This window comes from Streptomyces sp. NPDC045967 (assembly GCF_056430495.1).
The window spans coordinates 283,911-341,581 of sequence record NZ_JBWKLE010000002.1 but is presented as its reverse complement, the minus strand read 5'-3'; the positions used below and the strand labels follow the sequence as shown (position 1 = coordinate 341,581).

43 protein-coding genes (1 of these 43 only partly in view) are annotated in these 57,671 nt (G+C 73.2%); 18 read left to right on the top strand and 25 right to left on the bottom strand.

Annotation, left to right across the window (positions count from 1 at the left end; translation table 11 throughout):
- Positions 1-341: 341 nt before the first annotated feature.
- Both AC07FY_RS05255 and AC07FY_RS05250 read left to right on the top strand, forming a co-directional pair.
- The gene (locus AC07FY_RS05255) at positions 342-3,008 is read left to right on the top strand and encodes a SpoIIE family protein phosphatase (RefSeq protein ID WP_479000641.1); all 2,667 of its coding nucleotides are present in this window, start codon (positions 342-344) and stop codon (positions 3,006-3,008) included.
- A 122-nt stretch (positions 3,009-3,130) separates the two neighbouring features.
- Positions 3,131-4,282 carry an ABC transporter substrate-binding protein gene (locus tag AC07FY_RS05250; RefSeq protein WP_479000638.1) on the top strand — a complete coding sequence of 384 codons (1,152 nt, stop codon included), beginning with the start codon at positions 3,131-3,133 and terminating at the stop codon, positions 4,280-4,282.
- A gap of 175 nt (positions 4,283-4,457) precedes the next feature.
- Here the strand turns inward: AC07FY_RS05250 and AC07FY_RS05245 are convergent, their stop codons facing one another.
- The 12 genes from AC07FY_RS05245 to polX all read right to left on the bottom strand — a co-directional run bounded on the left by AC07FY_RS05245 (position 4,458) and on the right by polX (position 18,842).
- Positions 4,458-5,294, bottom strand: a complete 837-nt coding sequence (locus AC07FY_RS05245) for an ABC transporter ATP-binding protein (protein WP_479000635.1) — start codon at positions 5,292-5,294, stop codon at positions 4,458-4,460.
- On the bottom strand, positions 5,294-6,322 hold the full coding sequence (locus AC07FY_RS05240) for a FecCD family ABC transporter permease (protein ID WP_479001576.1): 1,029 nt from the start codon (positions 6,320-6,322) through the stop codon (positions 5,294-5,296). Before AC07FY_RS05240 ends, AC07FY_RS05245 begins: the two co-directional genes overlap by 1 nt.
- 81 nt (positions 6,323-6,403) lie before the next feature.
- On the bottom strand, positions 6,404-7,405 hold the full coding sequence (locus AC07FY_RS05235) for an ABC transporter substrate-binding protein (RefSeq protein WP_479000632.1): 1,002 nt from the start codon (positions 7,403-7,405) through the stop codon (positions 6,404-6,406).
- Between the two features lie 164 nt (positions 7,406-7,569).
- Entirely contained in the window at positions 7,570-8,538 is a 969-nt protein-coding gene (locus AC07FY_RS05230; protein ID WP_479001573.1) for a PLP-dependent cysteine synthase family protein, read from the bottom strand.
- 11 nt (positions 8,539-8,549) lie between these two features.
- A complete protein-coding gene (gene hisC, locus AC07FY_RS05225) occupies positions 8,550-9,692 on the bottom strand; it encodes a histidinol-phosphate transaminase (RefSeq protein ID WP_479000629.1) in 1,143 nt (380 codons plus the stop codon).
- Positions 9,689-11,158, bottom strand: coding sequence for an MATE family efflux transporter (locus tag AC07FY_RS05220; RefSeq protein WP_479000626.1), 1,470 nt, complete (start codon positions 11,156-11,158; stop codon positions 9,689-9,691). The genes hisC and AC07FY_RS05220 overlap by 4 nt, the downstream gene beginning before the upstream one ends.
- A complete protein-coding gene (locus AC07FY_RS05215) occupies positions 11,155-12,135 on the bottom strand; it encodes an ornithine cyclodeaminase (RefSeq protein WP_479000623.1) in 981 nt (326 codons plus the stop codon). The genes AC07FY_RS05220 and AC07FY_RS05215 overlap by 4 nt, the downstream gene beginning before the upstream one ends.
- Positions 12,136-12,185: 50 nt before the next feature.
- Positions 12,186-13,580 carry an alanine racemase gene (locus AC07FY_RS05210; RefSeq protein WP_479000620.1) on the bottom strand — a complete coding sequence of 465 codons (1,395 nt, stop codon included), beginning with the start codon at positions 13,578-13,580 and terminating at the stop codon, positions 12,186-12,188.
- 268 nt (positions 13,581-13,848) lie between these two features.
- The gene (locus tag AC07FY_RS05205) at positions 13,849-14,874 is read right to left on the bottom strand and encodes an ABC transporter substrate-binding protein (protein WP_479001571.1); all 1,026 of its coding nucleotides are present in this window, start codon (positions 14,872-14,874) and stop codon (positions 13,849-13,851) included.
- Positions 14,875-14,889: 15 nt separating this feature from the next.
- The gene (locus AC07FY_RS05200) at positions 14,890-15,675 is read right to left on the bottom strand and encodes an ABC transporter ATP-binding protein (protein ID WP_479000617.1); all 786 of its coding nucleotides are present in this window, start codon (positions 15,673-15,675) and stop codon (positions 14,890-14,892) included.
- Positions 15,675-16,772, bottom strand: a complete 1,098-nt coding sequence (locus AC07FY_RS05195) for a FecCD family ABC transporter permease (RefSeq protein WP_479001568.1) — start codon at positions 16,770-16,772, stop codon at positions 15,675-15,677. The genes AC07FY_RS05200 and AC07FY_RS05195 overlap by 1 nt, the downstream gene beginning before the upstream one ends.
- Before the next feature lie 309 nt (positions 16,773-17,081).
- On the bottom strand, positions 17,082-18,842 hold the full coding sequence (gene polX / locus AC07FY_RS05190; RefSeq protein ID WP_479000615.1) for a DNA polymerase/3'-5' exonuclease PolX: 1,761 nt from the start codon (positions 18,840-18,842) through the stop codon (positions 17,082-17,084).
- A gap of 186 nt (positions 18,843-19,028) precedes the next feature.
- On the opposite strand from polX, the gene AC07FY_RS05185 reads away from it, so the two are divergent.
- Positions 19,029-20,951: a CASTOR/POLLUX-related putative ion channel gene (locus AC07FY_RS05185; RefSeq protein ID WP_479000612.1), complete on the top strand. Its 1,923-nt coding sequence runs from the start codon at positions 19,029-19,031 to the stop codon at positions 20,949-20,951.
- A 13-nt stretch (positions 20,952-20,964) separates the two neighbouring features.
- Here the strand turns inward: AC07FY_RS05185 and AC07FY_RS05180 are convergent, their stop codons facing one another.
- A complete protein-coding gene (locus tag AC07FY_RS05180) occupies positions 20,965-22,917 on the bottom strand; it encodes a flavin monoamine oxidase family protein (RefSeq protein WP_479000609.1) in 1,953 nt (650 codons plus the stop codon).
- Positions 22,918-23,302: 385 nt separating this feature from the next.
- On the opposite strand from AC07FY_RS05180, the gene AC07FY_RS05175 reads away from it, so the two are divergent.
- The 3 genes from AC07FY_RS05175 (at position 23,303) to AC07FY_RS05165 (ending at position 26,381) form a co-directional block, all read left to right on the top strand.
- Complete coding sequence (locus tag AC07FY_RS05175; RefSeq protein ID WP_479000606.1) at positions 23,303-24,004, top strand: DUF4142 domain-containing protein; 702 nt, start codon at positions 23,303-23,305, stop codon at positions 24,002-24,004.
- A gap of 9 nt (positions 24,005-24,013) precedes the next feature.
- Positions 24,014-25,417 carry a DUF1996 domain-containing protein gene (locus AC07FY_RS05170; RefSeq protein WP_479000603.1) on the top strand — a complete coding sequence of 468 codons (1,404 nt, stop codon included), beginning with the start codon at positions 24,014-24,016 and terminating at the stop codon, positions 25,415-25,417.
- A 157-nt stretch (positions 25,418-25,574) separates the two neighbouring features.
- Positions 25,575-26,381, top strand: a complete 807-nt coding sequence (locus AC07FY_RS05165) for an RNA polymerase sigma factor (RefSeq protein WP_479000600.1) — start codon at positions 25,575-25,577, stop codon at positions 26,379-26,381.
- Positions 26,382-26,440: 59 nt separating this feature from the next.
- On the opposite strand, the gene AC07FY_RS05160 is transcribed toward AC07FY_RS05165, so the two are convergent.
- Entirely contained in the window at positions 26,441-27,817 is a 1,377-nt protein-coding gene (locus AC07FY_RS05160) for a PucR family transcriptional regulator (RefSeq protein WP_479000597.1), read from the bottom strand.
- 454 nt (positions 27,818-28,271) lie between these two features.
- On the opposite strand from AC07FY_RS05160, the gene AC07FY_RS05155 reads away from it, so the two are divergent.
- From AC07FY_RS05155 to AC07FY_RS05140, 4 genes are all read left to right on the top strand, one after another.
- The gene (locus AC07FY_RS05155; protein ID WP_479000594.1) at positions 28,272-29,171 is read left to right on the top strand and encodes a hypothetical protein; all 900 of its coding nucleotides are present in this window, start codon (positions 28,272-28,274) and stop codon (positions 29,169-29,171) included.
- Positions 29,168-30,616 (top strand): NADH-ubiquinone oxidoreductase-F iron-sulfur binding region domain-containing protein, encoded by a 1,449-nt coding sequence (locus AC07FY_RS05150; RefSeq protein ID WP_479000591.1) that lies wholly within the window; start codon positions 29,168-29,170, stop codon positions 30,614-30,616. Before AC07FY_RS05155 ends, AC07FY_RS05150 begins: the two co-directional genes overlap by 4 nt.
- Positions 30,617-30,860: 244 nt before the next feature.
- Entirely contained in the window at positions 30,861-31,886 is a 1,026-nt protein-coding gene (locus tag AC07FY_RS05145; protein WP_479001566.1) for an SCO0930 family lipoprotein, read from the top strand.
- Positions 31,887-32,035: 149 nt separating this feature from the next.
- Positions 32,036-32,488: a hypothetical protein gene (locus AC07FY_RS05140; protein WP_479000589.1), complete on the top strand. Its 453-nt coding sequence runs from the start codon at positions 32,036-32,038 to the stop codon at positions 32,486-32,488.
- A gap of 165 nt (positions 32,489-32,653) precedes the next feature.
- Here the strand turns inward: AC07FY_RS05140 and AC07FY_RS05135 are convergent, their stop codons facing one another.
- From AC07FY_RS05135 to AC07FY_RS05125, 3 genes are all read right to left on the bottom strand, one after another.
- Positions 32,654-33,919, bottom strand: a complete 1,266-nt coding sequence (locus tag AC07FY_RS05135; RefSeq protein WP_479000586.1) for an MFS transporter — start codon at positions 33,917-33,919, stop codon at positions 32,654-32,656.
- Between the two features lie 80 nt (positions 33,920-33,999).
- Entirely contained in the window at positions 34,000-34,947 is a 948-nt protein-coding gene (locus AC07FY_RS05130; RefSeq protein WP_479000583.1) for an NAD-dependent epimerase/dehydratase family protein, read from the bottom strand.
- 79 nt (positions 34,948-35,026) lie between these two features.
- Positions 35,027-35,656, bottom strand: a complete 630-nt coding sequence (locus tag AC07FY_RS05125) for a hypothetical protein (protein ID WP_479000581.1) — start codon at positions 35,654-35,656, stop codon at positions 35,027-35,029.
- A gap of 136 nt (positions 35,657-35,792) precedes the next feature.
- Here AC07FY_RS05125 and AC07FY_RS05120 point away from each other — a divergent pair, with 136 nt between their 5' ends.
- Positions 35,793-36,470, top strand: a complete 678-nt coding sequence (locus tag AC07FY_RS05120; protein ID WP_479000578.1) for a response regulator transcription factor — start codon at positions 35,793-35,795, stop codon at positions 36,468-36,470.
- Positions 36,463-37,944: a sensor histidine kinase gene (locus AC07FY_RS05115; protein ID WP_479000575.1), complete on the top strand. Its 1,482-nt coding sequence runs from the start codon at positions 36,463-36,465 to the stop codon at positions 37,942-37,944. Before AC07FY_RS05120 ends, AC07FY_RS05115 begins: the two co-directional genes overlap by 8 nt.
- 40 nt (positions 37,945-37,984) lie before the next feature.
- Here AC07FY_RS05115 and AC07FY_RS05110 read toward each other — a convergent pair whose 3' ends face one another.
- The 5 genes from AC07FY_RS05110 to AC07FY_RS05090 all read right to left on the bottom strand — a co-directional run bounded on the left by AC07FY_RS05110 (position 37,985) and on the right by AC07FY_RS05090 (position 42,864).
- Positions 37,985-38,398, bottom strand: a complete 414-nt coding sequence (locus AC07FY_RS05110) for a PaaI family thioesterase (RefSeq protein WP_479000572.1) — start codon at positions 38,396-38,398, stop codon at positions 37,985-37,987.
- A 53-nt stretch (positions 38,399-38,451) separates the two neighbouring features.
- Positions 38,452-40,473, bottom strand: coding sequence for an oxidoreductase (locus AC07FY_RS05105; protein ID WP_479000569.1), 2,022 nt, complete (start codon positions 40,471-40,473; stop codon positions 38,452-38,454).
- A 199-nt stretch (positions 40,474-40,672) separates the two neighbouring features.
- The gene (locus tag AC07FY_RS05100; protein WP_479000566.1) at positions 40,673-41,023 is read right to left on the bottom strand and encodes a hypothetical protein; all 351 of its coding nucleotides are present in this window, start codon (positions 41,021-41,023) and stop codon (positions 40,673-40,675) included.
- A 249-nt stretch (positions 41,024-41,272) separates the two neighbouring features.
- Positions 41,273-42,199 carry a serine/threonine dehydratase gene (locus tag AC07FY_RS05095; protein ID WP_479000563.1) on the bottom strand — a complete coding sequence of 309 codons (927 nt, stop codon included), beginning with the start codon at positions 42,197-42,199 and terminating at the stop codon, positions 41,273-41,275.
- A 14-nt stretch (positions 42,200-42,213) separates the two neighbouring features.
- Positions 42,214-42,864 carry a TetR/AcrR family transcriptional regulator gene (locus tag AC07FY_RS05090; RefSeq protein ID WP_479000560.1) on the bottom strand — a complete coding sequence of 217 codons (651 nt, stop codon included), beginning with the start codon at positions 42,862-42,864 and terminating at the stop codon, positions 42,214-42,216.
- A 178-nt stretch (positions 42,865-43,042) separates the two neighbouring features.
- On the opposite strand from AC07FY_RS05090, the gene AC07FY_RS05085 reads away from it, so the two are divergent.
- The 5 genes from AC07FY_RS05085 to AC07FY_RS05065 all read left to right on the top strand — a co-directional run bounded on the left by AC07FY_RS05085 (position 43,043) and on the right by AC07FY_RS05065 (position 50,076).
- A complete protein-coding gene (locus tag AC07FY_RS05085; RefSeq protein ID WP_479000557.1) occupies positions 43,043-44,731 on the top strand; it encodes a ricin-type beta-trefoil lectin domain protein in 1,689 nt (562 codons plus the stop codon).
- Positions 44,732-44,742: 11 nt separating this feature from the next.
- Positions 44,743-47,163 (top strand): alpha-N-acetylglucosaminidase, encoded by a 2,421-nt coding sequence (locus AC07FY_RS05080; protein WP_479000554.1) that lies wholly within the window; start codon positions 44,743-44,745, stop codon positions 47,161-47,163.
- A gap of 220 nt (positions 47,164-47,383) precedes the next feature.
- Entirely contained in the window at positions 47,384-47,806 is a 423-nt protein-coding gene (locus tag AC07FY_RS05075) for a hypothetical protein (RefSeq protein ID WP_479000551.1), read from the top strand.
- Positions 47,799-48,833, top strand: coding sequence for a polyprenyl synthetase family protein (locus AC07FY_RS05070; RefSeq protein ID WP_479000548.1), 1,035 nt, complete (start codon positions 47,799-47,801; stop codon positions 48,831-48,833). The genes AC07FY_RS05075 and AC07FY_RS05070 overlap by 8 nt, the downstream gene beginning before the upstream one ends.
- 61 nt (positions 48,834-48,894) lie before the next feature.
- A complete protein-coding gene (locus AC07FY_RS05065) occupies positions 48,895-50,076 on the top strand; it encodes an oxygenase MpaB family protein (RefSeq protein ID WP_479000545.1) in 1,182 nt (393 codons plus the stop codon).
- Positions 50,077-50,188: 112 nt separating this feature from the next.
- On the opposite strand, the gene AC07FY_RS05060 is transcribed toward AC07FY_RS05065, so the two are convergent.
- The 3 genes from AC07FY_RS05060 to AC07FY_RS05050 form a co-directional block, all read right to left on the bottom strand.
- Positions 50,189-51,433 (bottom strand): cytochrome P450 family protein, encoded by a 1,245-nt coding sequence (locus AC07FY_RS05060; RefSeq protein ID WP_479000542.1) that lies wholly within the window; start codon positions 51,431-51,433, stop codon positions 50,189-50,191.
- A gap of 123 nt (positions 51,434-51,556) precedes the next feature.
- Positions 51,557-51,886 carry a hypothetical protein gene (locus tag AC07FY_RS05055; RefSeq protein ID WP_479000539.1) on the bottom strand — a complete coding sequence of 110 codons (330 nt, stop codon included), beginning with the start codon at positions 51,884-51,886 and terminating at the stop codon, positions 51,557-51,559.
- 250 nt (positions 51,887-52,136) lie between these two features.
- The gene (locus AC07FY_RS05050; protein ID WP_479000536.1) at positions 52,137-53,030 is read right to left on the bottom strand and encodes a LysR family transcriptional regulator; all 894 of its coding nucleotides are present in this window, start codon (positions 53,028-53,030) and stop codon (positions 52,137-52,139) included.
- A 476-nt stretch (positions 53,031-53,506) separates the two neighbouring features.
- Here AC07FY_RS05050 and AC07FY_RS05045 point away from each other — a divergent pair, with 476 nt between their 5' ends.
- Positions 53,507-57,671, top strand: partial view of an SDR family NAD(P)-dependent oxidoreductase gene (locus AC07FY_RS05045; protein ID WP_479000533.1) — the 5' portion only. The gene runs 2,954 nt beyond the window's last position; only the first 4,165 of its 7,119 coding nucleotides appear in the window; it begins with the start codon at positions 53,507-53,509; the stop codon falls past the right edge of the window.

Genomic DNA, 57,671 nt, shown 5'->3' with positions numbered 1-57,671 from the left:
GGCCGGCACGTCGTTGAACTCGTCCCGTCCACCCTTCCATTTCCTGCACCGGCATGACTTCTTGCACGGCGTGTGGGCGTGGGATCCCCATCGGCGCGGCGGCGGCCCGGATCACCGCCTCGGCGACCGTCGCTCCCCGCTGCCGACGGCCCATAGAGGTTAGAAGATGGAGTATGAGCCACCTACTTGGACGCGTCCGACGTCGGCTGCTCGGCTCAACCACGGGCTCTTCCTCTCCCTCTCGGCGTCCCCGCTCAGGAAGCCCCCCGGAGCGTCAGGAGCCCGCCCAGCCCCCCAAGGGAGAGGCGCGGCGGCCGCAGCGTCTGTCCTCCCTTCTGAGCGTGCGCAGCGTGGCCGGCGAGGTGTTCCTCCTGCAGTTGGCCGTCGTGGTGCTGCTCGTCGCCGCCGCGGTGGTGGCGCTCGTGGTGCAAGCCCGGAGCGCCGGCATGGTGGACGCCCGGCACCGTACGCTCGCCGCCGCCGGAACGTTCGCGGAATCTCCGGGAATCGTCGCGGCCCTGCGCAGCCCCCATCCGAGCGCAGTGCTACAGCCGAGCGCCGAGGCGGCCCGGAAGATCGCCGGGGTCGACGGCATCAACGTGTACACACTTTCCGGGGCCACCCTCGCCCACAGCGACCCACGGCAGATCGGGAAGCACGTCGTCGGCCCCTTCTCCAAGGCGGTGGCCGGCCAATCCTTCACCGAGACCTTCGAAGGGTCCTTGGGGCAGTCCGTGGTCTCGGTGGTCCCCGTCAAGGACTCCGACGGCCGCGTCATCGCCATCGTCTCCTCCCCGGTCACGGTGCAGAACGTGCAGAGCATGGTGAACCGGCAGCTGCCGGTCGTCCTCGGCAGTGCAGCCGCGGTGCTCGCCCTGTCCGCGGGCGGAACCGCTCTGGTGAGCCGTCGGCTGCTGCGCCGTACCCATGGCCTGGGACCGGCCGAGATGACGAGGATGTACGAGCACCACGACGCGGTGCTGCACGCGGTGCGAGAGGGCGTACTGATCGTCGGCGGCGGCGGACGGCTGCTGCTGGCCAATGACGAGGCGCGGCGGCTGCTGGACCTGCCGGTGGACGCGGAAGGGCGCCCCGTCACGGACCTTGGTCTGGAAGAGGGGATCGCCGATCCGATCGCATCGGGCCGTTCCGCGACCGACGAGCTGCACATGGCAGCCGATCGGCTGCTGGCGGTGAACATCCGGCCCACCGCGCCCTACGGGCAGGCCGGGACCGTCGTCACGCTGCGGGACACCACCGAGCTGCGGGCACTCTCCGGCAGGGCCGAGGTGGCCCGCGAGCGGCTGAAGCTGCTCTACGACGCGGGGATGCAGGTCGGAACGACGCTGAACGTGGAGCGCACCGCGGAGGAGCTGGCGGAGGTGGCCGTCCCACGGTTCGCCGACGTCGTCACTGTCGACCTGCTGGACCCGGTGCTGCGCGGCGAGGAGCCGCCCGAAGCAACCACCGAGATGCGCCGCACCGCCCGCGTCGGCCTTCAGGGCGACCACCCCCTCTACCCCGTCGGCCGGCTGATCCGGTTCGTTCCCAGCAGCCCCATGGCCGCCGGGCTGGCCGGCAGCCGCGCGGTCCTGGAGGCGGACCTGCGCGCCTCCCACGGCTGGCAGACCCAGGACCCGGCCAACGCCCTGCAGATCCTGGACCGCGGCATCCACTCCCTGATCGCCGTGCCCCTGCGGGCCCGGGGCGTGGTGCTGGGGATGGCCGGCTACTGGCGGACCCAGGACTCCCCGCCTTTCGACGAGGAGGACGTGTCCTTCGCCGAGGAGCTGACCGCCCGGGCGGCGTTGTCCGTCGACAATGCCCGCCGCTACACCCGCGAGCACACCATGGCCGTCACCCTGCAGCGCAGCCTGTTGCCCCGGGGCGTACCGGAGCAGTCCGCCGTTGAGGTCGCGCACCGCTATCTGGCCGCCCAGGCCGGTGTGGGCGGTGACTGGTTCGATGTCATCCCGCTGCCCGGCGCCCGAGTGGTCCTGGTGGTCGGCGACGTCGTCGGCCACGGTCTCCACGCCGCCGCCACCATGGGCCGCCTGCGCACCGCCGTGTACAACTTCTCCACCCTCGACCTGCCCCCGGACGAACTCCTGAGCCACCTGGACGAGCTCGTCGCCCACATTGACACCGACGAGCAGGAGTGGCAGGGGATCACCGGAGCCACCTGCCTGTGCGCCCTCTACGATCCCGTCTCGGGGCAGGTGACGGCCGCCACCGCCGGGCATCCGGGCCCCGCTCTGATCCTTCCCGACGGAACCGTGTCCTTCCCCGAGGTGCCAATCTCCCCGCCGCTGGGCCTCGGCGAGGGCCTGCCCATGGAGACCATGACGGTCACCCTGCCCGAAGGCTCCCGGCTGGCACTCTTCACCGACGGGCTGATCGAGAGCCGCGACCGCGATCCGGACGCGGGCCTGGCAGCGCTAGGCGCCGCTCTGGCCGGGCCCGCCCGCACCCCGGAGGACACCTGCACCGTGGTGATCGACGCGATGCTGCCCACCAGGCCCAGCGACGACGTCGCGCTGCTGGTGGCGCGCACCCGCCGACTGGACCCCGCGCGAATCGCCGAGTGGGACGTACCCCCCGACCCCGCGGCGGTGTCCCCGGTGCGCAACGCCTGCGCCCGCCGACTGGCGGACTGGGGCCTGGAGGACATCGCCTTCACCACGGAACTCATCCTCAGCGAGCTGATAACCAACGCCATCCGCTACGGCACCGAACCCATCCGGGTGAGGCTGCTGTACGACCGCAGCCTGATCTGCGAGGTCTTCGACGGGTCGAGCACCTCCCCGCACCTGCGCCGGGCCGAGGCCACCGACGAGGGCGGTCGCGGCCTGTTCCTCGTCGCGCAGTTCGCCGAGCGCTGGGGCACTCGCTACACCGCCCGCGGCAAGATCATCTGGAGCGAGCAGGCCCTCCACGACGGGGCCGCACCGCCCGCGATGGATCTCGGGGAGGCGCTCCTGGCCGGGGGGGACGGCGAGGGTTTCTGAGAACGCGCCGGTACGGCAGCCGCAGGGAAGACAGCGGACACCGCCGTCTGGGACTGCGCTGCCGAGGCCACCGAACGTACGCTGGCCTCGATCAGTACGCGACCGCCCGTTATGGAGCCTTTGTGCCCGCACCTCGTCTCCGGACAGCCTTCGTCGCCGCCTGCCTGGTCCTCGCAGCGCCCCTCGGCGCCTGCGGAGAGAAGCCCACCACCGCGCCCAGTGCACCCGCGGTGGCCACCTCCGTCGCGGATGCCGGCGGCATGGCAGCACTGACCACAGCGGCGAAGAAAGAGGGCTCGCTCAACACGATCGCGCTCCCGAGCGACTGGGCCAACTACGGCGCACTGATCGACGGCTTCGAGAAGAAGTACGGGATCAAGGTCATCGTGGAGAACCCGGAAGGCACCAGCCAGGACGAGATCAACGCCCTGAAGGAGCACAGGGGCGAAGGCCGCGCCCCCGATGTGATCGACGTGGGGGGCTCGTTCGCGCAGTCCGCGGCACGGCAGGGCCTGCTCGCTCCGTACAAGGTCGCCGCGTACGACGAGATCCCCAAGGAACAGAAGGACGACCGGGCCCGCTGGTACAACAACTACGGCGGTTACATCTCGATCGGCTGTGACGCCAAACGCGTCAAGACCTGCCCCGCGACCTTCGCCGACCTCCGCAAGCCCGAGTACAAAGGCAAGGTCGCGCTCAACGGCAACCCCACCAAGTCCGGCTCGGCCTTCGCCGGGGTCTACGCGGCGGCCCTGGCGAACGGGGGTTCCTTTGACGACGTCCAGCCCGGCATCGACTTCTTCGCCGAGCTCAGCGAGAACGGCAACTTCATCCCGGTCGAATCCACCCCGGCCACGATCGCCAAGGGTCAGACCCCGATCAGCATCGACTGGGACTTCCTCAACCTCGGATACGCCGACGAATTCCGCGAGAAGGGCACGGACGTCGACTGGCGGACCGCCATCCCCTTCGACGGCAGCTTCGCTCAGTACTACGCGAACGGGGTGAACAAAGACGCTCCGCACCCCGCGGCGGCACGTCTGTGGCAGGAGTACGTCTTCAGCCCGGAGGGCCAGAACCTCCGGCTCGGCGCCTATGCACGCCCCGTCCTCATGGACGCCATGGAGAAGGACGGCACCCTCGACAAGCCCGCCGCAGAGAAACTGCCGACGGTCGAGGGCACGCCGACGTTTCCGACGGAGGCGCAGACGGAGAAGGCAAGGGAGACCGTCAACCGCGACTGGGCCGAGGCCGTCTCGAGGCCAGGCGGATGAGCAAGCGGGGCACCAGCATTGAAAACGATTCCCATGACTGATTGAGTGGCCGCGGTCGCACGCGACGCCCCTGCGGTGCCAAGGGGGGCTCCAAGGGGCGTCGCGTGCGGCTGCTTTGACCCGGTGGCTCGGCTTGCTCGTGGCGCACGACGCGACGACACCAGCGGGGTGGTGGTCACCGGACCGGTCGGGCGTTTTCCGGGGCACAGGGTCGTACCGCTTCTGCGGCAGTCGTCCGCGCGGCTGTGGCGGCCAGGTAGGTGATGCGGAGGGCGCCGGTGGCGGGTTCGCGGTCGACCAGCACGTCGACGCCGTAGACCGACCGGATCAGGTCCGTGGTCAGCACGGCCTCCGGAGCGCCCGCCGCGGCGACCTGGCCGTGGTCGAGGACGACGATGTGGTCGCAGTACCGGGCGGCGAGGTTGAGGTCGTGCAGGGCGACGACGCAGGTGACGTCCAGTGACGTCAGCAGGTCGAGGAGTTCCAGCTGGTGGCGGATGTCGAGGTGGTTGGTGGGTTCGTCGAGCAGAATCTCCCGGGGTTCCTGGGCGAGGGCGCGGGCGAGCTGGGCGCGCTGTCTCTCCCCTCCGGAGAGGGTGTGCCAGCTCTGGTGTTGCCGGTCGGTGATGTCGGTGCGTTCCAGCGCCGCGTCGACGATCCGCCGATCCTGCCCGGTCAGCGCGTCGAAGCGGCCGCGGAAGGGGGTGCGGCCGAGTTCCACGACCTGGCGGACGGTGACCTGGTGGTGGGCGGACACGTCCTGTTCGACGACGGCGAGCCGTCGGGCCAGCACCCTGCGGCCGAGGTCGTGCAGGCTCGTGTCGTCGTAGCGGATGGTTCCGGTGTCGGGGCGCCGCAGTCCGGCGAGCAGGCGCAGCAGTGTCGACTTGCCCGAGCCGTTGGGGCCGAGGAGGCCGACGGTCTTCCCGTTGCCGGCCGCCATCTCGATGCCGTCCAGCAGGCGGTGGCCCTTGACCGACCAGGAGAGCCGGGAGGTGGTGATGCGGCCCATCAGGACTCCAGACGCTTCAGGACCAGCGCGAAGGCGGGCGCGCCGAGCAGTGCGGTGATGACGCCGGCGGGCAGCTCGTGGGGCGAGAACGCCGTACGCGCGAACGCGTCCACCCAGATGAGGAAGATGGCGCCGGTGATCGCGGACAGGGGAAGCAACGTGCGGTGCGTCGGGGTCGTCAGGATGCGGACGGCGTGCGGGACGAGCAGCCCGATGAAACCGATCGCGCCGGAGGCGGCCACGGCGGCCGCCGTGATGACCGAAGTCAGCACCATCAGCCAGATGCGTGCCGCGGTGACGTTGATCCCCAGGGCGGCGGCGGAGTCCCAGCCGAAGGTGAAGGCGTCGAGGGCGGGCGCGAAGAACTGGACGGCGACCACCCCGATCAGGATGATCACGACGGTGACGGTCACCCCTTCCCACCGGGCGCCGCCGAGGGTGCCGAGCAGCCAGTAGGTGAAGCCCCGGGTGGAGTTCGCGTCCCCGCTGACCATGAGGATGACCGAGGTGACCGCGGCGAAGAACTGGGACACGAGTACGCCGGTGAGCACCACGCGGGAAGGGCTGGCGACGCGCCCTCCGCCGAGCAGGAGCAGCAGCAGGCCGCAGGAGACCAGGCCGCCGGCGAAGGCTCCGGTCGACAGCGAGATGCTTCCGCCGATGCCCAGCAGGAGCACGGCGACCGCGCCGGTGGAGGCGCCGGAGGAGACTCCCAGCAGGTAGGGGTCGGCCAGGGGATTCCTGGTGACAGCTTGCAGGACCGTGCCCGAGACCGCGAGGGCCATGCCGACGGCGGCGGCCAGCAGCACCCGCGGGAAGCGCGATTCCCAGATCAGGGCGTCGAGCAGGCCCGGCAGGGGCGGGGTGGGGGCGATGCTCCCCAGACCGGCATGCCGCAGGATCGTGGAGACGACGTCCAGGGGCCGGATGTTCGCGCTTCCGAACAGCGACGCGGCCACGACCGACACCAGCAGTCCGGCCACGGCCAGGAAGAGGAGCGCCGCCGTCGGGGCGCGCCGCCGGCGCACCGGAGCGGTTTCAGGGCTGGTGCTCGTGTTTCCGGTGGGCGCGGCGGTCTTGTGCGAAGTAGTCGTCATGATGGTCGCGGGTCAGCCGAGCCTGTTCAGGCCGTCGACCAGCGCGGGCACCACGGACGCGCTGCCGTAGCCGGGATCCATGTGGGAGCCGGGTATGGCGATGAACCGCTCGCCCTTCACCGCGCCGAGCTTGCTGGTGAGGGGGTCCTTCCTGAGCAGGTCGATCTTCTCCTCGGCGGTGTCGTTGGGTTCGCCCCGGGTCAGGTCGGCCAGGATGATGACGTCGGGGTTCCGGGCGGCGACCTCGTCCCAACTCACCTCGGCCCATTTGGTCTTGGCGTCGGCGAAGACGTTCTGAACACCGACGAGATCCGAGATGTGCTGCGGAAGGCCACCGGGGCCCGCCGCCCAGGGAGTTCCGTCGTAGGTGGAGTAGAACCACATCACCTTCAGCGGTGTGTCCCGCTTCTTGACGGAGCCCAGCGCCTTGTCCACCACGGCCTGCTGCTCGGTCGCCAGCTTCTCCCCGGCGGCGGGCACGCCCATGATCCTGCCCAGCCGGCGGTACTCCTCGCGCATCATCTCGAAGTTCGCGCCCGCCACGCTCTCGTGGGACGAGCAGTCGAACTCGGTCAGGTACGTCGGCACGCCCAGGTCGTGCAGCTGCTTCCGGTCGCCGGACTGCTCGGCGGTGAACATGCTCGCGAAGGAGCCGTAGACGAAGTCCGGCTGCGCTTCCAGCAGCTTCTCGTGTTTGATCTCCTGCCCGTGCGCGGACAGGAGCGGAATCTTCTCGTACTGCTCGGCGATCGCGTCCGGCGTCTTCTCGATCTCGTAGCCCGACCCGACGATCCGGTCCCCCACACCGAGGTGGATGAGGATCTCGGCGGCGGCCTGGTTCAGCGTGACGACCTTCTGCGGGGCGGCCTTGTAGGTCACGTCGGTGCCGCAGTTCCGGAGGGTGAACGGGTAGCTCGTCGTCGCACCCGCCCCCGTCGTCGTCGCCCGCCCGCCGGCATCGGCAGCGGGGTCGGCCGTGCACCCCGCAACCGCGAGCACCGCCAGGGCCGTCACAAGTATGGTTATCGTTTTCGTTTTCATCAGAAGGAGGTACCAGTTCGTAGGTGGGGCAGAAGGGTCCCGGCAGCCCAGGCGGACCGCCTGGCGGTGCCCGTCGAAGGGCCGGAAGCGACAGGCGTCCTGGCCGTTCGGTCGGTCGGGGTGGGTGGGATCGGGTGTCAGCGCAGCATCGCGGCGAGCCGGTGGACGACATGGGCGTCGAACAGGTCGTTGGCCGCCATCCAGTCGTCGTTGAACACGGTGTCCAGGTACTTGTCGCCGCCGTCGCAGACCAGCACGACGATGGTGGCCCCGGGCCCCGCGCTCTGAGCCCGCTCCAGGGCCTTGTAGACCACGCCGCCCGCCGAACCGCCGATCAGGATGCCGAAGTTCCTGGCCAGGTAGCGGCAGGTCTCGAAGGCTTCGGAGTCACTGGCCTTGACACCCTCGTCGATCAGTTCGTAGTCGACGACACCGCCGATCTCCGAGCCTTCGGGCGTACCGGTGCCGGACTGGTGGTAGGGCGCGCCCTTGCCGCCGAAGACGACGGAACCCACCGGCTCGACACCGACGATCTTCAGGTCCGGGATGCGTTCGCGCAGGACGCGGCCGGTCCCGCACAGCGAACCCCCGGTGCCGACGGCCCCGTACAGGTAGTGGATGTCGTCGCCCAGGTCGTCGTGCAGTTCGCGGGCGAGCGGCCGATAGCCGTTGGGGTTCCCCTGGTTGCGGTGTTGCGCGGTCCAGTACGCGCCGTGATCGGCCGCGAGGCGCTCGGCCACGGTGTCGCGTTCGGCGGTGGCGAGGCCCTCCTCGTCTCCGGCGACGTTGAGTATGTCGGCACCGTAGGCGAGCATGCCGCGCAACTTGTCCGTACTGGAGTGGTTGTCCACCACGGCGGTGAACTTGTATCCGCGTTCGGCGGCGATGAGGGCCAGACCGAGTCCGGTGTTGCCGGAGGTGGACTCGACCAGCCACCCGCCGGAGGTGAGCAGCCCGGCCGCCTCCGCCTCGTCCACCATGTTCCTGGCCATCCGGATCTTTGCGGTGCCGGTGGGGTTGTACTGCTCCATCTTGAGCAGGACGGTCGCCGCGCCTTCCACACCTCGCAGTCGCAGCAGGGGCGTTCGCCCTATCAGGTCGGACATCTTGCTTCTGATCACGGCTTGTCCTTCGCGCAGATCTCCGTCAGACACCGCACGAAGACGTCGTTGTCCGCGGGGGTCGACAGTGAGGCTCGGATGTAGTTCTCGTATCCCGGCTCGCGCCACGCCTTGACGATGATTCCGGCGCGGTGCAGTTCCCGGGCGACCCGGTCGGAGCGGCGGCCGGTGTCGATGAACAGGAAGTTGGTCGAGGACGGGACCACGCCCAGTCCCGCGCCGCGCAGCCGGTCGGTGACCCTGGCGATCTCCACAGCGGTCCGGCGGACCGTGTTCGCCAGGTGCGCGTGGTCGCCCAGCGCGGCGACGGCGGCTTCCTGGGCCGGCCGGTTGACGTTGTACGGAGTACGAACCCGGTCCAGTGCCTGGATCAGGGCGGAGTCGGAGGCGATGCCGTACCCCACCCGGACCCCCGCCAGGCCGTAGGCCTTGGAGAAGGTGCGCAGCACGATCCACGGCCTGTCGCGTCCACGCAGGGCTTCCAGGGCGTCGGGGTACTCGGGGTCGGACCGGGCGAACTCGCCGTACGCCTCGTCGAGCACCAGCAGGGCCGATTCCGGGGTGGCGGCCAGGACGTGCTCCAGTTGGCCGGCACTGAGCATCGCGCCGGTGGGGTTGCACGGGTTGGCGAGGAAGACGAGTTTCGGGCCTGCGGCCAGCGCTGCACGCCAGGCGTCCGCGTCGAACCCGAACCCGGCGGTGACCGGCACCTTTTCGACCCGCGCGCCCATGACGCGCGGGAAGGTCTCGTGCAGGCTGAACCCCGGCGCCTGGGTGACCACCAGGTCACCGGGATCGAGTACGGCCTGGCACAGCAACTCCAGGATGTTCTCCGAGCCGTTGCCGAGTACGACACGCTCGGCAGGCACGTCCAGGCTCTTCCCGATGGCCTCGGCCAGACGTTTCCCGGTGGGGTCGGGGTAGCGGGAGACCCCGTCGGAGAGGCCGAGACGAACGGCTTCGGCGACCGCCGGGGAGACGCCGAACGGGCTCTCGTTGTTGGAGAGTTTGATCACGCGTCGGGAGCCGCTGAGGGCGGCCACCTCATCCGGGTCGGCACCGGGATCGTAGCGGGGCAGGCCCGCCACTTCCCTGCGGATCAAGGAGGCCGAAGCGGCCGGTGCGAGGGCACGGTTCATGACGACTCCGGTTCCGGGGCGGGTGCGTCGGCGGCGGCGCGGTGGAGACGGCCGACGCGGCGCAGGAAGAGGGCCAGCAGGATGGCGGCGGTGGCCGCGAGGCCGACGGTCTGGCCGATCCAGACGCCCTCGACGCCCCAGTCGGCGCTCACCCCGAGCAGGTAGCCCGCGGGCAGCCCGATCAGCCAGTAGCCGACCAGGGAGATCCGGAACGGCCCGGCGGTGTCGCCGATGCCCCGCAGGATGCCGTTGCCGATGTTCTGCAGGGCGTCGAAGACCTGCATGAGGGCGGCGATCAGCAGTCCGGTCACGGCCAGGGCGGCGATCTCGGCGTTGCCGGCGTGCTCGGCCGGGATGAACAGGGACACGATCGCGTGCGGGACGGCCAGGTACACGACGGCGACCGCCAGCGTCGCGATCACGCCCCAGGCCGAGCCGAGGAGCCCCGTTCTGCGTGCTGCCACGTAGTCGTTGCGGCCGTCGGCCTCGCTGATGTGGATGGACGCCGCATGCGACAGACCGGCGGAGACCATGAAGACGATGTAGACGATCTGGTTCAGCACGGTCTGGGCGGCCAGGGCGTCGACACCGAGGGAGCCGATGACCAGCGTGAGGACACTGAAGAACCCGGCCTCCGAGGCGTAGGTACCCGAGATCGGCAGGCCGAGGCGCCAGACGGACCGGACCGCGTCCCCGTTCCACCGCCGCGCGTCGGGCGAGGTGAGGTACGGGCGCAGGAGGCTGTCGCGCAGGATCACCGCGACGAACGCCAGGAAGGACAGCAGGAACACGGTGACGGTGGCGATGGCGACACCGACGAATCCGAAGGCGGGCAGGCCGAACGCGCCGTGGATCAGGGCGTGGTTCAGGCCGATGGTCGCCCCGATCGAGGCCAGCGTGATGGCCAGGAGCGGGCCGGGCCGCTTGAGCCCGGTGGTGAAGTGCCGCAGGTTCTGGAACCACAGGCAGGGCAGCATGCCCGGTGCCAGGACCGTCAGGAACTCGCCTGCCTTGTCGACCACCGCAGGGTCCTGCCCCAGCAGGACGAGCACCGGGCCGATCAGCAGGAGTACCGCGCAGAACACGGCACCGCACACGGTCGCCCAGAAGAAGCCCGCGAACAGCAGCGCGCCGACACGTTCCCGGTCGCCGCGTACCCGTGCCTCGGCCACCAGGTTGCTGACTCCGGTGACCAGTCCCGTTCCAGTGGTGCGCAGCTGGTTGAACAACGCCAGGGCCAGACCGGCCGCGGCGATCTCGACCGCGCCGAGCCTGCCCAGCATGACGATGTCCACCGTGGTCAGAGCGACGTAGGCGAAGTTCGTCAGGATCAACGGGAACGCGAGCCGGAGCAGTGTCCGCGAGTTCTTGACCCACCAGCCGGCGCCGGTCACCGTCGTGCCGGTCGTGTCGGCCTTCTCGGTCGTGCCGGTCGTACCGGTCGTGCCGGTCGTGTCCGTACTCACCAGAACCTGACCTTCTCCCCGCGCCCGCCCGCCAGCGCGAGATCGGCCGTGTACCGGCCCAGCGCGGCGTCGGTGACCGCCATACCGCTGTTGTAGGCGAAGACCACGTCGTCCGGATGGCGGCGGGCGGGCGCCCGGCCGAGGAGGATGTCCGGCAGCTGGGCGTCCACCGGCGGCGGGCTGCCGTCCGCGCTCCGCAGGTCGTCGCAAGTGGCGTGCATCTGGGCGGTATCGGTGGCGATCCGGTAGTCCGCGCCGTGGCATACGTCGGCGTGCACGCCGTACCCGAGGAGTACCGCGACCGAGCCCGGCTTCATCCAGTCACGCCGGACCTCCTCCGTGACGGACAGACCGGCGGCGCCGATCACGATGTCCGCCTCACCGGCGGCTTCCCGGAGATCCTCGACGATCTCGACCTCGCGGCCCTCGACGCTGTCCTGGACGGCGCGCAGACCATCCGGGTAGCTCCCGAACACCTGCAACCGCTCCAGCGCGGGCATGCCCGCGAGCAGCATCGGCAGTGCCGCCTGACCCTGTACGCCGGTGCCGACGACCAGGGCGCTCCGGGCGTCGGGGCAGGCCGCGCGGGCGAACAGCGCGGTGGTGGCCGAGGACCGCAGCGGGCCGAGCTTCACCACGTCCATCAGCGCGACGGGTGCCCCGGTGGTGTCGTCGACGAGGAAGACGAACGAGTGGAAGCGGTAGCTGTCCCGGTTGCGGCGCGGGTCGAACTCGTAGACGGCCTTGAAGCAGACGGTGCCGCTGCCGGCGTCCCTGGCCACCATCGAATAGCTCAGCGAGTGGTGGCCGGGATCGTCGATGATCGTCTTGACCGGGTTGTTCGAGCCGCCTTCGCGCAGTGCGCGGTAGGCCTGCTCGACCACCGCGATCACCTGTCTGCGGTCGAGGTCCAGTCCCTCCAGCTGGGACTGCGGCAACAACCACAGGTGCCCGGGTGGGGCGTAGCTCTGTGCCATGCGAGGCTTCTCCTTCGTAGGTGGTCGCATCGGGTTCGTCCGAGGCCGCATCAGATTCCGTCCAGTCGCCAGCGCGGCGGGGCTCCGTCGTCACCGAGCCGGAGAACCGCCTTCACCGGCAGGGCGGCGTCATGGAACGGGGACTCGTTGGAGTCCATCTGGTAGCCGGCGGTGTTGAGGTAGACCAGGTGGTCACCGCGCCGGACGGGGCGCGGAAAGCCGATCTTCCGCCAGGTCACCAGGTCGCTTTCCAGGCAGGTCGAGCCCGCGACGCAAGCCGGGAACATCTCGTCGGCTGCCGGCCGGGCGGACATCAGCAGCGGGTCGGGGAGGTAGTCGCTGTTGAACCACTGTTCGGAGAGGCTGAAACTGCTGCCCGCGACGGTGACGATCGCGTAGCCGTCGGTGTCCCGTCGGTCGTCGACCTGCTGTACGCGGAACATCGTGAATCCGGCCTGGTCCAACAGGGCCCGGCCCGGCTCGACGACGAACCGGATGCCGTGGCGTGCCGCCTTCGCCGAGAGGCTCTCGCCACCGTCGACCGGGTGCGCCATGAGCGCGCGCACCGCCTGGGCCGCGGACTGCCCGCCGTACGGATAGAAGTCCTTGAAGTCCTTCGCCGCGTGGTACTGGGCGGGTTCGTTCTGCTTGAGGAACGCGGCCCAGAGCCGCGGATCGACATAGCGCACCGGCAAACCGCCGCCGATGTTCACCAGTTCGGCGCAGGACGCGCCGCGCCGCCTCGCGTCGAGGCAGTGGTCGATCATCTCGTTCGCCGCCGTCGCGCGTTCCGCCGTGGAATAGCCGTTCAGGTGGAAGGAGAAGCCCCGGAGGTCGATGTGGGCGGAGAGTTCCGCGCACAGACCGACAGCGGCCTCCTGCTCAGCGGCGGACAGCCCGAAGCGGCTTGCCGGTTGGCCGGCCGTCCGGGTCCGCAGCAGCACGGCGGCCTGGCGCCCTGCGAGCCGCGCGGTGGCCGCGAGCCGACGGAGTTCGCTGATCGAGGCGACGGCGATGAGGCAGCCGTGCTGAACGGAGAGGGCGTGCAGGGTGTCGTCCTTCTCCGGGCCGGATACACCGATCCGGTGTCCGGGCACTCCCCCGGCCAGGGCCTTGACCAGTTCCGGGGTGCCGGCCACGTCCATCCCGACGCCGAGGGCGGCTGCCGAAGTGGCGTAGCAGTCAGCCTTGTTCGCCTTCTTGGCGAACAGGATGTCGGCGGTTGCGCCCGCGTCGGCGAACGCCCGCCGGAGTCGGACGACGTTCCCCTCGAAGATCTCGGGCAGCACGACGTGCAGCGGCGACCCCAGGCCGTCGAGGAGGTCGGCCAGCAGGACGCGGTGGTCCGCCAGCAGCGTGGAGACCGTGGGGTGTCGGAGTGCGGTGAGCGCGAAGGGCCGGACACCGGCCATCGGGCGCTCCACCACCTGTCGTGAGATGAGCACCCCGTACTTCTATACGAATATGACACTCATTTTCAACAGCGGCTCATAGAAGACCCTGGGCGAGGGGGAGACAAAGGGTGAGAAATTGCCGCACACCAGGCAGCCGGCCCGAAGAATCCATCGCAGGAGGGGCCGGCCGGCGAGCCACAGGGCGGGAGTCTCGCCGGTCAGCGCGCTGAGACCCCGGCTTGCACCGCGACGGGCACGGTGATCACGGAGCTGACGCGACACCGGGCCGCGGGGCCGCGGCCCGGTGTCCGTCTACCGGTCAGTCGCGAGTGAACTGCCGCAAGTTCTCGGCGAGGGAGGCGATGGCCCCGGGGTTGCGCGGGCTTTCCACCAGTTCCGCGTAGTCGAGGACGACGATCCGGTCGTTCTTGACGGCCGACACGCCGGCGAGCGGCGGATAGGACTTCAGGAACGTCCGCTTCTGCTCCGCGGTGGTGTCACCGTAATCGTTGATCACGATCACCTCGGGGTCACGCTCGACCACGGTCTCCCAGCCGACCGTCGCCCAGCTGTCCTTGAGGTCCTTCATGACGTGATCGCCACCCGCCTTGGTGATGATGTCGTGCGGCCCGGCGTACAGACCCGAGGTCAGCGGCTTGTCCTGCCCGTCGTCGTAGAGGAAGACGCGCGGACGGTCCGCGCCCTTCACGGCCTTGGCCTCCGCGTCGGCCACCTGCTTCTCGAAGCCCGCGATGAGGGCCTCCGCACGGTCATCGACGTCGAAGATCTTTCCCAGATTCCGCAGATCGGTGTACAGCGCTTCCAGTGGCGGCATCACCCCGCGCGCCTTTCCCTGCCCGTTGCGGCACGATTCGCTCAGCAGGTAAGAGCCGATGCCCACCTTCTCCAACTCGGCGGGGCTGAAGCCCTCCCCCTCGTTGAAGCCGTAGTTCCAGCCCGCGAACACCAGATCGGCGCGGGCGTCGAGGACCAGCTCCTTGTTGATCGTCTTCTGCGAGAGCCACGTCGTCTTCCGATAAGCGTCCTTCCAGGGAACGGATGCGAGATCGCCCCTGTCGTCGGGCATCACATAGCCCGCCATACGGTCCTCGAGGCCGAGCGCGAACATGATCTCGGTGATGCCGACGTCATTGGTGACCACGCGCCGCGGAGCCTGGTCGTAGCTCTTCTTCTGGCCGCAGTTCTCGACGGTCACCGGGTAGTGGCCGCCGCGCGCCGCGGCATCACCTCCCTCCGCGTCCCGAGAGGCGACCTCCGCGCCGCATCCGGTGAGCACCAGGGCGGCGGCGAAGGCGAGTGCGGCGGGGCGTACGGGGTTCGGCATGATGGCCATGACTCCTCAGGAAGCGGGCTGAGTGGGCGGGAGACGGTCGAAGAGCAGCTGTACGGCGCCGGACTCCGGATGCGGTACCCGATGGGCCCGCACGCCGAAGACCCCGGCCAGCAACTCGGGCGTGAGCACGTCGTACGGAGCGCCGGAGGCGACGATCCGGCCGCCGTCGATGACGTGGAGCAGGTCGCAGTGGAGCGCGGCGAGGTTGAGGTCGTGCAGCGCGGTGAGCACCGTCAGCCCACTGCCGCGTACCAGGGCCAGCACCTCCAACTGTTGGGCGATGTCGAGGTGGTTGGTGGGTTCGTCGAGCACCAGTACGCGGGGCTGCTGCGCGAGCGCGCGGGCGATCAGGACCCGCTGCTTCTCGCCGCCGGAGAGCGTGAGGAAGCCGCGGTCCGCGAGGTGGCCGGCTCCGACCCTCAGCAGCGCGGCCTCGCACGCCTTCCGGTCGCCGTCGGTGGTCCGGGCCACGGACCGCTGGTGCGGCAGGCGCCCCATCGCCACGACCTCGGCGACCGTGAAGTCGAACTCGGTGACCGCCTCCTGGGGCAGGGCGGCCAGGCGACGGGCGCCTTCGCGCGCGCTCAGGGAGTGCAGGTCCTCACCGTCGATCAGGACCGAACCGGCCGAAGGGCGCAGGGCGCGGTAGACGCAGCGCAACAGCGTGGACTTGCCGCTTCCGTTGGGCCCGACGAGCCCGACGACCTGCCCGTCGTCCGCGCGCAGGGTGACCTCCCGTACCAGCCGCGCGCCGGCGATCTCGACCGTCAGTGCGTCGATGTCGATGCGCATCACGCGCCTCCGAAGGTGTAGGAGCGGCGGCGCATCAGCAGGACGAAGCACGGCACGCCGATGGCGGCGGTCAGCACGCCTACGGGCAGCTCCACGGGCGCGAGCACCACCCGGGACAGGATGTCCACCCAGATCAGCAGCACGGCTCCGGCGAGTGGGGCGACGGCCAGCAGCCGGCGGTGGTCCGCGCCGACCAGCATCCGTGCGGCGTGCGGGACCATCAGGCCGACGAAGCCGATCGCGCCGCTCACGGCGACCACGGCGCCCGTGACGGCGGCGCAGACCAGGAACAGCTCCTTGCGCAGCCTCCCCGCGTCCACGCCCAGGGCGGCCGCGGTCTCATCCCCCATCGCCAGGGCGTTCAGGCGACGCGCTGACACGGTGAGGTGGGCGAGGCCGAGGAGCACGGCGCCCGCGGCGATGGGCACGGAGGCCCAACTGGCCCCGCCGAGGCTGCCGAGCAGCCACATCATCGCGGAGCGGGCCGCCTCGCCGCGTTCGGCCGCGAACACCATGAACGTGGTGACGGCCGAGAAGCCGTAGTACATCGCGGTGCCCGTCAGGACGAGCCGCAGCGGGGTCAGGCCGTCGCCGGTGCGGGCGATCGCGTACACCAGCGCCATGGCGAGGAGCGCGGAGAGGAAGGCCGCCGTGGACAGGGCCCACAGACCGAGGGCGCCGAAGGCCCCGAAGAGGAGGACGGCATTCGCACCGACGGCCGCCCCGGAGGAGATGCCCAGGACGAACGGGTCGGCGAGGGCGTTGCGGACCATGGCCTGCACGGCGACGCCGATCGCCGACAGGCCGGCTCCGACGACCGCGGCCAGTACGGTCCGCGGAAAGCGCAGCTCCCACACGATCGTGTAGGCCGACGCTTCGTGATGCGCCAGGGAACCGCCGGTCGTTCCGGCCCACAGGAAACGCAGTACCTCGCCCCAGGACAGTCCTGACGCCCCCATCCCGGCCCCGCACACGAGGGAGAGCACGAGCGCGACGCACAGGGTGATGAGGAGAAGGGGCAGTGATGCGCGCTTGGGCGGCGCGGCGCCGACGCTGCCACGCGCCGTGTGAGGTGGCGCGGCTGGTTCGACTTCCAGGGGTGTGGCCACGGGCGGATCGCCTTCGCCTCAGGCCGTGCCCGCACAGGAGCAGCCCGGGACGCGGGGCGCCCTGCGCAGCGCCCTCTCGCAGTCCACGGCGAATTGACAGGAGCCTTCATCGCCGCGGGTGATCGGGCTCACGGAGCCGCGCGTGCGGCTCCGTCTACCGTTGCGGGTCAGCGCCGGACTTCGACCGGACTTCCCCCGTGGGACGGATGGCAGCATAACCTGCCGTCGACTCATCCCACGATGCGGTGACCACGTGCGCGGGGCGCTCCCCCGCCCCGGGAGCCGCCCCGGGCCCTTTCACGTCCCGCGCCGACCGGGCGCCGGTGGGCGGTGGTTGGGCTGGGGGGTGAGGACGCTGCGGAGTTCGGTCAAGGGCCAGGTGTTGATGACGTCGTCCGTGGTCAGCCAGCCGCGTTGGGCCGTCGCCACGCCGTAGCGCATGTACGGCAGGTGGGTGGTGGCGTGGGCGTCGGAGTTGACGGCGAACTTGACGCCGTACCGCTTCGCGCGCAGGACGTCCTCGTCGCACAGGTCGAGCCGCTCGGGGTGGGCGTTGATCTCCAGCACGGTGCCCGTGCGGGCGCAGGCCGCGAAGACGGCGTCGAAGTCGGCGTCGATGCCGGGGCGTTTGCCGATGCGGCGGGTCGTGGGGTGGCCGATGACGGTGACGTACGGGTTCTCGCAGGCGCGGACGAGACGGCGGGTGAGGTCCTCCCGGCTCTGGTGGAAGTGGGAGTGGACGGAGGCCACGCAGAGGTCGAACTCCGCGAGGAACTCGTCGGGCCAGTCCAGGGAGCCGTCGGGGCCGATGTTGAGTTCCGTGCCGTGCAGCAGCCGCATGCCGTGGTGCAGGGAGTCCAGGGCGCGGATCCGTTCGCGTTGGGCGAGGATCTTCTCGCGGGTCATGCGCTGCATGGACAGGTTCGGCGCGTGGTCGGTGACCGCGTAGTACGCGTACCCGCGGGCGGCAGCGGCGGCGACCATGTCCTCCAGCGGCGCCAGTCCGTCGGTGAGGTCGGTGTGGGTGTGCAGGTCTCCGCGGATGTCCTGCTCCGTCACCAGGTCGGGAAGTTCTCCGCGCAGTCCGGCCGCGATCTCCCCGCGGTCCTCGCGCAGGGTCGGCGGGATCCACGGGAGTCCGAGCCCGGCGTAGATCGCCTCCTCGGTCTCGGAGGCGGTGCTCGCCCCGCTCTCGGCGTCGAAGAGTCCGTACTCGGACAGCTTCAGGCCGTGGCGGACGGCCAGTTCGCGGGTGCGGATGTTGTGGGCCTTGGAACCGGTGAAGTACTGGAGTCCCGCCCTCCAGGAGGCCGGCGGCAGGACCCGCAGGTCCACCTGGAGGCCCGTGACCGTGCGCACCGAGGTCTTCTTCTGCCCGTGTGCGATGACCTCGGCCGTCAGCGGGTGGCCGGCGAGGGCGGCCATGAACGGGGCCGGCCGGCGGGCCGCCACCAGGATGTCGATGTCGCCGATGGTCTCCCGCATCCGGCGCAGGGAGCCCGCGTACGTGCAGCGGACGCACCCGGGGAGCTCCGAGAGCTCGGCGACGAGCTGTTCGGCCACGTCCATGGCCGTGCTGAGCAGGATGCGGCCCTCGCCGGCCTTCCGCAGCGCGGCGATGCCGTGCAGGATGTTGTCCTCGGTCCGCTCGCCGAACCCCTTGAGATCGCGCAGCCGTTCGCGGCCGATGGCATCGACCAGCTGGTCGACCGAGCTGATGCCCAGCTGCTCGTAGAGCAGCATGGCCTTGCGGGGGCCGAGCCCCGGAATCGCGACCAGTTCGCGCACGCCGGCCGGTACGGACGCCCTGGCCTCGTCCACGACCGGCATCCGGCCGGTGCGCAGGTACTCGAGGATCTTGTCAGCCACCGATCTGCCGACGCCCGGGATCTCGCGCAGGCCGTCGGCGTCGAGTGTCGACACGTCCCGCGGGTGGCCTCCGACGGCGCGGGCGGCCTTCTCGTAGGCGCGTGCCTTGAACGCCTCGCCGCCCCGGATCGCGAGGAGGTCGGCGTACTCCTGGAGGAGCGCCTCGACCGCGTCGTTGGCTCGGGCCATGTCTCCAGGGTGCCCCGTGCGCGCCGGCCGGGCACGCGGGGCGGACCGCCCCGCCAGGGCGACCGGGCTACGGGCCCGGCCAGGGCGTCCCCGCTGCGGGTCGTCCGATCAGCCCGTAACCGATCGGGCGTCCCCGGGGTTGTCAGCAGAGGCCTGCGAGAGGTCGGCGATCCGGAGGAAGCTGGTATGGCGCAGGAGCACACGACGTCGCTGCGGCTGCGCCTGCAGTACCGGTTCGACCATCTCGTGGCGGGGGGAACCGCCGCGCTGATCGGCTGGCTCTCCCTGGCCTGCCTGGCCGTGGTGGTCCCGGCGAGCGCGGTCCTGGTGTGGGCCGACCGGTCGGCCCCGCACACCCTCTCCGGGCGGCTCACGGCGGTGTGGGTCAGCGTCGGGCAGACGCTCAAGATCGGCGGCGCGGTCGGCTCGCCCGTCTACGTGCTGGCATCGGTGACGCTGGCGCTCGTCGCGCTGCTGTTCGTGTCGACGCTGGTCAGTCTGATCACCACCGGCATCAACCGGCGCATCATGTCGCTCCGCCTCGGCCACTCCACGGTGCTGGAAGCGGGCCACACTGTCGTGCTGGGGTGGTCCGACCAGATCTTCCCGGTGGCCGGGGAGCTGGTGGCCGCCAACGCCAACCAGCGCCGGTCGGCCATCGCCGTCCTCGCCCCGAAGGACAAGGTGGAGATGGAGGAGGAACTCGCCACCCGCGTCACGGACCGGGGCAGGACCCGCATCATCTGCCGCAACGGCAGCACCACCGACCCGGCCGAGCTGGTCAGGGTCAGTCCGCAGACGGCGAAGGCCGTGCTCGTGCTGCCGCCCGGCGGGCCGGCGGGCGACGCGCACGTGGTGAAGACCCTGCTCGCCCTCGGCACGGCCGTCCCGGAGGACGGTCGCGGGGCGGTGGTGGTGGCGGCCGTCCTGGACACGCGCAACCACGCCACCGCGACCTTGGCCGCGGGGCCCGGCGGGCACGTCCTGTGCGTCGACGACATCGTGGCGCGGCTCCTGGTCCAGACGGCCCGCCAGCCGGGGCTCTCCCTCCTCTACCAGGAACTGCTGGACTTCGCGGGCGACGAGTTCTACACCGTCCCCGCCGGAGACCTCGCCGGGCGCACGTTCGGCGAGGCGCTGCTGTCGTTCGCGACGTCCTGCGTGGTGGGTGTGCTGCGCGCCGACGGGGTCGTCGCCCTGAACCCGCAACCGGGCACGATGATCCGGCCGGGCGACCGGCTCGTCGTCATCTCCCGGGACGACGACACGGCCGTCCCGTCGGACGTGTCGTCCTGGGTGGACGAGGACGCGATCGTCACCGCCCGGCCGCGGCCCGCCCGGGCGGAGCGGCTGCTGCTGCTCGGCTGGAACCGCCGGGCCCCGTTCGTCGTGGACCAGCTCGACCAGTACGTCAGCCCGGGGAGCTCCCTGCAGGTGGTGGCTCTGGACGACGGCGGCAGCGGTGCCGCGGCGGCCCGGCGCCATCTCGACGTCGTCTTCCGCCGCGGTGACATCACCGATCCCGGGGTGCTGGCCAAGCTGGACGTGCCCTCGTACGACGGCGTCATCGTCCTCGGTGAGGCCGATCCGGCGGCCTGGCCCGCCTACGCTCAGGACCCGCGGGACCCTCAGGAGCCGCAGGAGCCGCATGCGGACGACAGGACGCTGGTCACGCTGCTCCACCTGCGGGCCGTCCTGGACGGGGCGGAACGCGAGCCGGTCCTCACCACCGAGATGTCCGACGACGGCAACCGGCTGCTCGCGCCCGCCCGGGAGGGCGCCGACTTCATCGTGAGCGGCAGGCTGATCAGTCTGCTGATGACCCAGATCTCGGAGAGCCCCTACCTCGCCGACGTCTTCGCGGAGCTGTTCGACGCGGAGGGCAGCGAGTTCCACCTGAAGCCGGCCGCGGACTACGTCCGGGCCGGCTGTGACGTCCCGTTCGCCACCCTGGTGGAGGCGGCCCGCCGCCGCGGTGAGTGCGCGGTCGGCTACCGGTCGCGTGCCCGGGCGACGGCGCCCGGACACGGCCTGCGGATCAATCCCGACAAGCGGGAACGGGTCCGGCTCGGCGGGGACGACTGGCTGATCGTGCTCGCCGAGGACTGACGGCGGCCGCCGGTCAGGGCGCCAGGTGGACATCCAGGGCGGTCCGTACGGCGGATTCCAGGGCCCCTTCGATCCACGCCGGCTTGACCGAGGTGTGGCACCCGGCGAAGTGCAGGCTGCCCTCGGGCGTGCGGATGTGGGGAAGGAGTTCGGTGTGCTGGCCGGGCAGCAGCACGGACGCCTCGCCGTAGGCGTACGGGTCGCGCATCCAGGACTGGGTGCGGCCGACCCCGGTGTAGAACACCTCGATCCGCTGCCCGAACACCTCCTGGACGCCGGCGAGGGCGCGCGGGTAGCGCTCCTCGTCGTCCAGGGAGTCCCACTTCAGGGCGTCGTCGGACCAGCTGTAGGAGGCGAGGACCACGCCGCCGGCGCTGCCCTCGACCGGGTGGGAGGGCTGGAACATGAAGCGGTTGGGGTTGTCGGTGGCGGAACCGCCGCCGATGACGCCGGCCGCTTCGGGCTGGTCGCGGGTGACGGGGCGGCAGGCGGCGTAGTGGGCGCGCTGCGCGTCCGAGATGCGGCCCTCGGGCACGGAGGGGTGGGCGCCGAGCAGGTCCCCAACTTCCGCGGTCCCGCCGGTCTGGTACTTGCGGTACAGGCCGGGTCGGACGGCCTCCAGCTCGCGCTTCCAGTCGGCCTCGTCGAACTCCCACCAGCGGCGGCTGAATTCGAGCAGCACCTTGGTGGCGGCGTCGTAGTGGAGTTCGGTGACCGCGCGCCGCTTGCCGTACGAGAGGGCCGGTGAGACCGGGATGTGGCGCAGTCCGGAGAAGGGCACGGTGATGATCGCGGTGTCGGCGGTGAAGCTCTCGCGGCGCACGGGGCTGCCGTTACGGCCCTCGGAGACGGTGTCGACGGTGACCTCGCCCTCGCCGTGGGTGATGCGGGTGACGCGGCGGTCGAGCCGTACGAGGTCCCGGACCCGGTCGTAGAGCGCGTCCGCCAGGGTCGCGGTGCCGTCGGGGAGTTCGAAGAAGGCGGTGTCGGGGCTGATCAGCGACGCCCCGATGAAACTGTGCACGAAGGCGAGGTGCAGCCGGGAGGTGAGGTTCTCGACGGTTCCGATCAGGTCGACGGTCCGTTCGTCGAGTTCCGCCACCTCGGACAGATAGCGATACATCGACATGTGGCCGAAGCGCTGGATGACGCGGGCCCAGCCCTCGACGAGCTCCCCGTCCTTCTTGCCCTCGATCTCCTTGCGCACGGGGGCGAAGGCGTCGCGCACGATCTGCGCGGCGGGCACCGACTCGTAGGCCTTGGGCACCCCGAAGGAGCGGTTGACCGCCTGGGGGCTGCGGGCGTAGTCCGCGCGGCGGACGCGGATGCCGTTGACGAAGATCCACGTGCGGTAGGCGGGGCGGCCGGCCCCGTCGACGTCGACCAGGTGGAAGCGCCGGCGCTTCAGGCCGAGGCTGTCGATCAGGCCGGTGACCAGCGGGTGGCTGTCGGGGATGCGCATGGCGCCGGCCTCGGCGTACTGCTTGGGGTCCGCGAAGGGGGCGGCCGCCTTCTCGTGGCCCCCGGTGCGGAAGGTCTTGATGCGGCCGCCGACCCGGTTGGCGTTGGCCTCGACGACGGTGACCCGGTGCCCGGCCTCGCGCAGGAGGTGGGCGGCGGTGAGTCCGGCGGGCCCGGCGCCGACGACGAGCACGTTCTTGCCGGGGCGGCGGGAGCGGGGCAGGCCGTTCTTCAGCAGGACGTCCGCGTAGCGGGGCACCAGGGGCTGGTCGTCGTCGTCCCGTACGAGGATGGCGCGGGCGACGGTCAGGCAGGTCTCCCAGTCGGGGCGGGCGGAGCCGGACGGCGCCTGCGGGGTGCCGGCGGACGCGGCCGCGACGGAGAGCGCTCCGGTTCCGGCCACCGCGGCGGCTCCGGCGATGACGGTACGGCGGGAGGGGCGGCGGGCGGGTGTCGGTGCGCTGCCGGCCGGGGATTCCGGGCCGGTGGGCGGGTCGATGATCATGGGGCAACTCTCCCGGCCCGTTCGCGGCTCGAGCACCGAAAAGGGCCTGGAGGGGCAACATCCACCCGGACGTGGGGCCGGGACGACCGACGCTGACGAACTGGGGTTCGCACCAGAGGGGGAGGATCGCGCGTCACCTGAGCCGGGCGGCCGGGACACGGGCGCGGCGCGGCGCGGCCTGGGAGCGCCTGGGCGCAGCGCGGCAAGATATCAGCCCTGCGGGGGCTTGCCCGGATGTTTGTCCAAGGGTGATGGTCCTGCCGCGCGGCCCCCACCCGTGGCACTAGCGTCCCGTGACACCCCGGGAATGCGGGTGTGCAACGCACGGCGCGTGCGGACCCTCCGGCCCCGCTGCCCCTCCCGGCCCTCGGACCTAGGAGGCACTGTGCTGTCATTCGGGCGGCGTTCCGTCGGCAGGTATGCGGCGGCCACGAGATACACGATCGGCACCGGTTTCGTCATCACCGCACTCGCCGTCACGCTGATCGCGCTGCTGATCCCGGTGGAGAAGTTCGGCACCCGGGCGGCGGCCTCGGCCGGCCGGCCGGCCGCCGAGGACGACGGCGCCGGGATCATGAGCACGGCGTACGGGCCGCTGTCCCCGGCGGACCGGGACTTCGTGCGCAAGGTACGGCTCGCCGGCCTGTGGGAGCTGCCCGCCGGGCGCCAGGCCCAGCAGCGCGGGACCCGGGCGTCGATCCGCACGGCCGGTGAGCACCTCGTCGAGGGCCACACCGAGCTGGACCGCCAGGCCATCCAGGTGGGCCAGGCCCTCGGCGTCGACCTGCCCAACCAGCCGTCCGAGCAGCAGCAGGGCTGGCTGGGCCAGCTCACCCGCGCGCAAGGGGACGAGTACGAACGGCTGTTCATCATGCTGCTGCGCCGCGCGCACGGAAAGGTGTTCGCGCTGCTGGCCCAAGTGCGGGCGCAGACACGCAACTCGATGGTGCGCAGTCTGGCCACGTCCGCCAACGCCACGGTCCTGGACCACATCACGGTCCTCGAGGACAGCGGTCTCGTCGACTTCGACGCACTGAACGCCCCCGACGGGACCCCTGCTCCGTCCGATGTCCGACCGACGAAGTGAAGTGATCGCATGAGTGAAAAGGGCCATGGACGCCCCCGGTTGAAGAGGAAGTTGCTGGCCGTGGTGGCCGCGCTCGCCCTCGGCGGCGGCGGGGTCGCCGTCGTCGCGGGCAGCGCGAACGCGGGTCAGGACGGCCGCCTCGACGCGGGCGGGGCGGCGCAGTCGACCGCCACCGTCGACTGCCCCGATGTCGGCGACCGGCTGACCTCGGTGCCCGAACAGGCGCGAGCCGAGGTCGACGAGGGCCTCGCGGAGCTGGACGTCCAGGTCGCCGACGCCTACCGGCGGCTCGCCGCGGGCGAGGCGCGGGGCGAGGAGCTCATCGACGGGCTCCGCAAGCAGCGTGACGCGACCATCGGCCGGATGTCCGACGCGATAGCCCGCTCCGCGGCCCGTCCCGAGGAGCTGAAGGCCCTGAGCGGCTGCGAGCTGAAGCAGGCGTCCGCGCAGGACGACGCGCCGGACGGCGCGGAGGCCGGCGCCGCCGAGGCGGAGGCCGGCGCGGGCGCCGCCCGCGGCGGCGGCGGAAAGGGCGGCCCGGCACGGAGCGACTTCGTCGCCATCGGCACGGTGCGGCCGAACGTACGCACCCCCCAGGCGTCGGCCGGGGCGTCCAAGGGTTCCTTCAGCTCCCGGTGCGGACGCAACGAGAACGGCCACTTCAACCCCGACAACGTGATCGTCGCCCCCGGCGTCTCCAACGGCGCCCATCACATGCACGACTACGTCGGCAACAACTCCACCGACGCCTTCTCCACCAACGACAGCCTCGCCGCCTCCGGCACCACCTGCGGCAACGGCGACCAGTCCAGCTACTACTGGCCGGTGCTGCGGCTGCGCGACGGCAAGGCGGAGAAGGACGCGCAGGCCCCGGGCGGCGGCCTCGACGCGAACGTGGGCACGATCCTGCGGCCCAAGCAGGTGACGATCACCTTCAAGGGCAGCCCCGCCGGCAAGGTCAGGGCGATGCCGCGCTTCCTGCGCATCATCACCGGTGACGCCAAGGCCTTCACCAACGGCACGGCCAACGCCAACGCCTCGTGGAGCTGCACCGGCTTCGAGAACCGCCAGCTGAAGGACAAGTACCCGATCTGCCCCAAGGGCAGCGACGTGGTGCGCACCTTCACCTTCCAGAGCTGCTGGGACGGCCGCAACACCGACAGCGCCAACCACCGCACCCACGTGGCGTTCGCGAACCGCGACGGCCGCTGCCCGAAGGGCTTCAGCGCCATCCCGCAGCTGGTGCAGCGCATCACCTACGGGGTCGCGCCGGGTGCCCGGTTCGCGGTGGACAGCTTTCCCGAGCAGCTCCACAAACCGGTCACCGACCACGGCGACTTCATCAACGTGATGAACGACGGGCTGATGAACAACGCGGTGGACTGCATCAACAGGGGCCGCACCTGCCGCTGACCCGGCGGTTCCACGGACTCCCGGACGGGATGCGGCTCCTCCCCCTCGCACCGCGCCCCGTCCGGGAAGGTGTTGGCCCGAAGCCGACTTCGGGCCAACGCCGCGCCGCCCCGTCCCGTCGGTTTCCCACACCCGATCCGAGCCTGCGAGGAGTGCCATGTCCGCCTCTCGTGCATCCGAGGACGACCCGGAGCATCCGGCCGCCCCTGCCGACGGAGAACTCGCCCGCCGGCTGAGCAGGGGACACGGCGCGGACGCCGCGGACGCCGAGGACGCCGCCGTGTGCGACCTGCTCTACCGGCGGCACCGGCGGGCCGCCCTCGCCTACGCGCGCACCTGCTGCCGTACCCCGCAGGACGCCGAGGACCTCGTCTCGGAGGCCTTCGCCCGGACCTTGCAGGCCGTCCGCTCCGGGGCGGGGCCGCGAGGGCCGTGGCGCGCCTACCTGCTGGCCGTCGTCCGCCATACGGCCATGCAATGGCGCGACGACGACCGCAGGACGCTGCTGACGGCGGACTTCGACACCTGGTGCCAGCAGGCGGCGGCCGGCGGCGATCCGCAGCGCCGGCTGCTGGCGATCGAGGACCGGCGGCTCCTGGCCCGCTCGTTCCGGACCCTGCCCGCCCGCTGGCAGGCGGTCCTGTGGCACACGCTCGTCGAGGAGGACCCGCCGCACGAGGTCGCCGCGCGGCTGGGCATCTCCCCCGGCGCGGTGACCTCGCTGGCGTTCCGGGCCCGGGAGGGGCTGCGCGAGGCGTTTCTGCTCGCCCATCTGGCCACCGCCTCCGACGGGCGGTGCGGCCACTTCAGCCACATGCTCGGTTCGGCGGTCCGGCGCAGCGGTACCCGCCGTCCCCGCGCCCTCGCCCGCCACCTCGCGGGATGCGAGGACTGCGCACGGTCCTACGAGGAGCTGGTAGACCTCAACGCGGCGATGTGCGGGGCGGCGCCCGCGGCCCCGTGACACGGCGACCGGCCCGGCCCCCCGTTCCTCGGGGGCCGGGCCGGCGTGCTCGGCCGTCCTCACAGACCGTTGACGCGGGCGATCCGTCCGACGACCAGCGGGCCGAAGTCGGGAGTGACCACGCGCGCCGTCCTGCGCCCCACCCGCGAGTGCCGGCGCCGCACCTGGGCCATCAGCCGCCGGCTGCGCAGGGCCATCTCCAGTTCGAAGCGGGTGCGGGGGTCGCGCAGCCCGGTGCCGAAGAGCTTCTCCAGCTGGCGCATGCGGTACCGCACGGTCTGGGGGTGCACGCTCAGCGCCTTGGCGGCCTCCGGGGCTCCGCCGCCCTCGAGCCAGGCCAGGAGGGTCACCTCGAGCCGCTCGCTCTGGCGGGGGGTCAGATCCGCCAGCGGCCGGAGCCAGCGGGCGGCCAGTGCGTGGGCCAGGGGCTCGTCCTGGAGCAGCAGCAGGGTCGAGAGGTGGTCCTCCACGAAGACGGGGCGGGCGTCCGGGCCGGGGCGCGCGGGTGTCAGCGCGAGCAGGCGCAGCGCCCAGCGCAGGGAGGACGCGGTGTCCCGGAGCGGTACCGCGTGGCCGACGGCCGCGAAACGGCCGCGCAGCGGGAGGTCGAGCGGGGACCGGGTGTCGGGATCGGGGCTCGGGACCAGCAGGCAGGGGCGCCCCGCGAACATCCCGGTGAGGGCGTCGTCCAGTACGGCCGCCAGTTGCTGCGCCTCTCCGGGCGCGGCCGGCGCTACGGCCCGTACGGCGACCGGGAGGGGCCAGCCGGCCGCGTCGGCGAGGGAGGCGAGGGAGGCGCCGGAGGGCGTCCGGTCATCGGTGAGCGCCTTGAAGAGGTCCTCGCGCGCCCGGTCGGCGGCGGGGTCGAGGGGCCGTGCGCGGCGCCGCCCGTCGTCGGGGCCGCCGGAGCCGGAACCGGCCGCCCCACCGTCCTGGGCGTCGTTCTTCGCGCGGTCGTTCGCGCGGTCGTTCGCGCGTTCCCGCGTTGCGTCCTGCGCCGCGTCCGGGATGCCGCGCTCCGGGACGTCGCGGTCCGAAGTCCGGCGTACCGGGTGGTGCCCGGGGTGGTGCCCGTCGTGGTCCCGTCCCGCCACGACCTCCAGGGCCGCGTGCCGGTGCGCCGGGTCGACGTCCGCGGGCGGCCCGGCGGGCACGTCCGCCGCCCGCTGCGGCTGGTGGTCCCGCTCGTGGTTCCCGTCGGCGGGGCGGCCACCGGTGTCGCGGTAGCCGAGAGCGGTGAGCAGGGCTTCTTCCACACGCTGTCTGAGCTGTTCGTCGCCGATGGCATCGTTGTCATCGACAAGGGCGGAAAATTCCGGAATTCCATGCAGAAGCTCCTCCACTATCTCGGCGGCCAACGCGGGGAGTTCCCGTCGAAGGACGCGGGTCCACTCGCCGCGGGGGCGGGACCAGATGCGGTTCAGAAGTTCGCACATCGTTTCCTCGTTCGTGCCGGGGTGAGGCCTGTCCGGTAGCGGAGGACAGGCCCGCCGAGGTTGCCCCTCGCGCCAACATCCGTGCTTGGCAGGAGAGTTGCGGCCCCTCGTACTCCCTCCTGGAGGGATCCGACCCCCTTCGGTCCCGCGGTTTTGCCGTGATTTTGCCGTCGGGGACGCGTAGGCGGCGGGCGGCGCGGTGGCCAGTCGCGACCTCTGCTGGAGGGGAATCTTCCGGTGTTGTTCGATGCCCCGGAGACGCGGTCGCGAGAAATTATCACGTTTAGATAAATCCTGTGGAGGCGCTGTGCGGCTCCACGATGCTTCTGCACTCCGGCCCTAGCTCCTCGGCCGGCGCGGGAACGTCACAGCGCTGCCGGGCACGAGCGACAACGACCCCCGGGTACCGGGCGCCAGGTGGAGCGCCCGGGGCCCCGGCGCACAGGAGATCTGGATGCCCCTGTCTCAGCCGTACCTACGCCGCTCACACCGGGCCCGCCGCAGGAGTCGTCATCCGGCGACGGCCCCGGCCGCCCTCGCGGCCCTCGTCTCCCTCGTCGTGGTGGTCCGGGCGGGCGCCCTCACCCGTCTGTGGGAGTTCCTCGACTTCGGGGCGGGCGTGCTTTCGCTCGTCTCGCTCACGGCCACCGTCCTGTGGGGGCTGGTGGCCACCGACCGGGTACTCCTCGAACCGGGCCACCGGTTGCTCGCCCAGGGGGCGCACCGCGGACTGGCCGTGGCCGGGCTGGGTTTCCTGGCCCTGCACGTGTGGGTCAAGGTCGCCGAGGCGCAGACGACCGCCGCCGCCGCGGTCCTGCCCTTCGCCGACGGCGACCAACCCGTGCTGATCGGGCTGGGCACGCTGGCCGGCTACCTCTTCGTGACCGTGGCGGTCTCCGGCGCCGTCCGCAGCGCGTTCGCGACCCGGGGCCGTTCGCTGTGGTGGCGGGCCCTGCACTTCGGCGCCTACCCGGCGTGGGGCGCCTCGCTGGTCCACGGGCTCAAAGCGGGCCGTCCGGGCGGGGCATGGGTGACGGCGGCGTACGCGCTCTGTCTGATCGGTGTCGCCGGCGTGCTCGTGTTCCGGGTGAAGTCCCGTACGCGCGGCGCCCGTTCGCGCACCGCGCCGATACCGGGGCCACGCACGGGAGCGAGCCCGGGAACGGGTACGGTCCCCCGCCGCGCCGTCGGCCAGGAGACGGGCGGCCGGTCGGCTACCGGCCGCGGGACGCGTCCGCTCTCTTCCGGCGGCCGCCCGCCGCTGCCGCGGACCGGCCCCCGGTCCTTCGCCACGGCCGGCCGGCGCACCCGGATGTACGGTGAACAGCCGGCCGCCGCGGAGCGGTGGCTGTGACCGGCGAACCGCGCCCCGGCCTCGGCTGCGTGGGCGCCCCCAGGCTGCTGGCCGGACTCGACCGGATATCCCGGCTCGACCGCTCCGCCCATCTCACGGCGCACGGCACGCTGCCCCGCTACCGCCCGGACGAGCTCGTGGCCCTGGCCGACGACATCGACCTCCGGGGCCGGGGCGGGGCGGGCTTCCCCTTCGCCCGGAAACTGCGGGCCGTCACCCGATCGGCCCGCGGGCGGGACGCGCCCACGGCCGTGGTCGTCAACGGCAGCGAGGGAGAGCCGAGTTGCCTCAAGGACACCGCGCTCCTGCTGCACGCCCCGCACCTGGTGCTCGACGGGGCGCTGCTGGCCGCGGCGGCGCTCGGCGCCGACGACGTGGTGGTGGCCGTCACCCGGGAGGACGTGGAGCAGTCGGTACGGGACGCGGTGGCGGAACGCGGCCCGGCCGGTCGCCGGGTGCGCGTGGCACGGCTTCCCGAACGCTTCGTCACCGGGGAGGGCACAGCCCTCATCAGCGGTCTGAACGGCGGGGCCGTGCTGCCGTCCGGCCAGAAGGTGCGCACCAGCGAGCGGGGGCTGGGCGGCGTACCGACCCTGCTGTCGAACACCGAGACCTTCGCCCAGCTCGGTTTCGCCGCGCGGCTCGGCGCGCGGGAGTACCGCGCCGTCGGGCTGCCGGCCGAACCGGGCACGGTCCTGCTGACCGTGGCCGGTTCCACGGTGGTGGAGACGCCGACCGGCTCCTCGCTGGCGTACGTCCTGGAGCTGTGCGGTACCGCGCCCGGGCAGGGCGTCCTGGTCGGCGGTTACCACGGCAGATGGCTGGATCCGGTGGCCGCGCGCTCGGCACTGGTGTCGCGGCAGTCACTGGCCGGCTTCGGCGCGGTGCTGGGGGCGGGGGCCGTGCTGCCGCTGCCCGAGGACACCTGTCCGGCCGGTGAGGTGGCCCGGGTGGCCCGGTGGATGGCGAAGGAGTCGGCGGGCCAGTGCGGGCCCTGTGTCAGGGGGTTGCCCGCGCTGGCCGACGTCCTGGACGACGTCCTGCGCGGCGGGGGCGGCGCGGCCCTCGAGACGGTCGAGGCACGCCTGACGGCGGTCCGGGGCCGCGGCGCGTGCAGCCATCCCGACGGCACCTCGCACTTCGTCGCCTCGGCGCTGGCGGCCTTCCCCGACGAGTTCCACGACCACGCCTTCGGCAGCGGCTGCGGGCGCCGGGTGCTGGGCGCGCTGCCGCTGCCACGCGACGAGAGCCCGGAACGGCTCGTCGTGGACTGGACGTTGTGCAAGGGGCACGGGTTGTGCGTGGACGTCCTCCCCGACGTCGTACGGCTCGATTCCGACGGCTACCCGGCGCAGGCGTCGATGCCGGTGCCGGCGCGGCTGCGGCCCAAGGCGCTGCGCGCCGTCCGGCGCTGCCCGGCGCTCGCGCTGCGCATCCAGGACTGAGGCGGGCACGTACGCGGGCCGCCGACCGGTTCAGTTCTTTGCGCGATCCGACAAATTCCCTTCGCATCGCGTCCACCGCGCCCCCCACCCCGTATCAATGACGGCAGGGACGAACGGAAAGCGTCGGCGAATCCGAAGGACCCGTAGAACGCGTGGAAGTCGTAGAAGTCGTAGAAGTCGTAAATCGAGCAGGACTTGGCACACCCGAAATTCCTGAGGACCCGAAGGAGAGAGCGTGAAGAAGATGCGTCGTGAGATGTTCGCCGGGTCGGCCGCGGTCGCGGTACTTCTGCTGACCGCCGGATGCGGGCTGGCCGAGAAGCCTCCTGGACAGGCGAATGCGGTACAGCCGGCGGGCGACAGCAAGAAGGTCGGTTCCGTGTACGGCGCCGACGGCGGGGACGGCGCCTACGGGTCGGGCTCGGGGGCGGATCCCGCCTACGGGGACGGCGGCTCCGGCGCCGACCCGGCGGGCGGGGCCGCGAAGAGCGGTCCGGCCGGCGAGCTGAAGGTGGCCGAGGTCCCCGGCCTCGGCGGGGCGGTCACCGACAGCGCGGGCTTCACGCTCTACCGGTTCGACAAGGACACGCCCGAGCCCCCCAAGTCCGCCTGCGAGGGGGACTGCGCCGCGGCCTGGCCGGTCGTCGCGGCGGACGATGTCACCGCAGGGGAGGGCATAGACGCCGGCCTGCTCGGCTCGGTCGCGCGGACTGACGGCACCCGGCAGCTGACCCTGGCGGGCTGGCCGGTGTACCGCTACGCGAAGGACGTCAAACCCGGCGACACGCTGGGCGAGGGAGTCGGCGGGACCTGGCACGTGCTGGGGGCGGACGGGAAGCCGGCCGTTGCCGGGAAGGCACCGGCGCCGGGCGGAGCGGGGCAGGGCGGCGGGGCGGGGCAGGGCGCCGGGGCCGAGCTGTCCGTCGCACGGAACGCGATGCTCGGCGGCATCCTCGCGGACGCGGAGGGCCGCACGCTCTACCGTTTCGACAAGGACAGCGCCTGGCCGATGAAATTCGGCTGCCTCGACGCCTGCCTGGACACCTGGAAGCCCGCCCAAGCCGTGGACAAGTCGAAGATCTCGGGAATCGCCGCCGAGCTGGTCGGCTCCGTGAAACGCCCCGACGGATCGGAACAACTGACCATCGACTGCTGGCCGGTTTACACCTTCACCGGGGACAAGAATCCCGGCGATATCTCGGGGCACAACAAACAGGGCCTCTGGTTCGCCGTGACCGACAAGGGAAAAAAGGCGAAGGCGGCGCACTGAGTCCTGTCGTCGAAGTGGCGCCGGTCAGGGCCGGGCGGGACTTCGACGACGAGGCCCAGCACGGGCCATCCGACCCGTGGTGCCCGGCTCCCTCCCTGCCGGGCACCACGGCCGTACCCCCGCCGACCGGCGAGGAAGAGAGAGCAGCCATGCCACCCCAGCCCACCGTGCTGCGGCGCGGCCGCGTTGCGCCTACCGTCGCGCTGGCCCTCGCCGCCCTGTGCGCCGTGCCGGGGGCCGCCGGCTGCGCCGGGGGTTCCGCCGCCCCGCCTCCCCCAGCGGCGCGGGAGAGCCGGGCTCCGTCCGCTTCGATCGAGGAGATCGCCGCCGCTGTCGGGTGCACCGCCCATGTGGACGTCGACGCCGAGGAGTTGCGGGAGGGGGGCTGCGAGTCGGCGGAAGGGGCTTTCCGCATGGCGACCTTCGCTGCCGACGAGGGGCAGCGGTCCTGGCTGTCCGAGGCGCGGATGTACGGCGGCACGTACCTGGTGGGGAGCGGCTGGGTGGTCACCACCCCCTCGGCCGACGCCCTGGCCGCCCTGCGCGATCGCATCGGCGGCGCCCTGGAGGCAGGCGCCGTGCACGGAGGGGGCCACCACTGAGCGTTCCGGCCGATCCGTCCGATCCAGCCGATCCGGCAGCTTCGGCCGCTCCGGCCGCTCCGGCCGCCTCCCACCGGCGGCGTGTCGGCCAGTTGTCCGGATATCAGGCCCCCCGCGGCCGCCGTGACACGGCGGCCGACGCGGGGGCGTCCGCGCGTGCCCCGTTCAGCGCGGGGCGCCCTCCCTGCCGTCCGGCAGGCTCCGCGTGCAGGCGGCGGGGCGGCGGCGCAGGGGCGTCAGGAGCCCGGCGCCGAGCACCAGCAGGCAGAAGGCCCCGGCGGCCAGGCTGACCGCCGGGACCCCGTGGCGGGCGGCCAGCACGGTGAGCACGGCCGCGCCCACCGGGCCCGAGGCGTTGTGCACGGTCCAGAAGGCGGAGGTGACCCGGCCGAGCAGGTGACCGGGGGTCACCTCCTGGCGCAGGGTCATGCTGCACACCCCGCCCAGGGTCAGGCCGAACAGGAAGAGGGCCGCCAGCGCGGCGATCAGCGGCACACTGCGGCTGACGCCGGTTCCCGCCACCGCGACGCCGATCATCGCGACCGAGGCGAGCCAGCAGGGCCCGAAGCCGAAGGCCCGGCGGAGCCTCCCGGCAGTGAGGGCAGCGGCGACGACGCCGGCACCGCTCACCGCGATCACATAGCCGACGGTGGCGGCGTCCCGCCCCAGATCGTGCCGGACGTGGAAGATCAGCAGGTCGGTGGCGCCCATGGTGACGAAGGTCAGCAGGGTGAGCAGAACCGTCAGCGGGCGCAGCAGGGTGTGCGTCCACAGGAAGCGGAAACCGACGACGAACACCTCCCGGAACACGCCGGCGCGTGGTGCGGACCGCTCGTCACCGGTGGCCGGGGCGGTGAAACGCACCAGCGCCAGGCCGGCGGCGGAGACGAGGAACGTCGCCCCGTCCACGGCCAGCGCGCGTTCGGCGCCCACCGCCGCCGTGATGAACCCGGCCGCGACGGGTCCCAGGAGGGTGCCGACGGCGAAGGTGCCCATCAGCCGCCCGTTGGCGGCGGCGAGGTCCTCGGTGCGCACCAGGTGCGGCACGGCCGTCACGTAGGCCACGTCGAAGAGCGTCTTCAGTACGGTGGCCAGCGCGGTCAGGACGTACAGCAGCCAGACCCGGGGCCCGTCGGCCCACCACAGGACGGGTACCGCGCAGAAGAGCACGGCCCGCAGCAGATCGCAGAGGATCATCAGCCGGCGGCGGTCCGCCCGGTCCACCACGTAGCCGGCGAACAGCCCCGTGCCGATGCCGGTGGCACCGGAGACGACGGTGACCATCCCCATCTGCACGAGGGACCCGGTCGCGTCGAGGACGAGCAGCGGCAGCGCGAGCAGTGAGATCGAGCCGCCGAGCACGGAGAGCGCCTGGCCCAGCCAGAACACGGTGAAGTCCTTGTTCCGCCTGAGCGGCGCCGCCGAGTGCACGCCGCGACGCTAGGCGACGCGGGCACGGCCTGTCGCCTGCTTTTCCCGGAGCGGTGCACCGGGGCCGGAGCCGCCGGCCCTCACCGTCGTCGAGCGGCCGCCACGCGCTCGCGCCACCAGTCCACGGTCGCCCCGATCTGCTCGTCGAGGGGCGTGGCCCGCACCGCGAACGCGGCCTCGTACGCGCTCGAGTCGACCACGAACGGGCGGTCGAACTGGTAGCGGACCTCCTTCAGTTCACGGAGCAGCGGGGAGAAGAGCGCGGCCACGCCCAGCGCGGCCTTCGGCAGCCCGCGCACCGCGACCGGCGCCGTCCCCGCCCGGGCGGCCAGACGGCCGACCATCTCCCGGGCCGGGAGCGCGGGCCCGGTCGGCACGTGCCAGGGCCGGCCCCAGGCCCGCTCCTCGCCGGCGACCTCGACCAGCGACCGGGCCACGTCGGGAAGGTAGGTCCAGCTGTGCGGGGCGTCCGGATCGCCGAGCATCGAGACGGACGCACCGCGCAGCACGGCCGGCAGGACCCGCCCGGCCAGGTGGCCGCCCTCGGTGACGCCGGGCCCGAAGAAGTCCGAGGCCCGCACCTCGACCGCCCTGATCCGCCCCTGCTCGTGCAGGTGACGCGCCCGCTCCCAGGCGGCGGCGCGCACCCGGCCCTTGGCGCCGGTCGCGGCGAGCGGCAGCGCCTCGGTCAGGGGGCCGTCCACCGGGCCGTAGCCGTAGAGGTTCCCCAGCATGACCAGGACGGCCCCGGTGGCCTCGGCCGCCGCGCAGAGCGACGCGCTCAGCGGGAGCCATTCGCCGGCCCAGCGGTGGTAGGGCGGCGCGGCGCAGCCGTAGAGCGCGACCGCGCCCTTGGCGGCCGCGGCCAGCGCCTCGGGGTCCTTGGCGTCCAGCACGACGTGTTCGATCCCGGGTTCCGTGCGGCCACCGGTCCGGGTCACCACCCGTACCGTACGGCCCTGTCGGGCCAGCAGCCGCGCGGTGGCGGCGCCGGCGGGTCCGTGACCCACGACCACATGAATGCTCACCCGCGCACCCTAGCGCGGCCGCCGGAGGGCACCGTTCGAGGGGCCGCGTACCGGAGTTGGGCCCGCCGGACGGCCCGGGCTACGGCCGGGTGTGCGGGACGTTGCCGGTGACCGTGCCGTCCGTGCCGGAGACCGTGACGGCGTGCCGGACTCCGTCCGGTCCGAGGACGACGGCCAGCCAGGCGCTGCCGCCGCCCTCCTGGGCGACGACGCGGATGCTCTCCACCTTGCCGCCCTCCACCGCGCCGGCCGCCTTGTCGGCCGCCTGCCCGACGGCGAGCGACGGCAGGGGTGCGGGGGCCGTCTTCGCGAAACCCTCCGGCCCCTCTTCCCCGCCCCGATGCGGGGCCGCCCCCCTCATCTCCTTCAGTTCCTTGAGCTTCTTGAGGCCCTCGGGGTGCTTGAGGTGGTCGGGGCCGGCGAACGCCCGCCCGCCGTGCTCTCCGCCGGCCGCCGGGCCGCCGCGCTTGCCGTCCTCGCGGTCGGACCAGGTGAAGCGGGGGCCGGCCATCCGATCGTGGTGGTGTTCTTCCACGGCCACCGCCACCGCCACGCCACCGACGACCACCACGGCCGCGCCCAGGGCCGCCCAACGGGCGCCCTTGCGCCGGGGCACCATGCGCCCCAGGTCCACGCGCCTGCGGGAACCGGCTTTCGCGGTGTCGCCGGGCTGCACGGGCTGTTCCGACGGCGGGAGGGATTCAGACATACCAGGGCTCCTCGAACACAACCGGGCACGGCGCCCGGCTCGTCGCAGAGCATGCCGGGCGGATGCTGAAGCCCACCTGAAGCCGGCTGAAGACCTCTTCAGCCTGTCGCGGACCGGGCCTGAGACCCTGGTCGGCATGCGCGTACTGGTGGTGGAGGACGAACGGCGGCTGGCTGTGGCCCTGCAACGGGGACTGCAGTCGGAGGGGTTCTCGGTGGACGTGGCCCACGACGGGCCGCACGGGCTGTGGATGGCCACCGAGCACGACTACGACCTGATCGTGCTCGACATCATGCTGCCGGGCCTGAACGGCTACCGGGTCTGCGCGCGGCTGCGCGCCGCCGGGAACGACTCCGGGATCCTGATGCTCACGGCGAAGGACGGCGAGTACGACGAGGCGGAGGCCCTGGACACCGGCGCCGACGACTTCCTGTCCAAGCCGTTCTCCTACCTGGTCCTGGTCGCCCGGCTGCGGGCGCTGGCCCGGCGCGCGGGCCGCCGCGGCCCGCGGATCCTGCGCTGCGGCGACCTGGTCCTTGACCCGGCCCGGCACAGCTGTGCCCGCGGCGACACCGAGATACGGCTGACGGCCCGGGAGTTCGCGGTACTGGAGTACCTGGCCCGGCGCCCCGGCGAGGTCGTGCCCAAACGGGAGATACTGGAACAGGTGTGGGACAGCGCCTTCGCGGGCGACCCCAACGTGGTCGAGGTCCACATCAGCGCCGTGCGCCGCAAGATCGACGCGCCGTTCGGCCGCGCCGCGTTGGAGACCGTGCGCGGCGCGGGCTACCGGTTGGCGGCCGACGGTGGCTGAACTCCGGCTCCCGCGCCGCCGGTTCGCCCGCACGCGGCGTCCGCGCGGCCCGCACGGGGTGGAGGGGAGCCTGCGGCGCCTGCTCCGGCGCTCTCCGCTGCGCCGCCTCCTGCCCACCACCGTCCGGGCCCGCGCCACCGCCGGCGCGGTCCTGGTCGTCGCCGTGGCCCTGACCGTGGCCTCCTTCGCCCTCCTGGGGCTGCTGGAGGCCAACCTGCTGCGCAACGCCGAGCGCGACGCGATGCGCCAGGCCGAGACGATCGCCCGGCTCGCGGCCACCGGAGAGCTGCAGAAGTCGCGGATGACGCTGCACGGGGTGGAGTTCGTCCAGGTGGTGAACGCCCGGGGCCGGGTGCTGGGCGCCTATCCGAACCTGGCCGAGGACGTCCCCCTCGCGCCCGTCAAGCCACTGCGGCCCGGGAAGCGGTCCCACACCTGGAACACCGGCCCGCTCGGCGGCGAGCACCGCCAGCGGGTCGTCCAGGTCACCACCCAGACGCCGCAGGGCCTGGTCACCGTCTTCGTGGGGACCTCGCTGCGCGACGTGGACGCGGCGGACGACACCACCGCCGCCGCGCTCGCGGTGGGCGGCCCGCTGCTCCTCGCCACCGTCGCCTTCGTCACCTGGCGGGTCACCGGCCGGGCCCTCGGGCCGGTCGAGGCGATCCGCGCCGAGGTCGCCGCGATCGGCGACCGGGACCTGCACCGCCGCGTCCCCGTACCGCCCACCCGCGACGAGGTGGCCCGGCTGGCGCAGACCATGAACACCACCTTGGACCGGCTGGAGTCGGCCGGGGTCCGCCAGCGCCGGTTCATCGCCGACGCCTCGCACGAACTGCGCAGCCCGATCACCGTGCTGCGCACCCAGCTGGAGGTGGCCCTGGCCGTCCGGGACCCGGAGCTGTGGCCGGAACTGATCAGCGGGGCGCTCCAGGACATCGAGCGGCTCCAGCAGCTCGCCTCCGACCTGCTGCTGCTCGCCCGGATCGACGCCGCCCAACCGATCGCGCCGGTCCGGCTGGACCTGGGCGCCGTGGTCCTGGACGTCGTGGAGGCGCGCCTCGGGGACCGCGTCCCCGTGCGGACGGAGCTCGCGGCGGGGATCCGGGTCGTGGGCAGCGAGCTGTGGCTGGCGCGGGTGGTCACCAATCTGCTCGACAACGCCCAGCGGTTCGCCGACCGCCGGGTGGACCTCGTCCTGCGGTCCGCCGGCGGATCGCACGGGCCGACCGCCGTACTGGAGGTGGCCGACGACGGCCCCGGCATCCCGCCCGGCGACCGGGAGCGGGTCTTCGAGCGCTTCACCCGCCTCGACGACGCGCGCAGCCGCGATCACGGCGGGGCGGGCCTCGGCCTCGCCATCGCCCGGGACCTGGCCGCCCACCACGGCGGCACGCTCACCGCCGAGGACTCCCCGCGGGGAGCCCGGCTGGTGGTGCGGCTGCCGGTGGCGGAAGGCGGGGCGCCTGCCTGAGGGTCCCCGCCGACGGAGCGCGGGGGGGCGGGCCGGGGGCTCAGCCCAGCAGGGCGTAGACCGTGGAGGCGGTGGCCGCGGGCTCGGCGGCGCCCTCGGGGGTCATGGTGATGTCGGCGAAGGCCATCCGCCGGCCGAGCTTGGTCACCCGGACACGGATCAGGACGTCCGATCCGGTCACCGGGCGCTGGAAGCTCGTCGACTGCTGGACGGTGGTCATCGGCCCGTACGCGCCGCGCGCGCTGGAGACCGCGATGACGGTGGCGGTGTCGGCGGCGGCCATCAGGGCCTGGCCCGAGAGCCCGCCGCCGTCCCGGGCCAGCTCGTCGGACCAGGGCAGCCGCAGGACGGCGTGCCGCTCGCCGGTCTCCTGGACGCGCAGGCCCAGGGCGAGCACCCAGGGGGCGAAGTTGTCGGCGAGGATCTTGTCTGCGTCTGCGGGGGAGAACGTCACCGGGCGATTGTGGCGGCCCGGACGGACCGCCACAATCCCCTGTCGGTTTTCGGTCAGAGGGCGGCGGCGAGTTCCGTGCCCTGGCGGATGGCCCGCTTGGCGTCGAGTTCGGCGGCCACGTCGGCGCCGCCGATCAGGTGCGCCTCGACACCGGCCGCGCGCAGCGCCTCGTACAGGTCGCGGCGCGGCTCCTGCCCGGTGCACAGGACGACGGTGTCGGCCGGGACCAGCCGCTGCTCGCCGTCGACGGTGATGTGCAGCCCCTCGTCGTCGATGCGCTCGTACGCGGCGCCCGCGACGGAGACCACCCCGCGGTGCTTGAGCTCCGCCCGGTGGATCCAGCCGGTGGTGGTGCCGAGGCCGGCGCCGACCTTGCTCGTCTTGCGCTGGAGCAGGTGGACCTGGCGCGGCGGTGCGGGGCGCTCGGCGGCGGTAAGTCCGCCGGGGCCGGCGTAGGCGGTGTCCACGCCCCAGTGGCGGAAGTAGACGGCCGGGTCCTGCGAGGCCCCCTCACCGCTGTCGGTGAGGTACTCGGCCACGTCGAAGCCGATGCCGCCGGCGCCGACGACCGCGACGCGCTCGCCGACGGGCGCGCCGTCCTTCAGCACGTCGAGGTAGCTGACGACGTTGGCGCGGTCCACGCCCTCGATGTCGGGGGTGCGGGGGGTGACGCCGGTGGCGACCACGACCTCGTCGTAGCCCCGCAGCGTCTCCACGTCGGCGCGGGTGTTCAGGCGGACCTCGACACCGCTGTCCACGAGCTGGGTGCCGTAGTAGCGGATGGTCTCCTCGAACTCCTCCTTGCCCGGGATGCGGCGGGCGACGTCGAGCTGGCCGCCGATGTGGCCGGAGGCCTCGAAGAGGGTGACGGCGTGGCCGCGGCCGGCGGCGGAGACCGCGCAGGCGAGCCCGGCCGGGCCGGCGCCGACGACGGCGACGCGCTTCTTCAGCTGCGTCGGGGAGAGCACCAGCTCGGTCTCGTGGCAGGCGCGGGGGTTGACCAGGCAGCTGGTGATCTTGCCGCTGAAGGTGTGGTCGAGGCAGGCCTGGTTGCAGCCGATGCAGGTGTTGATGGTCTCGGAGCGGCCGGCCGCGGCCTTGGCGACGAAGTCGGCGTCGGCGAGGAAGGGACGGGCCAGGGAGACCAGGTCGGCGCGGCCGTCGGCGAGGAGTTCCTCGGCGATCTCGGGGGTGTTGATGCGGTTGCTGGTGACGAGGGGGACGGAGACCGCGCCCATCAGCCGCTTGGTGACCCAGGTGTAGGCGCCGCGCGGGACGGAGGTGGCGATGGTGGGGATGCGGGCCTCGTGCCAGCCGATGCCGGTGTTGATGATGGTCGCGCCGGCCGCCTCGACCGCCTTGGCGAGGTGGACCACCTCGTCGAGGGTGGAGCCGCCGGGGATCAGGTCGAGCATGGAGAGGCGGTAGATGACGATGAAGTCCTCGCCGACGGCCTCGCGGGTGCGGCGGACGATCTCCAGCGGGAAGCGGACGCGGTTCTCGTAGGCACCGCCCCAGCGGTCGGTGCGCTGGTTGGTCGCGGCGGCGATGAACTCGTTGATCAGGTAGCCCTCGGAGCCCATGATCTCGACGCCGTCGTAGCCCGCGAGCTGGGCGAGGCGGGCGGCGCGGACGAAGTCCTCGACGGTGCGCTCGACCTGCGTGTCGCTGAGCTCGTTGGGCACGAAGGGGCTGATGGGGGCCTGGAGGGCGCTGGGGGCGACCAGGTCCTCGTGGTAGGCGTAGCGCCCGAAGTGGAGGATCTGCATGGCGATCTTCCCGCCTTCGGCGTGCACCGCGTCGGTGATCACCCGGTGCTCGGCTGCCTCGCCCTCGGTGGTGAGGCGGGAGCCGCCCGCGAAGGGGCGGCCGGCGTCGTTCGGGGCGATGCCGCCGGTGACGATGAGGCCGGCGCCGCCGCGGGCGCGCTCGGCGTAGAAGGCGGCGAGGCGCTCGAAGCCGCCCTCGTGCTCCTCGAGGCCGGTGTGCATCGAGCCCATGATCACGCGGTTCGGCAGCGTGGTGAATCCGAGGTCCAGCGGGCTCAGCAGGTGCGGGTACCGGCTCTGGGACATGGGGGCGCCTCCTCGCGCGGGGGTGATGCCCCTGTTCTAGCGAGGGCGGGCTCTTTTTGCAACTAGGTGCAAAAGCAGGTGGGACCCCTACGGACCCCCGTGGGACGCTGCGGCCACGGAAATCGCCGGGACCGTGGACAGCGGCCGACCCGGGGCTGTGGCGGAGTTCACGCCGGCGCCCCGTCCACGGCGGGAGACGTCAGTGGATGACCCGGAAGCTGCGCCAGGACAGGCTCTCTGGGGCCGTCACGTCCGAGAGCGTGGTGGCCACGTAGGTGCCGTCGGCCCGGTCGATCTTGCCGCAGTCCGCCGTCCGGTACAGGACGATGTCGACGAGACTGTTGTTCACGACGTGCGTCGCCCCCTTCGGGATGGCGATCCTGTGGCAGCCCTTGACGGGGGTGTTGGAGTAGCTCAGCTCGATCGGCGAGTCGTGACCCCGGAAGCTGAGCATGCCCGTGGTGCTCCGGCCGAGGCCCGAGCAGGCGGTGGCGGTCAGCAGCAGCGCCGCGACCCCCACGATGGTGCTGATCCGTCGGCTGTGGGACATGGGCACGGTCCTCGTCTGTGCGGTGGCGGCGGTTCCTGCCCACAGCTTTGCCCCGCCGGGCGCGGGTGGCTTGCGTTGCTCGGCCGACCGGATGAACGCGGACCGGCCGGGCCCGGCGGGGCAAGGCAGACGGGGGCCGGGGGCCGGTGGCCCGCGCCCCGGCCCGCGCCGCGGCACGGACTGCGGCACGGACTTCGGCACGGACCACCGACCACCGATCGCCGTTCGCGGCGGCAGCGCGCCCCGGGACTACCGGACCAGGTCCCCGGGGTCCGTGTTGGCGCCGCACAGCAGGACGGCGACGCGCTCGCCCAGCGGTTCCGCCGCACGGCGCTGGGCCGCCAGGGCGGTGGCCGCGCCCGTCTCGACCACGATCCGGTGCTCCTCCCAGAGCGCCCGCCGGGCGAGCGTGATCGCCGCGTCCGGGACGAGGACGGACCGTACGGAAGCGTCCTGCGCGGCGGCCAGCGCGTCGGCGGAGACGCGGGTGGCGCCCAGGGAGTCGGCGGCCACGGAGTCCACGGCGACGTCCACCGGGCGGCCCGCCGCCAGGGCGGCGTTCAGGGCGCGGCAGTTCTCGGGCTCGGCGGCGACCACCCGTACCCCGTGCTCGCGGGCGGCGGTCGCGATCCCGGCGAACAGTCCGCCGCCGCCGACCGCGACGACCACCGTGTCGAGGCCCGGCAGCCCGGCCCTGATCTCGTCGAGCAGAGTGCCGGCGCCGGCCGCGATGAGCGGGTGGTCGTAGGCGTGGCTGCTCAGGGCCCCGCTGTCGGCGGCGAACTCCTGGCACGCGGCCAGCGCCTCGGCGTACCGGTCGCCGACGAGCCGCACCTCGGCGCCGTACCCCCGCAAGCGCTCCACCTTCACCCGTGGGGCGCTGGTGGGCAGGAACACCGTGGCGGGCACGTCCTGGTCGCGGGCCGCCCACGCGCAGGCGAGCCCCGCGTTGCCGCCGGAGGCGATGGTGACCCCGGCGGCCGGGAGGGTGCCTGCCCGGTGGTGGGCGGCGAGGAAGTTGCGCGCACCGCGGGCCTTGAAGGAGCCGGTGTGCTGGAGGTGCTCCAGGGCGTACCAGACCCCGTCGGCCGCGGGAACGACGGCGACGGGCCGTACCGTTCCGGCGATGCGGCCGGCGGCGGCCCGTACGGCCGCGTAGTCGAGCGTGTCTTCCATGGCGGGTCTCCCCCTCAGTCGGTGGATCGAGCGGGCCGGGCGGCCTCGATCAGCTGGCGCAGGGCGCCGTAGTACACCTCGTGGTCCGTCAGCGGCGGCAGGACGTCGGCCAGTCCGGCGCAGAGCACGGGGAAGTGCTCCGGGTCCAGCGCGGCGAGCGCCGACCGGGAGGCGGCGGTGGCCCCGGCCGGATCCCGGTGGTCCACGAAGGCCGCGCTGCCCAGGGTCAGCAGGTACATGCGGCGGTAGACGGTCATCGCCTCGGCCGGGGTCATGCCCGCGGCCACGCTGTCCGCGAGGGCGGGCTCCACGAGGCGGGCCAGCAGCTGCCGCCCGAGCCAGGGCCGGCCGCCGCGCAGGACGAGCAGTCCGGGATGGGCGGTGAGCAGCCGGTACAGGGCGCCGAACCGCTCTTCGCAGGCCCGGGCCCAGTCGGTTCCGGCGGGGATGTCGGGCAGTTGCGCGGCCAGGTGCTCGGTGCACAGGTCCAGCAGTCCCGCGAGGTCGGAGCAGCGGCGCTGGACGGTGGCGTGGGAGACGCCGAGCCGGTCGGCCAGCGCCCGGAAGCTCAAGGCGGCCGGCCCTTCCTCGTCGAGGAGGCGCAGCGCGGTGACGGCGATCGCCTCGGGGGTGGCCTGGTCCAGCGCGGTCGATCTCCTCGGCATGTGATACACCGTAACATACGACGTATCGGAGCGAGCCGGACGCGCGGGGGCCCCTTTGGTGTGACATCGGTTGCGGCCATATTGCTGGTCAATGGCGGATATCAGCCGACTTTCGTTGACAGCGCGTAGTCACCTCGCTCCACTGGGGCACGACTGCCCCCCACGTCAAGGAGACTCCGTGCCGCCACGCCTGCGCGCCTCGCTCCCCTGTCTGACCGCGGCCGCCCTGCTCGCCCTGGCGCTCTCCCCCGCCCCCGCGGCGGCCGAGCCCACGGCGACCTCCGACACCCCCCTCGCCCTCACCCCGCCCATGGGCTGGAACAACTGGGCGCACTACATGTGCGACATCGACGAGGCCACGGTGGTGGCGAACGCCGACGCCCTCGTGTCCACCGGGCTCGCCGCCAAGGGCTACGACACGGTGACCGTCGACGACTGCTGGATGACCAAGAGCCGCGACGCGCGGGGCGCGCTGGTCGTGGACACGGAGAAGTTCCCGCACGGCATGGCCTGGCTCGGGGAGTACCTGCACGCCAAGGGCCTGAAGTTCGGCATCTACCAGGACGCCGGCTCCCTCACCTGCGAGAAGTATCCCGGCAGCGGTGCGCCCCAGGGCGGCGGCCCCGACCACTACGCGCAGGACGCCCGCCAGTTCGCCTCCTGGAAGGTGGACTACGTCAAGATGGACGGCTGCAACCTGTGGGTGCCGGAGGGCAGGACGAAGGAGCAGGCCTACCGGGACGCCTACAACGCCGTCGCGGCGGCGCTGCGCGCGAGCGGCCGGGACATGGTGCTGTCCGCCTCCGCTCCCGCCTACTTCCAGCAGGGCGAGTGGGGCGGCTCCGACTGGCACAAGGTGCTCGGCTGGGTCGGTGAGACCGGCCAGCTGTGGCGCGAGGGCCGGGACGTCAAGGTCTACCAGCCGGCCTCCCCGACGACCTCCCGCTGGAGCTCGGTGATGGGCAACTACGGCTACAACCGCTGGCTCGGCCGGTACGCGGGGCCCGGCAACTGGAACGACCCCGACTTCCTGATCGCGGGTGCTCCCGGCCTCACCGGGGCCGAGAGCCGCAGCCAGGTCGCCCTGTGGGCGATGATGGCCGCCCCGTTCATCCTGTCCTCCGACGTCTCCGAACTCACTGCGGAGGGACTCGCCGCGCTCGGGAACACGCGGATGATCGACCTCGACCAGGACCCCCTGGGCCGTCAGGGCGCGGTGGTGTCCTCCAACGCCACCTTCGAGATCCTGGTGCGGCCGCTGGCGAACGGCGACCGGGCGGTGGCCGTGCTCAACCGCTCCGGCGCCGCACGGGACATCGCCGTGCCGCTGGAGGAGGTCGGACTGCCGTCCTGCACGGCCGACGCCCTGGACCTGTGGAGCGGCGGACGCCGGGAGGTCTCCGAGGTCCTGACCGGACGGGTCGGCGCCCACGACACCGGGGTCTGGCGGCTCACTCCGCGCGGCTGCGCCCAGGCGGTGCCGACCGGGCAGATCGTCGGTGACGGTGCCAAGTGCGCCGACGGGGCCAACACCACCGGTGTCGGCGCGGTCGTGCTCGGCGCCTGCACCGGAGCCCCCGACCAGCGGTGGGTGCTGGGCCGGGACGCGAGCCTGCGGATGGCCGGCGAGTGCCTGTCGGCGGGCGAGGACGGCCTGGTGGAACTGGCCGACTGCGGTTCCGGCGAGGGGCGGCAGCCGGGCCAGGCGTGGACGCACCGGCGCGACGGCGCCCTCGTCGAGGAGGCGAGCGGCCGGTGCCTGACGGCTCCCGCCGCGGCCGCCACCCCGGACGCACCGGCCGAGCGGCTGCGGCTGGCCCCGTGCGGCGACCACCGGGTCGACCAGACCTGGGCCCTCCCGGTCTGAGGGCGGCGAGGATGACGCAACCGAAGCAGCGCAGGCGGCCGGGCGCGCCCCTGCCCGCCTCCCCCGCCGGGGCCGGACCGTTCCCCGGGCCGCGGCCCGCGGCGGCCCGGTCCCGGCGCCCGGCCCTCCCCCGGCCGGTCGCGCTCGCCGCCGTGCCGGCGGTGCTCCTGGCCCTGCTCGGCGCGGCGGCCGCACCCGGGGCGGCCTCGGCGGCCCCCGCCCGGCCCGCGCGGGCCGACGTACGGACGGACGCGCCGGCGGACCTGCGGACCCCTGCGCCGGCAGGCGTACGGACGGACGCGCCGGCGGGGACCGGACGGACGCGGCCCGGGACCTTCGACCCCGCCCCCGCACGGGCCGCACTGGAGCGGCTGCTGCCGCGCCACGCCGGGCAGTTCACCCTGGTGCCCGACACCGCGGCCGCCGCCGACCGCTTCACCGTCTCCGGGACGCCCGGCGCGATCACCGTGCGCGGCAGCACCGGGGCCACCCTGCTCACGGGTGTCGGCTGGTACCTCCAGCACGTCGCGGGAGCGGACATCGGCTGGCCCGGCGACAGCATCGGCATGCTCCCGGCGAAACTGCCCGGCGTCCCCGCCCCGGTCAGCCGCAGCGCACTCGTGCCCCACCGGTACGCCCTGAACGACACCGACGACGGGTACTCGGGCCCCTACCGGACGTTCGAGGAGCACCAGCGGCAGATCGACCTGCTCGCGCTGCACGGCATCAACGAGGTGTTCGTGCAGGTCGGCGCCGAGTACCCGTACTACCGGGCGCTCCAGGGCTTCGGCTACTCGCCCGAGGAGCTGCGCGCGTGGGTGCCGGCGCCCGGACACCAGAGCTGGTGGCTGCTGCAGAACCTGAGCGGCTTCGGCGGGCCGGTCTCGGAACGGCTGATGCGGGAGCGGGCCGAGTTGGGCGGGCGGATCGCCGAGCAGCTGAGGGGGCTCGGGATGACCCCGGTGCTGCCGGGCTACTTCGGCACCGTGCCGCCCGGGTTCGCCGCCCGGAACCCGGGGTCCACGACCGTGCCGCAGGGCGACTGGGCGGGCTTCGACCGCCCGGACTGGCTGGATCCGGCCTCGCCGGCGTTCGGGAAGCTGGCCGCGGCGTACTACGCGGAGCAGCGCGCGGTGTTCGGGGACAGCACGATGTACCGGATGAGCCCGCTGCACGAGGGCGGCCTGACCGGGTCGGTGGACGTGAAGTCGGCCGCCGGGGCCATCCAGGCCGCCCTGCACGCCGCTCACCCCGGTGCGCTGTGGGCGGTGCTGGGCTGGCAGGACGACCCGACCGCGGAGCTGCTCGCCGGGGTGGACACCTCCAGGCTGCTGATCCTGGACGGGCTGTCGGACCGGTACAACCGCCTGGACCGGGAAGCGCGGTGGGGTGGCGCCCCGTACGCGATGGGCACCATCTACAACTTCGGCGGGCACACCACCATCGGCGCGAACACCTCCGTGTGGCTCGAGCGGTTCGGCCCGTGGCGGGCGAAGTCCAACAGCGCCCTGGCCGGGATCGCCTACCTGCCGGAGGCCACCGGCACCAACCCGGCCGCCTTCGACCTCTTCACCGACCTGGCCTGGGAGCCCGGGCCGGTGGACCACCGGCAGTGGTTCGCCGACTTCGCCGCCCGCCGCTACGGCCGGCCCGACGCGGCGGCCTCGGCGGCCTGGGAGGAGTTGCGCAAGGGCCCGTACAGCACCTCGTCGGGGCTGTGGTCGGAGTCCCAGGACAGCCTGTTCACCGCCCGGCCGAGCCTGACCGCGGCGGGATCGGCGTACTGGAGTCCCAAGTCCATGCGCTACCAGGCGGCTTCGGTCCGGCGGGCGCTGGACCACCTGCTCCGGGTGGATCCCCGGCTGCGCGGCTCCAGCGCCTACCGGTTCGACCTGGTGGACACGGCGCGCCAAGCCCTCGCCAACCACTCGCGGGTCCTGCTGCCGAAGATCAAGACGGCGTACGAGACCAAGGACCTGGCCGCCTTCCGCGAACTGACGGCCCAGTGGCGGGACGCCGAGGCGAAGTTGGACGCGGTGACCGGATCCGATCCGAACTTCCTGCTCGGCAGCTGGCTGGCCGCGGCGCGCTCGCACGGCGCGGACCGGGCCGAACAGGACCGGTACGAGTACGACGCACGCTCGATCCTGAGCGTGTGGGGGCGCCGTGCCACGAGCGAGGGCGGCTTCCTCCACGACTACGCCAACCGCGAGTGGAGCGGGCTGGTCTCCGAGTTGTACGCCCCCCGGTGGGACGCCTACTTCGATTCGCTGGAGGAGGCGCTGGTGCGCCGGACCGAGCCGCGGGCCATCGACTGGCACGCCTTCGAGGAGGAGTGGGCCCGGCGCACCACCCGCCATCCGGTCCGGCCGGGCGGGGATCCGCACGGCCTCGCGGCCGGGATCGCGGCGGTCCTACCGGCGGCCCGCTGACTTACACCACCGGCCGTATGACGATCGGCCTGTCCGGTGATCGTCACTCTCCCGTGGGAATCTCGGTCCCCTTGGGAGGGAGAACGCCCGGAACGGGCACGGCGCAAGAGCGTCAGTCGGTTCACTGGCCCGGAAACGAGCAGGGGCGGCCACCGGAGCGATCCGGTGGCCGCCCCTTCCGACGCCATGGCGGCAGGACGCGACCAGGAGCACACCGAAGATGTCCCAGAGCGAGCACGGGCAGTCGGCGCACGAGCGGTCCCCGCACGAGGGGCCCCGGCCGGAGGAATTCCGTCAAGAACCCGGGCAGCAGCCGCGGCACGGGGAACCCCGTCAGGAGGAACCCCGGGCGGAAGGCTCCGAGCACGGCTCCCCCTCCGCCGCACCGCTGGAGCTGCTGGCGCTGCTCGCCGCCGGGGTGGCCGACCTGGCCATCGACCAGCTGCGGCAGTCCGCCGACCGGGCACAGCAGGCCATGCGCCGCTCCGACCTGCGGGAGCTGCTCACCGACGGCGTGGTGGAGCTGCGCAAGCGCGGCGAACTCGCCACCCGCCGTGCGGGCGCGGGCAGCGAGAACTACCTGGAGACGATGGCCCGGCGCGCCGCCGAACGCGTCGCCGCCGAGGGCCGCCCCTGTGCATGACCACACCGCCTTCAAGGAGCGCATCGACGAGGTGCTGGTCCGGCTCGCCGACGAGGAGGAGGGGGAGCTGCTCGGCATACACGACGAACTCCGATACCTCACCGAGCAGTTGCGCCGCTCACTGGCGCGCGGCAAGCGGCTGCGGGCCGCGTTCCTCTACTGGGGGTGGCGGGCGGCCGGCCAGCCCGACTGCGAGGGGGTGATCCGCGCCGCGGCCGCGATGGAGCTCGTGCACGCGGCGGCCTGCACCCATGACGACATCATCGACGACAGCCCGATGCGGCACGGCCGGCTCACGGCGCACGCCGCGTTCGCCGCGGCCGGGCAGCGGTCCACCGCCCTCGCGATGATCCTCGGCGATCTGCTGATGGGGTACGCGGGATACGTCTTCGCCTCCTGCGGACTGCCCGGGGGCTACCTCGCCCGGACCGTACCGCTGTGGTCCGCGCTGCTGCGCGAGACGCTGGCGGGCGAGTTCCTGGAGGTCCTGCGCACCGGCGCGGGGCAGGACCGCGAGCCGCTGGTGGCGGAGTCGATGCAGGTCGCCCGCTACAAGACCGCCGCGTACACGGTGGAGCGGCCGCTGCACCTGGGCGTCACCCTCGGCGGCGGCTCCCCCGCCCTCCTGGACGCCTTCTCCGGCTACGGGATCCCGCTCGGGGAGGCCTTCCAGCTGCGCGACGACCTGCTGGGCACCTTCGGCGACCCGGCCCGCACCGGAAAATCCAACCTCGACGACCTCCGGGACGCCAAACCCACCACCCTGCTCGCGCTGACGGTGGCGGCGTCCGGTCAGGACGGCCGCCGGCTCCTGGCCGAGCTGGTGGGCCGCCCGGACATCGGCCCTGAGGAGGCGGACTCGGTACGCCGGTTGATGGAGCGGTGCGGCGCCCGGGAGCACGTGGAGGACATGATCCGCGAGCGCATCGCCCGGGCCACCGGCGCCCTGGACACCGTACCCATGCCGGCGGAGGCGCGGTCCGCGCTGCACGGACTGGCCCGCTCCGCGGCCGAGCGGTCGCTTTAGGACGCGCCCTGCGGACCAGGCCGACCGGTTTTCGCACCCGCACACGAGAAGGACGACGCAAGTGGACCTGCCCGACAGCGCCCCGCCCCGCACCCGTTACGACGACGCCGCCCTCGACGCCCTGCGCACCCAGGGCGACCCGCTCGCCGACCGGACCGTCGCGGCGATGTTCGAACGCCAGGAGGTCGGCGACCTCAACACGCTCATGCGGTTCTTCAGCACCGCCGGGGACGCGCTCCCCGAGCGACTGCCCGCCTCCGCGCGCGGCTACTTCGAGGCGACCTCCATGCCGCCGAGCTGGGTCGACTGGGACGTGATGGAGCAGGCCAGGCTGTTCTTCATGGACAACGCCGCCCACGTCAACACCGGTCTGTCCTTCGCGGCGATGCCCGTGACCTACGCCGTTCCCCGGCTCTCCCGGCTGCTGGCCGCCACGCACTCCCTGGCCTACCCCTCGCGGCGGATGGCCAACACCGGGCAGTTCGTCACCTACCTCATGCGGACCGACGCCTTCGCGGAGGGCAGCAAGTTCCTCCCTGCCGCGCAGAAGGTGCGGCTGCTGCACGCGGCGGTCCGCCACCACCTGCGCCACGGCGGACACTGGGACACCGCGAAGGACGGACTGCCGATCTGCCAGGAGGACATGATCGGCGGCCTGATGCTCTTCTCGCTTCTGGTGCTCGACGCCATGCACCGGCTCGGCATCCACATGAGCGGGGAAGGGGCGGAGGCCTACTTCTACGCCTGGCGGGTCGTGGGGGCCCTGCTGGGGTGCGACATGTCGGCGGTGCCGCAGACCCTCACCGAGGCCCGCGACTACTGCGACCTCTACCTCCTGCGCAACCTCGGCCCCTCACCCGAGGGGGTCCGCCTGAACGCCCAGCTGATGCGGATGTACGAGGACGTGGTCCCCGGCACGCTCTTCGACCCGATGGTCCCCGCCACCATCCGCTTCCTCGTCGGCGACACCATCGGCGACTGGCTGGAGATCCCGCGCAGCCCCTGGGACACCGCGGCGAAGGCCGTGCCGGTGTTCCTCGGCCTGCTGGAGACGATCGAGGACAGCAGCCCCTACGCGGAGTGGGCCCTGGACAAGGCGGGCTCGCTGCTCTCCGGATTCGAACTGTCCTCGCTGACCCGGGGCCGGGTGATGCACCACGCGATCCCGCCGGAGCTGAAGACCGAGTACGGCGTGAAGCCGGCCCGCACCGGGCGGTGGGTGCCGCCGGCGCCGGTGCACTGAACGGCCCCCGGTCGGCCCCATCACGGCGCGGCCATCCCGGGGGGGGGTGCGTCCGGACGCGCCCGGCCGGCTGAGCACCGAGCTGTCGCCGCCCGAACCTGACCAGGCCCTACTAGGACGTGAGCCGGACCGGAAGCGCCTCGACGCTGTTGCCCAGGAAGCTGCGCTGGCGCGGGAGTCGTTCCTCGGGGACCGCGAGGTCCAGGGTGGGGAAGCGGGTGAAGAGCCGCTCCAGGGCGATGGTGGCCTCCAGGCGGGCGAGCGGGGCGCCCACGCAGTAGTGCGCTCCGTGCCCGAAGGACAGGCCGCGGGCGGCGGTGGGACGGGTGAGGTCGAAACGGCCGGCGTCCGGCCCGTGGAAGGTCTCGTCCCGGCCCGCCGCGCTGTAACCGGCGAGGACGGGCGTGCCCCGCGGGATCACGGTCCCCCCGAGGGCCAGGTCGCGGGTGGGGTAGCGGAACGGGAACCAGCTGATCGGGGAGTCCCAGCGCAGCGTCTCGTCCACCGCATCCGACCAGGTGGCCTTCCCCTCGCGGACGAGGGCGAGCTGGTCGCGGTGGGTGCACAGCGCCCGCACGGCGTTGGTGATGAGGTTGAGGGTGGTCTCGTGGCCCGCGACGAGCACCAGCCGCATGGTGCCGGTGAGTTCGGCCTCGCTGAGCCGGTCGCCGTCGCCCTCCCGGGCGGCGATCAGTGCGCTGGTGAGGTCCTCTCCGGGATGCGCCCGGCGGGCGGCCGCGACGGCGCCGATCAGCTCGACCAGTTCGCGTACGGCGGCCATCACCTCGGCCGGCGGGACGTCGGTCGAGACGATGACGGTGTTGGACAGGTGGTGCAGCCGGCCCCGGTGCTCGTGGTCCACCCCGAGCAACTCGCAGATGACGCTCATCGGCAGCGGCAGGGCGAAGTGCGCGCGTAGGTCGGCCGTACCCTCGGGGGATCGGGCCGCGGCCTGCTCCAGGTCGTCGAGGAGGCCGGCGGTCAGCTCCTCGACGCGCGGCCGCAGCCGTTCCACCTGGCGGGCGCTGAATGCCCTGCCGACCAGGGAGCGCAGTCGGCGGTGGTCCGCCCCGTCGGCGGTGTGCATGCCCCGGGCGTCGGCGAAGACCCGCAGCGGCCAGTCCGCGGGGATGGTGCCGTCGTGCAGGGACGGGAAGTGCCGGCCGTCCTTGGCGACATCCGGGTGGGCGAGGAACTCCTTGAGCTCCTCGTGTCCGAGCACGACCGCGCCGGGTACCCCGCCGGGCAGGACGACCTCGGCCACGGCTCCCCGGGCGCGCAACCGGGCGTTGAGGGCGTGCGGGCAGCCACCGGCGGGATCGATCACGTGCGGGGTGGAGCGGAGGGGGGAGGACAAGCCGCTTCTCCTGACCTGAGGGACGGGGCCGGGCGGGGGCGGGGGCGGGAACGGGAACGGGAACGGTCAACAGTGCTCTCTGCGGCGGTGGTTGACAAGACCGCCCTGCCCCGCCGCCGCGGCTCAGAACCAGGTGAGAGTGAGCGCGAAGGACGCCCCGCCGCTGCGCAGCGTGTAGGAGGCCCCGGTCGGCGAGAAGGCCCCGTCGGTGGTGAACACCGGGCCCGGCCGGACCTCGCTGAGGGTGTTGACCTGCCCGGTCACGGGCGGCAGCGGCGCCCGGTACAACCGGCCGGCCGCTCCGATCAGTTTGCCGGCGATGTAGAGCCGGCCGGTCACGGGGTCGGCGAGCAGGGACTCGGCGCCGTGCCTGCCGTCGGCGTAGGCGAACCGGTGGGTCACCGGCGTGACCGTGGCGTCGGCGAGGCGCTCGGGTTCGGCGAAGGAGTGCACGGCGATCTCCGTGCGGCCGCTGAAGTTGTCCCCGATGTCGCCGACCAGGACCGTGGAATCGCCCGCGGCGTCCTTTCATCCAGGCGACGGCGGGCAGGATCGTGGCGAGGGCCGCGGTCGCGAGGGCGGCGGCCCGGTGGGCTGTGAGGGCTCGGGACATGCCCACCATGTGAGGGGACGTCAGCCGATGGCACCAGGCCGCGCCACCTCACGTTCGAGCATCGTTCAATGCCGGGACGGCATGACCCGGTCAGCGCACCGGTTCCCGGACGGGCGCCTTGTGGCCGGCGTGGGCGATGAAGGCGCGGGCCGCGCGGCTCAGCGGCCGCCGGGCGTGGGCGATGCCGACGGGGCGTAGCAGGGGAGGCGTGAAGGAGCGGATCTCCGCCCGGTTGCCGAAGGCGCGCAGCACCACGTCCCGGTACCAGATGAGGGAGCCCCGCCCGTCGGTGACGCCCGTCACCCAGGCGAGGCGCTCGTCGACCTCCAGAGCGGGCACGGGACGCACGCCGAGACAGCTGAACATGGCCTCCATTTCCGTGCGCCGGCCGGTCCCGGGGGTGGGCAGCACCATCGGCAGTCCGTCCAGCATGCGGAAGGGGAGCGGGCGGGGCAGCCGGGAGCCGAGCGGTGAGATGAGCACGACCTCGCGTTCCTGGATGAAGTGGGTGGCGAGTTCCTTGTCGATCGGCAGGTCGACGAGGGCCAGCTCGGAGCGGCCACGGTTCAGTTCCTCCACGAGGGCCTCGCGGCCGTCGTGCTGCTGGAGCCGGACGTCCACGCCCGGATGTCGCTCGGTGAACGCCGCGACCAGGTCGGAGGCCAGGTCGAGGGCCAGGGTGGGGGTGGTGACGAGACTCAGGGCGGCCCGGACGCCCTTGCCCTCGGGGCTCCCTATGTCGTCGATGGCCTCCACGGCGTTGAGCACGGTGCGGGCCAGCCGGACGACCCGGGCCCCCTCCGGTGTGAGGTCCACCCCCCTTCCCCGCCTGGCCAGGAGTTCGACGCCCAGGTCCCGTTCCATGGCCTGGACGGCCCGGGAGAGGGCGGACTGGGCGACGAAGACCGAGGCGGCGGCTCCGGTGATGGAGCGGCAGTCGGCGACGGCGACGAGGTAGCGGAGTTGCGCGAGTGTGGGGGTCATGACCGGACGGTAACCGCGCGAGGCCGTACCTGTAAGGGGCGTCCCGGCCGCAACCGGCGCGCCACGGCGCGGCGTTCATGCCCGGTCGACGGTGAGGCATGCCGGTACGGCATGCCCCCGGGGATGCGGTGCGGTGGCCCGAGCGGTGGGGTCGCCCCGGCTTCGGGGGAATAGCCCCAGGCCATCGGCTCGGCCGGGGTGCGGCAGGGGCCCGCCCGGGGGGTGTCCCGAGCGCTCCGCTCGTCGTGATAACGCGAAGCACCGTATTCCGTATGGCTGTTGACAGTGCATGGTGACCACCGCACGATGCATCTCCGGCGTGAGGGTGTTTGACCACGGTTCAAGCCCGCCCCACCGGCGGCGGGCCGCCCGGCCGATGTGCGAGACCGACGCACCCCCGTTCTCACATCCTTCCGTTCTTCCGTTCTTCCGCTCTGTACTGCGCCATGTCACACAGCATTGGAAGAGGAGCGCCCGTGACCCCCCATCCCCCGCAGCCTGCCTCCGCCCGCGACCTGGTCGTCGCGCTGACGCCGTTCGAGGAACCCCATCCGCGGATCGTGACCGCCGCCGAGCGCGCCGGCGCCCTCGGGCTGCTGGATCTCGGACGGGACGCGGCCGCCGCGCGGCGCGCGTTCGCGGAGCTGGCCCGCCGCCTCGGCGACGGGGGCGCGGGCGGCGCTGACGGGGGCGGGGCCGACGGGGGCGGGGCCGACGGGCGCACGGGCGGCGGCTCCGGGGAGGGCCCGGGCGGCGGCGGGCCGCAGCGCGGCGGCCGGTACGGCGTACGGGTGCCCGCGGGCTGCCCGCTCGGGCCGGGCGAGCTGCCGCCCGCCGTGGACACGGTGCTGCTCGCGGACCCCGCCACCCACACCCCGGAGCAGGTGGCCGCCTGGGCCGGGGCGGTCGGCCTGCCGCGGGTGTGGGCCGAGGTCACCAGCCGGGCCGAGGCCGCGCGGGCCGTGGCCGCCGGGGCGGACGCACTCGTCGCCACGGGCCACGAAGCCGGCGGCCGGGTGGGCGACACCACCACCTTCGTGCTGCTCCAGCAGCTCCTCGCCGGTCCCGGATGCGCGGTGCCCGTGCGGGCCCGGGGCGGGATCGGGCCGCACACCGCCGCCGCGGCCGTCGCGGGCGGGGCCGCGGGCGTGCTGCTCGACGCACAACTCGCCCTGACCGCCGAGGGCGAGGCCGGCCTGCCCGCCGACGTGCTCGCGGCGCTGCGGGCGATGGACGGCTCCGAGACCCGGCTGGCCGACGGGCACCGCGTGTTCGCCCGCCCCGACCTGACCCCGCCCCAGGGCCCGGTGCCCGCCCTGCTCGGGGCGCGCGACCTGCGGACGCAGCTGCTGCCCGTCGGACAGGACGGGGCCGCCGCCGCCCGGCTGGCCGCGCGGCACCGCACCACCGGCGGGGTGCTCCAGGCGGTCCGGGCCGCCGTGTCCGGGCACCTGGCCGACGCCGTACGGGTGCGGCCACTCGCCCGGCCGCTCCCCGTCGCCCAGGGCCCGATGACCCGCGTGAGCGACCGGGCGGCCTTCGCCGAGGCGGTGGCCGTCGCGGGCGGGGTGCCGTACCTGGCGCTCGCCGTGATGGAGGGCGCCGACGTCCGCAGGCTGCTGGCCGAGAGCGCCGAGCGGCTCGGGGACCGCCCCTGGGGCGTGGGCCTGCTCGGCTTCGCCCCGGCCGGGCTGCGGGCCGAGCAGCTGGCCGCGGTGGCCGCCGCCCGGCCCCCGTACGCGATCATCGCGGGCGGCACCCCGGCGCAGGCGGCTCCGCTGGAGGCGGCCGGCATCCGCACCCATCTGCACGTCCCCTCGCCCGGGCTGCTGGAGCGCTACCTCGCTGAGGGGGCCCGGCGGTTCGTGTTCGAGGGGCTGGAGTGCGGCGGCCACGTCGGCCCGCGCGCCTCGTTCCCGCTGTGGGAGGAGCAGATAGAGCTGCTGCTGTCCTGCCCCGAACCACAGGCCCTGGACGTGCTGTTGGCGGGCGGGATCCACGATGCCCGCTCGGCCGCCATGGCGGTGGCGGCCGCCGCGCCCCTGGCCGCACGGGGGGCCCGGATCGGCGTGCTGATGGGCACCGCCTACCTGTTCACGGAGGAGGCGGTGGCGGCGGGCGCGGTGGTGGAGGGCTTCCAGCGGGCGGCCCTGGACTGCGAGCGGACCGTGCTGCTGCACACCGCCCCCGGCCACGCCACGCGCTGCGCGCCCACCCCGTACGCCGACACCTTCGAGGCGGCCCGCCGCCGTCTGGCCGAGACCGGCACGGAGCCGCGCCGCGCGTGGGAGGAACTGGAGGGCCTCAACCTGGGCCGCCTGCGCCTGGCCAGCAAGGGCCTGCGCCGTACCGCGTCCGGAGCCGGCGGGGCCGGGACCGAAGGCTCCGTCCTGGAGGCCGTGCCGGAGGAGCGGCAGTACGACGAAGGGCTGTTCATGCTCGGGCAGGCCGCGACCCTGCGGTCGGCGACGACCACCGTCGCCGCGCTGCACGCGGAGGTCACCGGAGGGGCGAGCGAGCTGCTGGAGCGGCGGGCCCGCGAGTTCGCCGCAGTCGCCCCGGCGCCGGCCCCGGCCGCGGATCCGCTCGACATCGCCATCGTCGGGATGGCCTGCGCCTACCCGGGCGCCCCCGACCTCGCCGCCTACTGGGCGCGGATCCTGGCCGGGACGGACTCGGTGACCGAGGTGCCGGCCGAGCGCTGGGACCCGGAGCTGTACTACGACCCCGACCCGGCCCGGGCCGGCGAGCGCACGCCCTCGCGGTGGGGCGGCTTCCTCGACCCGGTCCCCTTCGACGCCCTCGCGCACGGCATCCCGCCCGCCTCCCTGGCGGGGATCGAGCCGGTCCAGCTGCTGGCCCTGGAGATCTCCGCGCGGGCCCTCGGCGACGCCGGATACGGCCAGGGCCGGGACTTCGACCGGACCCGGACCTCCGTCGTCTTCGGCGCCGAGGCGGGCACCGAACTGGCGGGCGCCTACGGGCTGCGGGCCCTGCACCCCGCCTACCTGGGCGAGCTGCCGCCCGAGCTGGACGGGCAACTCCCCCGCCTGACCGAGGACTCCTTCCCCGGGGTCCTCGCCAACGTGATCGCGGGCCGGGTCGCCAACCGGCTCGACCTCGGCGGCGCGAACTGCACCATCGACGCGGCCTGCGCCTCCTCGCTGGCCGCCCTGGACCTGGCCTGCCGGCAACTGCGCGACCGGGACAGCGACATGGTCGTCTGCGGCGGGGCGGACGTGCACAACGGCATCAACGACTACCTGATGTTCGCCTCGGTGCGCGCCCTGTCCCCCACCGGCCGGTGCCGGCCCTTCGACGCCGGCGCCGACGGGATCGCGCTCGGCGAGGGCGTGGGCGCACTGGTCCTCAAGCGGCTCGCCGACGCGGAGCGGGACGGCGACCGGGTGTACGCGGTGGTCAAGGCCGTCGGCGCCTCCAGCGACGGCCGCTCCCTCGGCCTGACCGCGCCCCGCCCGGAGGGACAGCGGCGCGCGCTCGAGCGGGCCTACGCCCGGGCGGGCGTCTCCCCCGGCGAGGTGGGGCTGGTCGAGGCGCACGGCACCGGCACGGTGGTCGGCGACAGCACCGAACTGGCCGTGCTGACCGACCTGTTCAGCGCGCACGGAGCGGCGGTCGGCTCCTGCGCGCTGGGCTCGGTGAAATCGCAGCTCGGGCACACCAAGTGCGCGGCGGGACTGGCCGGGTTGATCAAGGCCGCCCGCGCGGTGCATGCCGGGGTGCGGCCGCCGACCCTGCACATCGACACGCCGAACCCGGCCTGGCGGCAGGAGACCAGCCCCTTCGCCTTCGACGCGGAGGCCCGGCCCTGGGCGGTGCCCGCGGAGCGCCGGATCGCCGGGGTGAGCGCCTTCGGCTTCGGCGGCACCAACTACCACGCGGTGCTGGCGGGATACGCCGGAGCCGAGGAGCCGCGCCACGGCCTGGAGGAGTGGCCGGCCGAACTGTTCTGCTTCCGCGGCGAGGACCGGCGGGCCGCGGGGCGGGCGATGGCCCGGCTCGCGGCCCGGCTGGAGGAGAACGACGCGGCCGGACGGCCGTGGGCGCTGCGCGACCTCGCGGCGGAAGCCGCGGCCGCCGGCTCCGGTCCGGTCCGCGTCGCGGTCGTCGCGACGGACCTGGACGGGCTGGCGGCCCGGCTGGAGAGGGCCCGGGCGTTCACTCCGGGCGAGGGGGTCCACGTACGGGACGAGTCGGCGGACCCGGGGCGGATCGCGTTCCTCTTCCCCGGGCAGGGCAGTCAACGGCCCGGCATGCTGCGCGAGTTGTTCCTGGCCTTCCCCGAGCTGCGCACGCTCCTGGACGAAGCTCCGGGCCCGGTGGTCCCGGCCCTCTTCCCGCCGTCCGCGTTCACCGCCGAGGGCCGGGCCGCGCAGCGGGCCGCCGTCACCGACACCCGGGTGGCCCAGCCCGCGCTGGGGCTCGCGGGGGCCGCGGCGCACCGGCTGCTGACCGCCCTCGGCGTCCGGCCGGACTGCACGGCCGGCCACTCGTACGGGGAGCTCACCGCGCTCTGGGCGGCGGGGGCCTACGACACGCAGAGCCTGCTGCGGTTGAGCGCGCACCGGGCCGAGGCGATCCTGGCCGCGGCCGGCGCGGATCCCGGGTCGATGGCGGCGG

Excerpts from the sequence above, each read along its gene's own strand:
- AC07FY_RS05095 (WP_479000563.1), bottom strand. The coding sequence starts at position 42,199 with ATGGAAGACACGCTCGACTACGCGGCCGTACGGGCCGCCGCCGGCCGC.
- AC07FY_RS05230 (WP_479001573.1), bottom strand. The coding sequence starts at position 8,538 with ATGTCCGACCTGATAGGGCGAACGCCCCTGCTGCGACTGCGAGGTGTG.
- AC07FY_RS05140 (WP_479000589.1), top strand. The coding sequence starts at position 32,036 with ATGCCACCCCAGCCCACCGTGCTGCGGCGCGGCCGCGTTGCGCCTACC.
- AC07FY_RS05120 (WP_479000578.1), top strand. The coding sequence starts at position 35,793 with ATGCGCGTACTGGTGGTGGAGGACGAACGGCGGCTGGCTGTGGCCCTG.
- AC07FY_RS05155 (WP_479000594.1), top strand. The coding sequence starts at position 28,272 with ATGCCCCTGTCTCAGCCGTACCTACGCCGCTCACACCGGGCCCGCCGC.
- AC07FY_RS05185 (WP_479000612.1), top strand. The coding sequence starts at position 19,029 with ATGGCGCAGGAGCACACGACGTCGCTGCGGCTGCGCCTGCAGTACCGG.
- AC07FY_RS05145 (WP_479001566.1), top strand. The coding sequence starts at position 30,861 with ATGCGTCGTGAGATGTTCGCCGGGTCGGCCGCGGTCGCGGTACTTCTG.
- polX (WP_479000615.1), bottom strand. The coding sequence starts at position 18,842 with ATGGCCCGAGCCAACGACGCGGTCGAGGCGCTCCTCCAGGAGTACGCC.
- AC07FY_RS05165 (WP_479000600.1), top strand. The coding sequence starts at position 25,575 with ATGTCCGCCTCTCGTGCATCCGAGGACGACCCGGAGCATCCGGCCGCC.
- AC07FY_RS05100 (WP_479000566.1), bottom strand. The coding sequence starts at position 41,023 with ATGTCCCACAGCCGACGGATCAGCACCATCGTGGGGGTCGCGGCGCTG.
- AC07FY_RS05090 (WP_479000560.1), bottom strand. The coding sequence starts at position 42,864 with ATGCCGAGGAGATCGACCGCGCTGGACCAGGCCACCCCCGAGGCGATC.
- AC07FY_RS05075 (WP_479000551.1), top strand. The coding sequence starts at position 47,384 with ATGTCCCAGAGCGAGCACGGGCAGTCGGCGCACGAGCGGTCCCCGCAC.
- AC07FY_RS05205 (WP_479001571.1), bottom strand. The coding sequence starts at position 14,874 with ATGCCGAACCCCGTACGCCCCGCCGCACTCGCCTTCGCCGCCGCCCTG.
- AC07FY_RS05200 (WP_479000617.1), bottom strand. The coding sequence starts at position 15,675 with ATGCGCATCGACATCGACGCACTGACGGTCGAGATCGCCGGCGCGCGG.
- hisC (WP_479000629.1), bottom strand. The coding sequence starts at position 9,692 with ATGAACCGTGCCCTCGCACCGGCCGCTTCGGCCTCCTTGATCCGCAGG.
- AC07FY_RS05080 (WP_479000554.1), top strand. The coding sequence starts at position 44,743 with ATGACGCAACCGAAGCAGCGCAGGCGGCCGGGCGCGCCCCTGCCCGCC.
- AC07FY_RS05160 (WP_479000597.1), bottom strand. The coding sequence starts at position 27,817 with ATGTGCGAACTTCTGAACCGCATCTGGTCCCGCCCCCGCGGCGAGTGG.
- AC07FY_RS05245 (WP_479000635.1), bottom strand. The coding sequence starts at position 5,294 with ATGGGCCGCATCACCACCTCCCGGCTCTCCTGGTCGGTCAAGGGCCAC.
- AC07FY_RS05180 (WP_479000609.1), bottom strand. The coding sequence starts at position 22,917 with ATGATCATCGACCCGCCCACCGGCCCGGAATCCCCGGCCGGCAGCGCA.
- AC07FY_RS05170 (WP_479000603.1), top strand. The coding sequence starts at position 24,014 with ATGAGTGAAAAGGGCCATGGACGCCCCCGGTTGAAGAGGAAGTTGCTG.
- AC07FY_RS05125 (WP_479000581.1), bottom strand. The coding sequence starts at position 35,656 with ATGTCTGAATCCCTCCCGCCGTCGGAACAGCCCGTGCAGCCCGGCGAC.
- AC07FY_RS05105 (WP_479000569.1), bottom strand. The coding sequence starts at position 40,473 with ATGTCCCAGAGCCGGTACCCGCACCTGCTGAGCCCGCTGGACCTCGGA.
- AC07FY_RS05215 (WP_479000623.1), bottom strand. The coding sequence starts at position 12,135 with ATGGCACAGAGCTACGCCCCACCCGGGCACCTGTGGTTGTTGCCGCAG.
- AC07FY_RS05050 (WP_479000536.1), bottom strand. The coding sequence starts at position 53,030 with ATGACCCCCACACTCGCGCAACTCCGCTACCTCGTCGCCGTCGCCGAC.